This window comes from Streptomyces sp. NPDC093221 (assembly GCF_044753885.1).
Taxonomy (GTDB): domain Bacteria; phylum Actinomycetota; class Actinomycetes; order Streptomycetales; family Streptomycetaceae; genus Actinacidiphila.
Genome location: NZ_JBIVOA010000002.1, coordinates 288,358 through 346,028, shown reverse-complemented (window position 1 = coordinate 346,028; position 57,671 = coordinate 288,358). Strand labels below are relative to the sequence as shown.

34 protein-coding genes (2 of these 34 only partly in view) are annotated in these 57,671 nt (G+C 70.4%); 15 read left to right on the top strand and 19 right to left on the bottom strand.

Annotated features, from left to right (window positions below):
• Positions 1 to 276, top strand: partial view of a hypothetical protein gene (locus ACIQCJ_RS07580; protein ID WP_402710964.1) — the 3' end only. Its footprint begins 1,071 nt before the window's first position; the window shows 276 of its 1,347 coding nt (coding positions 1,072-1,347); the start codon falls outside the window, past its left edge; the stop codon is at positions 274 to 276.
• Positions 277 to 385: 109 nt separating this feature from the next.
• Here ACIQCJ_RS07580 and pyk read toward each other — a convergent pair whose 3' ends face one another.
• From pyk to pta, 3 genes are all read right to left on the bottom strand, one after another.
• Positions 386 to 1,804 carry a pyruvate kinase gene (gene pyk / locus ACIQCJ_RS07575; protein WP_355349607.1) on the bottom strand — a complete coding sequence of 473 codons (1,419 nt, stop codon included), beginning with the start codon at positions 1,802 to 1,804 and terminating at the stop codon, positions 386 to 388.
• A gap of 75 nt (positions 1,805 to 1,879) precedes the next feature.
• Entirely contained in the window at positions 1,880 to 3,028 is a 1,149-nt protein-coding gene (locus ACIQCJ_RS07570; RefSeq protein ID WP_391044645.1) for an acetate/propionate family kinase, read from the bottom strand.
• A complete protein-coding gene (gene pta, locus ACIQCJ_RS07565; protein WP_355349601.1) occupies positions 3,025 to 5,106 on the bottom strand; it encodes a phosphate acetyltransferase in 2,082 nt (693 codons plus the stop codon). Before pta ends, ACIQCJ_RS07570 begins: the two co-directional genes overlap by 4 nt.
• Before the next feature lie 178 nt (positions 5,107 to 5,284).
• Here pta and ACIQCJ_RS07560 point away from each other — a divergent pair, with 178 nt between their 5' ends.
• Positions 5,285 to 6,283, top strand: coding sequence for a 2-hydroxyacid dehydrogenase (locus ACIQCJ_RS07560; RefSeq protein ID WP_355349598.1), 999 nt, complete (start codon positions 5,285 to 5,287; stop codon positions 6,281 to 6,283).
• A gap of 109 nt (positions 6,284 to 6,392) precedes the next feature.
• Positions 6,393 to 7,418, top strand: a complete 1,026-nt coding sequence (locus tag ACIQCJ_RS07555; protein WP_355349595.1) for an ATP-dependent 6-phosphofructokinase — start codon at positions 6,393 to 6,395, stop codon at positions 7,416 to 7,418.
• A 58-nt stretch (positions 7,419 to 7,476) separates the two neighbouring features.
• Here ACIQCJ_RS07555 and ACIQCJ_RS07550 read toward each other — a convergent pair whose 3' ends face one another.
• The 5 genes from ACIQCJ_RS07550 to ACIQCJ_RS07530 form a co-directional block, all read right to left on the bottom strand.
• Positions 7,477 to 8,493, bottom strand: a complete 1,017-nt coding sequence (locus ACIQCJ_RS07550) for a chitinase (RefSeq protein WP_355349592.1) — start codon at positions 8,491 to 8,493, stop codon at positions 7,477 to 7,479.
• 200 nt (positions 8,494 to 8,693) lie between these two features.
• Positions 8,694 to 11,231 (bottom strand): 1,4-alpha-glucan branching enzyme, encoded by a 2,538-nt coding sequence (gene glgB, locus ACIQCJ_RS07545; protein WP_402710963.1) that lies wholly within the window; start codon positions 11,229 to 11,231, stop codon positions 8,694 to 8,696.
• Complete coding sequence (locus tag ACIQCJ_RS07540) at positions 11,228 to 12,775, bottom strand: maltokinase N-terminal cap-like domain-containing protein (RefSeq protein WP_391161524.1); 1,548 nt, start codon at positions 12,773 to 12,775, stop codon at positions 11,228 to 11,230. Before ACIQCJ_RS07540 ends, glgB begins: the two co-directional genes overlap by 4 nt.
• Positions 12,776 to 13,217: 442 nt before the next feature.
• Entirely contained in the window at positions 13,218 to 14,918 is a 1,701-nt protein-coding gene (gene treS / locus ACIQCJ_RS07535; RefSeq protein ID WP_355349586.1) for a maltose alpha-D-glucosyltransferase, read from the bottom strand.
• On the bottom strand, positions 14,915 to 16,900 hold the full coding sequence (locus tag ACIQCJ_RS07530; RefSeq protein WP_402710962.1) for an alpha-1,4-glucan--maltose-1-phosphate maltosyltransferase: 1,986 nt from the start codon (positions 16,898 to 16,900) through the stop codon (positions 14,915 to 14,917). The genes treS and ACIQCJ_RS07530 overlap by 4 nt, the downstream gene beginning before the upstream one ends.
• Before the next feature lie 721 nt (positions 16,901 to 17,621).
• Here ACIQCJ_RS07530 and glgP point away from each other — a divergent pair.
• A complete protein-coding gene (gene glgP / locus ACIQCJ_RS07525) occupies positions 17,622 to 20,231 on the top strand; it encodes an alpha-glucan family phosphorylase (protein ID WP_402710961.1) in 2,610 nt (869 codons plus the stop codon).
• 578 nt (positions 20,232 to 20,809) lie between these two features.
• On the opposite strand, the gene ACIQCJ_RS07520 is transcribed toward glgP, so the two are convergent.
• The 5 genes from ACIQCJ_RS07520 to ACIQCJ_RS07500 all read right to left on the bottom strand — a co-directional run bounded on the left by ACIQCJ_RS07520 (position 20,810) and on the right by ACIQCJ_RS07500 (position 29,765).
• The gene (locus ACIQCJ_RS07520; protein ID WP_391161522.1) at positions 20,810 to 22,354 is read right to left on the bottom strand and encodes a DEAD/DEAH box helicase; all 1,545 of its coding nucleotides are present in this window, start codon (positions 22,352 to 22,354) and stop codon (positions 20,810 to 20,812) included.
• 51 nt (positions 22,355 to 22,405) lie between these two features.
• Complete coding sequence (locus ACIQCJ_RS07515) at positions 22,406 to 22,609, bottom strand: cold-shock protein (protein WP_188279682.1); 204 nt, start codon at positions 22,607 to 22,609, stop codon at positions 22,406 to 22,408.
• A 277-nt stretch (positions 22,610 to 22,886) separates the two neighbouring features.
• Positions 22,887 to 25,235: a M4 family metallopeptidase gene (locus ACIQCJ_RS07510; RefSeq protein WP_391044828.1), complete on the bottom strand. Its 2,349-nt coding sequence runs from the start codon at positions 25,233 to 25,235 to the stop codon at positions 22,887 to 22,889.
• Between the two features lie 571 nt (positions 25,236 to 25,806).
• A complete protein-coding gene (locus ACIQCJ_RS07505) occupies positions 25,807 to 27,753 on the bottom strand; it encodes an ABC transporter ATP-binding protein (RefSeq protein WP_402710960.1) in 1,947 nt (648 codons plus the stop codon).
• Entirely contained in the window at positions 27,750 to 29,765 is a 2,016-nt protein-coding gene (locus tag ACIQCJ_RS07500; RefSeq protein ID WP_402710959.1) for an ABC transporter ATP-binding protein, read from the bottom strand. The genes ACIQCJ_RS07505 and ACIQCJ_RS07500 overlap by 4 nt, the downstream gene beginning before the upstream one ends.
• 454 nt (positions 29,766 to 30,219) lie before the next feature.
• Here ACIQCJ_RS07500 and ACIQCJ_RS07495 point away from each other — a divergent pair, with 454 nt between their 5' ends.
• The 3 genes from ACIQCJ_RS07495 (at position 30,220) to ACIQCJ_RS07485 (ending at position 41,017) form a co-directional block, all read left to right on the top strand.
• The gene (locus tag ACIQCJ_RS07495) at positions 30,220 to 33,642 is read left to right on the top strand and encodes a LamG-like jellyroll fold domain-containing protein (protein ID WP_402710958.1); all 3,423 of its coding nucleotides are present in this window, start codon (positions 30,220 to 30,222) and stop codon (positions 33,640 to 33,642) included.
• A gap of 130 nt (positions 33,643 to 33,772) precedes the next feature.
• Complete coding sequence (locus tag ACIQCJ_RS07490; protein ID WP_402710957.1) at positions 33,773 to 40,528, top strand: polymorphic toxin-type HINT domain-containing protein; 6,756 nt, start codon at positions 33,773 to 33,775, stop codon at positions 40,526 to 40,528.
• A gap of 6 nt (positions 40,529 to 40,534) precedes the next feature.
• On the top strand, positions 40,535 to 41,017 hold the full coding sequence (locus ACIQCJ_RS07485; RefSeq protein ID WP_402710956.1) for a hypothetical protein: 483 nt from the start codon (positions 40,535 to 40,537) through the stop codon (positions 41,015 to 41,017).
• 118 nt (positions 41,018 to 41,135) lie between these two features.
• On the opposite strand, the gene ACIQCJ_RS07480 is transcribed toward ACIQCJ_RS07485, so the two are convergent.
• From ACIQCJ_RS07480 to ACIQCJ_RS07470, 3 genes are read right to left on the bottom strand one after another with little or no spacing between them, the layout of a single operon-like run.
• Positions 41,136 to 42,446, bottom strand: coding sequence for a tyrosine-type recombinase/integrase (locus ACIQCJ_RS07480; protein WP_402710955.1), 1,311 nt, complete (start codon positions 42,444 to 42,446; stop codon positions 41,136 to 41,138).
• A complete protein-coding gene (locus ACIQCJ_RS07475) occupies positions 42,446 to 42,673 on the bottom strand; it encodes a helix-turn-helix domain-containing protein (RefSeq protein ID WP_402710954.1) in 228 nt (75 codons plus the stop codon). Before ACIQCJ_RS07475 ends, ACIQCJ_RS07480 begins: the two co-directional genes overlap by 1 nt.
• Complete coding sequence (locus tag ACIQCJ_RS07470) at positions 42,673 to 43,449, bottom strand: replication initiator (RefSeq protein ID WP_402710953.1); 777 nt, start codon at positions 43,447 to 43,449, stop codon at positions 42,673 to 42,675. Before ACIQCJ_RS07470 ends, ACIQCJ_RS07475 begins: the two co-directional genes overlap by 1 nt.
• 1,508 nt (positions 43,450 to 44,957) lie before the next feature.
• Between ACIQCJ_RS07470 and ACIQCJ_RS07465 the strand changes: the two genes are divergently transcribed.
• Positions 44,958 to 45,257: a hypothetical protein gene (locus ACIQCJ_RS07465; RefSeq protein WP_355349278.1), complete on the top strand. Its 300-nt coding sequence runs from the start codon at positions 44,958 to 44,960 to the stop codon at positions 45,255 to 45,257.
• Between the two features lie 62 nt (positions 45,258 to 45,319).
• Positions 45,320 to 45,850 carry an RDD family protein gene (locus ACIQCJ_RS07460; RefSeq protein WP_402710952.1) on the top strand — a complete coding sequence of 177 codons (531 nt, stop codon included), beginning with the start codon at positions 45,320 to 45,322 and terminating at the stop codon, positions 45,848 to 45,850.
• Positions 45,851 to 46,007: 157 nt separating this feature from the next.
• On the opposite strand, the gene ACIQCJ_RS07455 is transcribed toward ACIQCJ_RS07460, so the two are convergent.
• Positions 46,008 to 47,195, bottom strand: a complete 1,188-nt coding sequence (locus tag ACIQCJ_RS07455; protein WP_402711272.1) for an MFS transporter — start codon at positions 47,193 to 47,195, stop codon at positions 46,008 to 46,010.
• A 423-nt stretch (positions 47,196 to 47,618) separates the two neighbouring features.
• Complete coding sequence (glgX, locus tag ACIQCJ_RS07450) at positions 47,619 to 49,856, bottom strand: glycogen debranching protein GlgX (protein ID WP_401852268.1); 2,238 nt, start codon at positions 49,854 to 49,856, stop codon at positions 47,619 to 47,621.
• A 399-nt stretch (positions 49,857 to 50,255) separates the two neighbouring features.
• On the opposite strand from glgX, the gene ACIQCJ_RS07445 reads away from it, so the two are divergent.
• The 5 genes from ACIQCJ_RS07445 to ACIQCJ_RS07425 all read left to right on the top strand — a co-directional run bounded on the left by ACIQCJ_RS07445 (position 50,256) and on the right by ACIQCJ_RS07425 (position 55,662).
• Entirely contained in the window at positions 50,256 to 51,503 is a 1,248-nt protein-coding gene (locus ACIQCJ_RS07445) for an Ig-like domain-containing protein (protein WP_402710951.1), read from the top strand.
• Between the two features lie 299 nt (positions 51,504 to 51,802).
• Positions 51,803 to 52,969 (top strand): Ig-like domain-containing protein, encoded by a 1,167-nt coding sequence (locus tag ACIQCJ_RS07440; protein ID WP_402711271.1) that lies wholly within the window; start codon positions 51,803 to 51,805, stop codon positions 52,967 to 52,969.
• A gap of 101 nt (positions 52,970 to 53,070) precedes the next feature.
• Positions 53,071 to 53,838, top strand: coding sequence for an enoyl-CoA hydratase/isomerase family protein (locus ACIQCJ_RS07435; RefSeq protein ID WP_402710950.1), 768 nt, complete (start codon positions 53,071 to 53,073; stop codon positions 53,836 to 53,838).
• Between the two features lie 331 nt (positions 53,839 to 54,169).
• Positions 54,170 to 54,661, top strand: coding sequence for an ATP-binding protein (locus tag ACIQCJ_RS07430; RefSeq protein ID WP_402710949.1), 492 nt, complete (start codon positions 54,170 to 54,172; stop codon positions 54,659 to 54,661).
• A gap of 512 nt (positions 54,662 to 55,173) precedes the next feature.
• A complete protein-coding gene (locus ACIQCJ_RS07425) occupies positions 55,174 to 55,662 on the top strand; it encodes a hypothetical protein (protein WP_391044674.1) in 489 nt (162 codons plus the stop codon).
• Positions 55,663 to 55,690: 28 nt separating this feature from the next.
• On the opposite strand, the gene ACIQCJ_RS07420 is transcribed toward ACIQCJ_RS07425, so the two are convergent.
• Entirely contained in the window at positions 55,691 to 57,019 is a 1,329-nt protein-coding gene (locus ACIQCJ_RS07420; RefSeq protein WP_402710948.1) for a LuxR C-terminal-related transcriptional regulator, read from the bottom strand.
• Between the two features lie 337 nt (positions 57,020 to 57,356).
• Between ACIQCJ_RS07420 and ACIQCJ_RS07415 the strand changes: the two genes are divergently transcribed.
• Positions 57,357 to 57,671, top strand: partial view of a zinc-binding dehydrogenase gene (locus ACIQCJ_RS07415; protein WP_391044678.1) — the beginning only. The gene runs 621 nt beyond the window's last position; only the first 315 of its 936 coding nucleotides appear in the window; the start codon lies at positions 57,357 to 57,359; the stop codon falls past the right edge of the window.

Below are 57,671 nucleotides of genomic sequence, written 5' to 3'. Positions count from 1 at the left end.
CTGCACCAGATAGTCGACGGCCCCAAGGGCACGAAGACGAACGTCGAGGCGGCCAAGGGCTCCACCTCGAAGTTCACCAACGGCACGGTGACGCTCTACACCGAGTCCCTCAGCGGCAATCTCCTCGGGCTGATCCCCATCACCTTCACCCCGAAGGCGCCCCCGCCGCTGACCCTCCCCGAACTGTTCTTCACCAACGCCACCGTCATCCAGGCGGCCCAGTTCGGCGGCACCCTCCACGTCCCCGGCATGCACATCTACGGCACCCCCGGCTAGCCGAGCCCCCAACGCCGCGCGGCCCGCACCCCTTTCGGAAGGGGCGCGGGCCGCGGGCGGTTGCTGGTTGCTGGTCGCTGGTCGCTGGTCTCTCCGGGGGAGGGGGCGGTCAGTCGCCGAGGTGGTGGACGCGGACGAGGTTGGTGGTGCCGGGGACGCCCGGAGGGGAGCCGGCGGTGATGATGACGGTGTCGCCCTTGGCGTACTCGGAGAGCTTGAGCATCTCGCGGTCGACGAGCTCGACCATGGCGTCGGTGTTGTCGACGTGCTCGACCACGAAGGACTCCACACCCCAGGTCAGCGCGAGCTGGTTGCGGGTGGCGGGGTCGGTGGTGAAGGCCAGGACCGGCTCGGGCACGCGGTAGCGGGCCAGGCGGCGGGCGGTGTCACCGGACTTGGTGAAGGCGACCAGGGACTTGGCGTCCAGGAAGTCGCCCAGCTCGGCGGCGGCGCGGGCCACGGCGCCGCCCTGGGTGCGGGGCTTCTTGCCGGGGGCCAGCGGCTGGAGCCCGCGGCACAGCAGCTCCTCCTCGGCGGCCACGACGATCCGCGACATCGTCTTGACGGTCTCGATCGGATACTTGCCGACCGACGACTCGGCGGACAGCATGACCGCGTCCGCGCCGTCCAGGATCGCGTTGGCCACGTCGGACGCCTCGGCGCGCGTGGGCCGCGAGTTGGTGATCATCGACTCCATCATCTGGGTCGCCACGATCACCGGCTTGGCGTTGCGCCGGCACATCTCGACCAGCCGCTTCTGCACGACCGGCACCTGCTCCAGCGGGTACTCCACGGCGAGGTCGCCGCGCGCCACCATCACCGCGTCGAACGCCGCGACGACGCTCTCCATGTTCTCGACCGCCTGCGGCTTCTCCACCTTGGCGATGACCGGGACGCGGCGCCCCTCCTCGTCCATGACGCGGTGCACGTCACGGACGTCCTTGGCGTCGCGCACGAAGGACAGCGCGACCATGTCGACGCCCATCCGGAGCGCGAACCGCAGGTCGTCGATGTCCTTCTCGGACAGCGCCGGCACGTTCACCGCGGCGCCCGGCAGGTTGATGCCCTTGTGGTCGGAGATCACGCCGCCCTCGACCACCAGCGTGCGGACCCGCGGGCCCTCGACCTCGATGACGCGCAGCGCCACGTTGCCGTCGTTGATCAGGATCGGGTCGCCCTTGGAGACATCGCCCGGCAGACCCTTGTACGTGGTACCGCAGATGGACTTGTCGCCCGCGACGTCCTCGACGGTGATGGTGAACTCGTCGCCCGCGATCAACTCGACCGGTCCGTCGGCGAATTTGGCGAGGCGGATCTTGGGACCCTGGAGGTCGGCGAGGACTCCGATCGCCCGGCCGGTCTCGGCGGCGATCTTACGGACGCGCTGGTAGCGCTCCTCGTGCTCGGCGTGGCTGCCGTGACTGAAATTGAAACGGGCCACATTCATGCCCGCCTCGACCAACGACTTGAGCTGGTCGTAGGAGTCGACGGCGGGACCCAGGGTACAGACGATCTTGGCTCGGCGCATGGGCGCTATCCTATCGGTTTGTTCCGCTCCGGAATATTCCAGGGGCGGTCGTGGCTGCGGGACGGTCAGCCATGCTTATTCGGTCGCCAGTACGTAAGTATCGCGGGCGATCTCCAGCTCTTCGTCAGTGGGCACCACCGCGACGGCCACCCGCGACGCCGCCGCCGAGACCAGCCGGGCCGCAGTGCCGCGAAGCGCGTTGCGTACAGGGTCCATAGTGACACCTAGATTGTCGAGACCCAACAAAGCCGCTTCGCGAACTGCGGCCGAATTCTCGCCGACGCCCGCCGTGAAGGCGATCGCGTCCACCCGGCCCAGCACCGCGCTGAAGGCCCCTACGTAACGGCGGATCCGGTGCGCGTAGACGTCGAAGGCGAGCTGCGCCGCCCGGTCGCCCTCGGCCATCCGGCGGCCGATCTCCCGCATGTCGTTGTCACCGCACAGGCCCAGCAGACCGCTGCGCTTGTTCAGCAGCGTGTCGATCTCGTCGGTGCCCATGCCGGCCACCCGCTCCAGGTGGAACACCACCGCCGGGTCGAGGTCGCCGGAGCGGGTGCCCATGACCAGGCCCTCAAGGGGCGTCAGGCCCATCGAGGTGTCCACGCACACCCCGCCGCGCACCGCGGAGGCCGACGCGCCGTTGCCCAGGTGCAGCACGATCACGTTGACGTCGGCCGGTTCCCTGCCGAGCAGCTCCGCCGTCGCCCGCGAGACGAAGGCGTGCGAGGTGCCGTGGAAACCGTAGCGGCGGATGCCGTACCGGTCGGCGGTCGCCGCGTCGATCGCGTACCGCGCCGCGGCCTCCGGGATCGTCGAGTGGAAGGCCGTGTCGAAGACCGCGACCTGCGGCAGATCGGGCCGCAGCTCACGCGTCACCTTGATACCGGTGATGTTGGCCGGATTGTGCAGAGGTGCCAACGGCACCAGCTCCTCGATCGCGGCCACCACCTCGTCGGTGATCAGCGTCGGCTCGGTGAAACGCGTACCGCCGTGCACCACCCGGTGGCCGATCGCCGCCAGCTCCGGCGAGTCCAGGCCGAGGCCCTGCTCGTCGAGCTGCTCCGCCACGGTGTGCAGCGCCGCCGCGTGGTCGGGCGCACCGCCGCCCTCGCCGATCCGCTCCACCAGACCGGTCGCCAGACGCGCGTGGTCTGCCATGTCCAGCAGTTGGTACTTCACCGACGAGGAGCCGGAGTTGATGACCAGTACACGGGTCGCGCTCACGGGTTCTCTCCCTGGGCCTGGATCGCGGTGATCGCGACCGTCGTGACGATGTCCTGCACCAGCGCGCCGCGCGACAGGTCGTTGACCGGCTTGCGCAGACCCTGGAGCACCGGTCCGACGGCGACCGCGCCCGCCGAGCGCTGCACCGCCTTGTACGTGTTGTTGCCGGTGTTCAGGTCGGGGAAGATCAGCACGGTCGCCTGCCCGGCCACCGCGGACCCCGGCATCTTGGTGGCCGCCACCGAGGGCGCCACCGCCGCGTCGTACTGGATCGGCCCCTCCACCAGCAGGTCGGGCCGCCGCTCGCGGACCAGCTCGGTGGCCGCCCGCACCTTGTCGACGTCCGCGCCCGAGCCCGAGGTGCCGGTCGAGTACGACAGCATCGCGATCCGCGGCTGTACGTCGAAGCGGGCCGCGGTGCCCGCCGCCTGGATGGCGATGTCCGCCAACTGCTCGGCGTCCGGGTCCGGATTGACGGCGCAGTCGCCGTACACCAGCACCTTGTCCGCCAGGCACATGAAGAACACCGAGGAGACGATCGCCGCGTCGGGGCGGGTCTTGATGATCTCGAAGGCCGGGCGGATCGTCGCCGCCGTGGAGTGCACCGCGCCCGACACCATGCCGTCGGCCAGGCCCTCCTGGACCATCAGGGTGCCGAAGTACGACACGTCCGCGACCACGTCGTACGCCAGCTCGTAGCTGACGCCCTTGTGCGCGCGCAGCTGCGCGTACAGCGCGGCGAACCGGTCCCGCAGCGGTGAGGTCTGCGGGTCGACGACGCTCACGCCCGGCTGGTCGAGGGAGATCCCGAGGTCGGCCGCCTTCTTGCGCAGCGTGTCCTCCTCGCCGAGCAGGATCAGGTCGCACACCCCGCGGCGCAGCAGCACCTCGGTGGCCCGCAGAATTCGTTCCTCGCCGCCCTCGGGCAGCACGATCCGCTTGCGCGCCGACCGGGCCCGCTCGATCAGCGCGTGCTCGAACATCATCGGCGTCACCCGCGCCGACCTGGCGACCGACAGCCGCTCGGTCAGCTCCGCGGTGTCCACATGCGTCTCGAACACGCCCAGCGCCGTCTCCGCCTTGCGCGGTGTGCCCGCGCCCAGCTTGCCGTCCAGCGCGAACAGCCCGGCCGCCGTCGGGAAGGAGCCGGTCGCCACCGACAGCACCGGGGTGCCGGGCGCCAGCCGGTTCGCCAGCGCCAGGATGTGCGGCGGCGGCTTCTCGTCCAGCGTCAGCAGCACCCCCGCGATCGGCGGCGACCCCGCCGAGTGCGCCGCCAGCGCCCCGATCACCAGATCCGCCCGGTCGCCGGGCGTCACCACCACACAGCCGGGGGTCAGCGCGGGCAGGAACGTCGGCAGCATCGCGCCGCCGAACACGAAGTCCAGCGCGTCCCTGGACATCCCCGCGTCGTCGCCCAGCAGCACCCGCGCGCCCAGCGTCTCCGCGATCTGCGCCACCGTCGGCGCCGACAGCGCGGGCTCGTCCGGCAGCACGTACACCGGCACGTCCGGGACCCGGCCCAGCCGCTCCGCCGCCTCCGCGACCTCCGCCGGGGCGACCCGGTTCGCGATCATCGCGATCACGTCGCAGCCCAGATTCGTGTACGCGTGGTACGCGTTGCGCACCTCGGCGACCACCGACTCCGCCGACTGCTCGAGACCGCCGATCACCGCGAGCACCGACGCGCCGCACTCGTTCGCCAGCCGCGCGTTGACGCCCAGCTCCGCCGGGAGGTTGGTGCCCGCGAAGTCGGACCCCAGGATCAGCACCGTCTCGTACTCCGCCGCCACCCTCAGGTAGCCGTCCACCAACCGGGCGGTCAGCGCCTCCTGGCCCTGCTCGGCCTGGAGCGCCGCCGCCTCCTCGTACCCCATGCCGAAGACGCTCGCCGCGTCCTGGGTCAGCCGGTAGCGGCTGCGCAGCAGCTCGAAAATACGGTCGGGGGTGTCGTGGACCAGCGGGCGGTAGACGCCGACCCGGTCGACCTGGCGGGTCAGCAGCTCCATCACCCCCAGCTCGATCACCTGGCGGCCGTCGCCGCGGCCGATCCCCGTGAGGTAGACGCTGCGCGTCACGCTTGATCCGTCCGTTCTGCCCTGAACCCTTCGCGTACGGCCGTACGCACCCCTGACGCTAACGCTCCCGGGTACCGCCTGCCGCCCAGGGGCACCGGCCCGCCTCCGCGAGGCGTGGCGCGGGGCGCGCGGCGCGCACGTAGAGTGAGGAAGGACTCACGTAAGGAGGGCCGGTCCTGTGGACGTGTTGGCGACTGGGGTGCAGCGCGACGAGCGCCCTCTGCTGGAGGCGGCCTTCGGGGCGCGCCATCAGGTGCGGTGTCTTGAGACGTTCCTCACCAAGGACACCTTGCCGCTGGCGGCGGGGTACGAGGCCGTGTCGACGAGTGTGAACGCGGTGCTGGACGCGCCGGTGCTCGAAGCCCTGGTGCGCGGCGGCACGAAGCTGATCGCGCAGCGCTCGACGGGCTACAACAACATCGACCTGGACCACGCGGAGCGGCTGGGGATGACGGTGGCGCGCGTGGCCCGCTACTCCCCGTATTCGGTGGCGGAGTTCGCCTGGACGCTGGCCTCGGCGCTGAACCGGCGGATCGTCCGGGCCGCGAGCCGCACGCGCGACTTCGACTTCCGGCTCGACGGCCTGCTCGGCCGGGACTTCCACGGCCGTACGGTCGGCGTGGTCGGCACCGGCAAGATCGGCACCGCCTTCACCGCCATCGCCCGCGGCTACGGCATGCGGATTCTCGGCTGGGACATCGCGGTCAACCCCGCCTGCACCGAACTGGGGATGGAGTACGTCGAACTGGACCGGCTCTTCCGGGAGTCGGACCTGATCAGCCTCCATGTGCCGCTGATGCCCTCCACCCACCACCTGGTCGGCGAGCGGCGGCTGGCGCTGATGAAGGACGACGCGATCCTGATCAACTCCAGCCGCGGCGGCCTGATCGACTCCGCCGCGCTGGTCGAGACGCTGCGCGAGGGCAGGCTCGGCGGCGTCGGGCTCGACGTGTACGAGGAGGAGGCCGGGGTCTTCTTCTACGACAAGTCGCTGGAGGTGATGACGGACGACACCCTGGCCCGGCTGCTGACCTTCACGCATGTGCTGATCACCTCGCACCAGGCGTACTTCACGGTGGACGCGATCGACGAGATCGTCGCCGCCACCGTCCGCAATGTGGACGACTATGTGGCGGGCCGGATCACCGAGTGCACGCTGGTCCCGAAGTCCCCGTGACCTGGAGCCCCGCTCCGGGGTGACCAGGCGCTGTGATCCACTGGATACCGACAGCGCGTGACAGCACGCGCCACAGCAGCAGCCGACGACCGTCTGGAGAGACAGGCCCATGCGTATCGGAGTCCTCACCGCCGGCGGCGACTGCCCCGGCCTCAACGCCGTCATCCGGTCGGTCGTGCACCGCGCGCTGACCGGGTACGACGACGAGGTCATCGGCTTCGAGGACGGCTTCGTCGGCCTGCTGGAGGGCCGCTTCCGGCCGCTCGACCTCAACTCGGTGAGCGGCATCCTCGCCCGCGGCGGCACCATCCTCGGCTCGGCCCGGCTGGAGCGCGCCCGGCTGCGCGAGGCGGCGGACAACGCGGACGAGATGTGCGCCGAGTACGGCATCGACGTGCTGATCCCGATCGGCGGCGAGGGCACGCTGACCGCCGCCCGGATGCTCTCCGACGCCGGGATGCCGGTCGTGGGCGTGCCCAAGACCATCGACAACGACATCAACGGCACCGACCGCACCTTCGGCTTCGACACCGCCGTGACCGTCGCCACCGAGGCCATAGACCGGCTGAAGACCACCGCGGAGTCCCACCAGCGCGTGATGGTGGTCGAGGTGATGGGCCGGCACGCGGGGTGGATCGCCCTGGAGGCGGGCATGGCGGGCGGCGCGCACGGCATCTGCATCCCCGAACGCCCCTTCGAGCCGTCCCAGTTGGTGGCGATGGTCGAGGAACGCTTCGCGCGCGGCAAGAAATTCGCCGTCATCTGCGTCGCCGAGGGCGCCCACCCGGCCAAGGGCAGCATGGACTACGGCGTCGGCGAGATCGACAAGTACGGGCACGAGCGCTTCGCGGGCATCGGCGCCACGCTGGCCATGGAGCTGGAGGAGCGGCTGGGCAAGGAGGCCCGCCCGGTCATCCTCGGCCACGTCCAGCGCGGCGGCGTGCCGACCGCGTACGACCGGGTGCTGGCCAACCGCTTCGGCTGGCACGCGGTGGAGGCCGCCCACAAGGGCGCCTTCGGTCACATGACCTCGCTCCAGGGCACGACGATCGGCCTGGTCCCGCTGGCCGACGCCGTCACCCAGCTCAAGACCGTCCCCGAGGAGCGCATGGAAGAGGCGGAGTCGGTCTTCTGACCCCGCCCCTTCCGCTGCCGCCCTCGCCCGAGGCCGGCTGAGGCTGTCTGACGCGGCCTCAGCCGGTGTACGCGGCCAGGGCCTTGGTGAAGTCGTACGTGTTCTGCGTGATGCCGCTGCACGAGTCGCCCGCGGACTCGCCGGAGCCGCACTTGCGGTCCCGGTTGAGGGCCCAGAAGCTGACGCGGGCCAAGTGGTGGCCGGTCGCGTAGGACACGATCGACTTGAAGTCCGCGAGCGAGACGGTCTCGCCCGCGCTGTCGGTCTTGCCGTTCATCGAGGACAGGCCGACCTTGCGGTAGGCGGCGTCGGAGGACAGCCCGTACGCGCTGGCGACGGCGTTCTTCAGGCCGTCCACCGCGGACTTGGTGGTGGCCAGCATGTCGGTGGTGCCGCCCTGGTCGTAGTCGAAGGGCATGACGGCCCAGGCGTCGATGTTCAGCCCGGCGGCGGCGCCCTTCTTGATCAGGTCCTTGCCCGCGGAGTCGGGCCCGGTCGGCGTGGTGCCGAAGGTGACGTAGATCTTCAGGGCGCTGTTGTTCGCGCGGACCGTCTTGAGCGCGTCGACCACCCGCTGCCGCACGGTCGCGTTGCTGAACTCGCCCGCCTCGATGTCGATGTCGATCGACTTCAGGGAGTAGGCGTCGATCACCTTCTGGTACGCCCCGGCGAGCGCGGACGCCGATGTGCACTTCTGGCCCAGCTTGTTGCCGCTGTAGCCGCCGAAGGAGACGGTGACGTCACCGCCCGCGTTCCTGATCGCGTTGATCGTGGACTGGTCGGTGCCGCCGGTCAGCGCGCGGCTGCCGTCCCACTTCGGGTTGCAGCCGCCGTCGGAGAGCATGAAGGCCATCGTGAACTGCTTGATGCCGGTCGCCGACATCACCGACGTGGCCGAGGGCGGGTTGCCCCAGCCCAGGTAGAGATAGGGCGCCGAGATGCCGCTGGGCAGCGCGGTCGCCGCCGCGTGGGCGGAACCGGCCGCCGTGCCGAGGCCGAGCGCGAGGGCGGCGGTCAGCCCGGTGGCGGCGGCGAGGGCGGTCCTGCGGAGGCGGGGGGTTGCGGAGGACGACATGGGGGGACACTCCTTGCCTGAGCGGGGAGTTGAGCTTCCGGAAGGGCCCGGAAAGGCGTTGCCGGAACGGTAGTAGCGCTGGCGTGTCCGCAACAAGGGTTTTGGTTAGGAAACTTTCCTGTCCTGCTGGTGGGGCGCAAACGGCCCCCGCGGGCCGGGCCGTCGCCCGGCCCGCGGGGGCCGTGTCGGTCACGCGAGGGCTACGCCGGGCGCAGCCAGAGGGTCGCCAGCGGGGGAAGGGTCAGCGAGATGCTGTGGGGCTGGCCGTTCCAGGGCGTCGGCTCGCTCTTGACGGGCTCGGCGACCACGACGCCGCTGCCGCCGTAACGGGCCTCGTCGGTGTTCAGCACCTGCTTCCAGACGACGTCGGGGGAGCCGAGGCGGTAGTTCTCGCGGACGACGGGGGAGAAGTTGCTGACGCACAGCAGCGGGTCACCCGCCTCGTCGTAGCGGAGGAAGGAGAAGGTGTTGTCCTCCACCGCGCCGCCGTCGATCCAGGTGAAACCGCTGGGGTCGGTGTCGAGCTGCCACAGCGCGGGCGCGGCCGTGTACGCCGCGTTCAGGTCGCGGACCAGGTCGCGTACGCCCCTGTGGTCGGCCGCGGCCGGGTAACTCTCGTCCAGCAGCCACCAGTCGGGGCCGTTCTCGTGCGACCACTCGGCGCCCTGCGCGAACTCCTGCCCCATGAAGAGCAGTTGCTTGCCGGGGTGGGCCCACATGAAGCCCAGGTACGCCCGTACGGTGGCCCGCTGCTGCCACCAGTCGCCGGGCATCTTCGCCACCAACGAGCCCTTGCCGTGCACCACTTCGTCGTGCGAGATGGGCAGCACGTAGTTCTCCGAGTACGCGTACACCATGGAGAACGTCATCTCGTTGTGGTGGTACTTGCGGTGCACCGGCTCGTGCGAGACGTAGTCCAGCGAGTCGTGCATCCAGCCCATGTTCCACTTCAGGCCGAAGCCGAGGCCGCCGAAGCCGGCCGGGCCGACCAGGTGGGTGGGCCGGGTGACCCCGTCCCAGGCCGTCGACTCCTCGGCGATGGTGACGGTGCCGGGACAGCGCCGGTAGACGGTCGCGTTCATCTCCTGGAGGAACGCCACCGCGTCCAGATTCTCCCGGCCGCCGTACGCGTTGGGCAGCCAGTCGCCGCCCTCGCGGGAGTAGTCGAGGTAGAGCATCGAGGCCACCGCGTCCACCCGCAGCCCGTCGATGTGGAACTCCTCGCACCAGTACACGGCGTTCGCCACAAGGAAGTTGCGCACCTCGGTACGGCCGAAGTCGAACTCCAGGGTGCCCCAGTCCGGGTGTTCCGCCCGGCGCGGGTCGGCGGGCTCGTACAGCGGCGCGCCGTCGAACCGGGCCAGTGCCCAGTCGTCCTTGGGGAAGTGCGCGGGCACCCAGTCCATGATCACGCCGATCCCGGCCGCGTGCAGGGCGTCCACCAGGTACCGGAAGTCGTCGGGCGAGCCGAGCCGCGAGGTCGGCGCGTAGTACGACGTCACCTGGTAGCCCCAGGAGCCGCCGAAGGGGTGCTCGGCGACCGGCATCAACTCCACGTGCGTGAAGCCGAGTTCCTTCACGTACGCGGGCAACTGCTCGGCCAGCTCACGGTAGGTCAGCCCCGGCCGCCACGAGGCCAGGTGCAGCTCGTAGACCGAGAACGGCGCCCGGTGCACCGGGAGTTCGCCCCTGCGGGCCATCCACTCCTGGTCGGCCCACTCGTACGCCGACTCCGTGACGACCGACGCGGTCGCGGGCGGCACCTCGGTGGCCCGCGCCATCGGGTCGGCCTTCATCCCGCGCGAGCCGTCGGGCCGGGTGATCTCGTACTTGTACGCCGTCCCGGCGCCGACGCCCGGCACGAACAGCTCCCACACCCCGGTCGCGCCCAGCGAGCGCATCGGGAAGCCGGTGCCGTCCCAGTAGTTGAACTCCCCGGCCACGCGCACCCCGCGCGCGTTCGGCGCCCACACCGCGAAGCGCGTACCGGTCACGCCGCCGTGCGTCATCGGCCGGGAGCCCAGCGCCTTCCACAGCTCCTCGTGCCGCCCCTCCCCGATCAGATGCAGGTCCAGCTCCCCGAGGGACGGCAGGAAGCGGTACGGGTCCTCCACGATGTGCTCGCCGTCGTCGTACGTGACGGCCAGCCGGTACTCCGGCACGTCGGTGCGGGGCAGCACCGCGGAGAAGAGGCCGTCGGCCTCGTCGGTGAGGTCGAACCGCTCGCCGTCCACGACGGCCGCCACCGCCCGTGCGAACGGCCGCAGCGCCCTGATCCGGACGCCGCCGTCCACCGGGTGCGCCCCCAGCACTCCGTGCGGGTCGTGGTGCGCGCCGTCCAGTAGCCGCCGGCGGTCGTCGCCGACCAGGCTTCCGGGTTCCGGCCCGAAGGAGGGCTCGGGGTCGGCCCCGGTCCTCCCGCCGGTGGTGGGCTGCTCGCGCTCACGCGGCGGCAGCGGCACGTCGGACTCGGCCCCGTGCCCCTGCGGGGCGCTCTCGGCGAGCCGGCCGGTCGCGGCCGGGCCCGCGCCGGGCACCGTGACCGCCGGCGCCACAGGACCCGCGCCCGGCACCGGGGCGGCCGGTACCGCCGCGGCGTCGGACGAGGGGGCAGGCGGAGTCGTATCCGCAAGCGGGGCCGGTCCCGGAGCCGTGCCGGAGGCGGCCGGGTGGGGGGTGCCGCGGTCGTAGCCGCGCGCCTGGGCCTCGGGGAGGAAACGGTCGTCGGGGCGTGTCACGGGCTGGACTCCTCAGAAGGGGCGGCGTCAGAAGTGGCGGCGGCCAGGCGGGCCAGGGCGGAGAGCGGGATGGGGAGCCAGGCGGGGCGGTGCCGCGCCTCGTACCGGGCCTCGTAGACCGCCTTGTCGGTCTCGAAGGCCCGTATCAGCACGGGCTGTTCGCGCGGGTCCACCCCGGACACGGCGGCGTACCCGGCGCAGAAGGCGTCCCGGTGGCGGGCGGCCCAGGGACCGTTGCCGCTGTGGTGGGCGGCGTAGTCGAAGGACCGCAGCATGCCCGCCACGTCCTGGACCGGCGGCGCCGCCCGGCGCCGTTCGGCCAGCGGCCGGGCAGGCTCGCCCTCGAAGTCGATCAGCACCCACTCGCCGTCCGGACCGCGCAGCGCCTGCCCCAGGTGCAGGTCGCCGTGGATCCGCTGGGCGGTCACCGCGTTGCCGGGGGCCGCGCCGAGCCGCGCGAGGTCGTCGAAGGCCGAGCGCAGCGCCGCGACGTGCGGCCGTACGGCCGGGACCTCCTTCGCGGTCTCGTCCAGCCGCCGGGTCATCGCCGAGGCGATACGTTCCAGCGCTGGGCCGTCCAGGGTACGGACCGGCAGCGCGTCGGCCAGAGCGCCGTGCACCTCGGCCGTGGCGCGGCCGAGCGCCGCCGCCTCGCCGGTGAAGTCGCCGTCCTCGGCGACCGAGGCCAGGGCCAGGGCCCAGCCGTCGGACGAGCCGGGCAGGAAGCGCTGGAGCACACCGAGCGTGGTCGGCTCCGTCGTGCCCGCCGCCGCGCCCTGCGGGCCCATGACGCCCTCCGGCGGCAGCGCCTCGAACCAGGCGACCGGCTCCGCGACCCGCCGCGAGCCCTTGTGGGCCAGCGCGAGCGACAGCTCCAGGTCCGGGTTGGTGCCGGGGGAGACGCGGCGGAACAGCTTGAGGATGTAGGCGTCCCCGTACACGACCGAGGTGTTGGACTGCTCGGCGGTGGAGACGCGCGGCGTCAGCCCCGGCGGGAACTCCTCCTGCGGCTCGACGCTGAAGCGCAGCCGCCCGGTGGTGCCGGGCGCGCGGAGCCGTTCGAGCAGCAGCGCGGCCAGCCGGGGGTCGTGCGGCGCGTCGTAGAGCGTCAGGCCGTCGTACGGGCCGCCGACGGCCGGGCCGAGCGCGGCCCGTACCAGCGCCGACGGCAGCAGCGGGTGCGCGCCGAGCAGCAGTTGGTAGCAGTCGGCGGGGCGGCCGGGCTGCTCGACGTCCACCAGGACGTGCAGCAGCCCCAGCGGGCCGAGCCGGCCGCCGGGAGGCATCAGCTCGGTGGCCGCGGCCAGCCGGAAGCCGCCGATGGGCAGGCCCTTGCCGGCGAACCAGCGCTGTTTGGGCAGCCAGGAGCGCAGCAGCGGTTCGAGCGACCGCAGCAGGCCGGGCGCCAGCGGCCGCCCGGCGACGGGCGGCACACCGCTCGCGGACGGCACGTCCGGGCCCGTCGGCGAAGCGGCGGCCGAGGCCGCGGCCGAGGCGGCGGCCGGGGCGGATGAGGAAGCCGCGGCCGAGCGCGCGTCCGTCACGGGGCGTGACCCCGACACGGATGGTGAACTCGATGGTGAATTCGATACGGACGGTGAGGTGGATCCGGATGGTGAGGTGGGTACGGAAGGAGCACGGGTCCAGGAGCGGTCCGACATGACGTCCTTTCCCCGGGGAGTCGCGCACCCGGCCGCTTCGACGCGCGGCGGGGGCGCCAGCCTCCCGGATGACGGGTTCGGGCTGTCCGGCGACACGGGGAGCCTGCCCCGGGCGGGTGACAGGAAACCGCCGTACGGCCCGCCCGCGTGACGATCATGTGTCAGCGAGCCGACGTACGACGGAATGCGCCCCGCGGGTGCTGCTGGGGTACTCCGGATACTGCCAGGGGTCCGGGATGCCCGCTACTCGGAGCGGGGGCCGGCCGCGGGGGCGGTGTGCCGCCCGCGTCGGCTGCGGGGGGCCGGTCGCTCCGGCCCCCCGCCGTCACACCTGCTCGCGGCGGAGCCGGAACCAGTAGAAGCCGTGGCCCGCGAGGGTGAGCAGGTACGGCAGTTGACCGATCGCGGGGAAGCGCACCCCGCCGATCAGCTCCACCGGGTGCCGCCCGGCGAAGCTCCGCAGATCCAGCTCGGTGGGCTGGGCGAACCGCGAGAAGTTGTTCACGCACAGCACGAGGTCGTCGCCGGACTCGCGCAGGAACGCCAGCACGGCCGGGTTGCTCGACGGCAGCTCGGTGTAGGAACCGAGCCCGAAGGCACGGTTCTGCTTGCGGATCTCGATCATCCGCCGCGTCCAGTGCAGCAGCGAGCTGGGTGAGCTCATCTGCGCCTCGACATTGGTGACCTGGTACCCGTAGACCGGGTCCATGATCGTGGGCAGGTAGAGCCGTCCGGGGTCGCTGGACGAGAAGCCCGCGTTGCGGTCGGGGGTCCACTGCATCGGCGTACGGACCGCGTCCCGGTCACCGAGCCAGATGTTGTCGCCCATGCCGATCTCGTCGCCGTAGTACAGGATCGGGGATCCCGGCAGGGAGAGCAGCAGCGCGGTGAACAGCTCGATCTGGTTGCGGTCGTTGTCCAGCAGCGGTGCCAGCCGCCTGCGGATGCCGATGTTGGCGCGCATCCGCGGGTCCTTGGCGTACTCCGCGTACATGTAGTCGCGTTCCTCGTCGGTCACCATTTCGAGGGTCAGCTCGTCGTGGTTCCGCAGGAAGATGCCCCACTGGCAACTCGCCGGGATGGCGGGAGTCTTCGCCAGGATTTCCGACACCGGGTAGCGCGATTCCCGCCTGACCGCCATGAAGATGCGCGGCATGACGGGGAAGTGGAACGCCATATGGCATTCGTCGCCGCCCTTGCGGAAGTCGCCGAAGTAGTCGACGACGTCCTCGGGCCACTGATTGGCCTCGGCCAGCAGCACGGTGTCGGGGTAGTGCGCGTCGATCTCGGAGCGCACCTTCTTCAGGAACTGGTGGGTACGCGGCAGGTTCTCGCAGTTGGTGCCCTCCTCCTGGAAGAGATAGGGCACCGCGTCCAGCCGGAAACCGTCGATCCCGAGGTCGAGCCAGAAGCGCAGCGCGGCCAGGATCTCCTCCTGCACCCGCGGGTTCTCGTAGTTGAGATCCGGCTGGTGGGAGAAGAACCGGTGCCAGTAGTACTGCTTGCGCACCGGGTCGAACGTCCAGTTCGAGGTCTCGGTGTCGACGAAGATGATGCGGGCGCCGTCGTACTGCTTGTCGTCGTCCGCCCAGGTGTAGAAGTCCCCGTACGGTCCCTCCGGGTCGCTGCGAGACTGCTGGAACCACTCGTGCTGGTCGCTCGTGTGGTTCATGACGAAGTCGATGATCACGCGCATGCCGCGCTGGTGCGCGGCGTCCACGAATTCCACGAAGTCCGCCAGGTCGCCGAATTCCGGCAGCACGGCCGTGTAGTCGGCCACGTCGTATCCGCCGTCCCGCAGCGGTGACGCGAAGAACGGCGGCAACCAGAGGCAGTCCACGCCGAGCCACTGGAGATAGTCCAGCTTGGCGGTGATGCCTTTCAGGTCGCCTACGCCGTCTCCGTTGCTGTCCTGGAAGGACCGGACGAGGACTTCGTAGAACACCGCCCGTTTGAACCAGTCGGGATCACGGTCCTTGGCCGGTGTGTCCTCGAAGGTGTCAGGGACGGGTTCGTTGACGATCAACTGAGTGACCCTCCGATCGAAGGAGACGGTCGCAGCGACAGGACATGCGCGGGCGCGCGGCCCGGCTCAAGGCGCACATAGTTGTCTCTGCCCCAGTGGTAGGTGTCCCCGGTGAGCTCGTCGCGCACCGGGTATGACTCGTGCCAGGAGAGCCCGAGTGCCGGCATGTTCAACGAGACGGTGGCCTCCTGGGTGTGGAACGGGTCCAGGTTGACGACCACCAGTACGACATCGTCGTCGCGGCGCTTGGAGTAGGCCAGTACCGCGCTGTTGTCCACTGGGTGAAATGTGATGTCCCGTAGCTGCTGGAGCGCCGGGTGACGGCGGCGCAGCCGGTTGAGCGTGGTGATCAGCGGGGCGAGCGAGCGGCCCTCGGCCTCGGCCGCCGCCCAGTCCCGCGGCCGGAGTTCGTACTTCTCCGAGTGCAGGTACTCCTCACTGCCGGGCTTGGCAGGGGTGCCCTCACACAGTTCGAAGCCCGCGTAGACGCCCCAGGTGGGCGAGAGCGTCGCGGCGAGCACCGCCCGCGCCTCGAAGGCCGGACGGCCGCCGTGCTGGAGGAAGGCGTGCAGGATGTCGGGGGTGTTCACGAAGAAGTTGGGCCGCATCCACGCTGCCGCCTCCCCGCTCAACTCCCGCATGTAGTCGGTCAGTTCGCTCTTGTCGTTACGCCAGGTGAAGTACGTGTACGACTGCTGGAAACCGATCTGGCCGAGGGTGGCCATCATCGCGGGACGGGTGAACGCCTCCGCCAGGAAGATCACGTCCGGGTCGGTGCGGTTGATGTCCGCGATGACCTTCTCCCAGAACACCACCGGCTTGGTGTGCGGATTGTCCACCCGGAAGATCCGCACCCCGTGCGCCATCCAGTGCCGCAGCACCCGCAGGGTCTCCCTGACGATGCCCGCGAAGTCCTCGTCGAAGGCGATCGGGTAGATGTCCTGGTACTTCTTCGGCGGATTCTCCGCGTACGCGATCGTGCCGTCCGCGCGGTGCGCGAACCACTCCGGGTGCTTGGCCACCCACGGGTGGTCGGGCGAGCACTGGAGCGCGAAGTCCAGCGCCACCTCCATCCGCAGCTCGCGGGCCCGCTCCACGAAGTGGTCGAAGTCCGCCAGGGTGCCCAGGTCCGGGTGGACGGCGTCGTGCCCGCCCTCGGGGGAGCCGATCGCCCACGGCGAGCCGACGTCGTCGGGGCCGGGCGTCAGGCTGTTGTTCGGGCCCTTGCGGAAAGCTGTGCCGATCGGGTGAATGGGCGGCAGATAGACCACGTCGAAACCCATCGCGGCCACCGCGGGCAGCCGCTCGGCCGCGGTACGGAAGGTCCCCGAGCGCGGCGGGGCGCCCTCTTCGAGCACCGCCCCCTCCGAGCGGGGGAACAGCTCGTACCAGGACCCGTACAGCGCCCGCTCCCGCTCCACGTGCAGCGGCAGCGGCCGGGAGGCGCTGACCAGCTCGCGCAGCGGATACCGGTCGAGTGTGCCGACCACGTCGTCCGCCAGCGCCGCCGCGTGCCGGGCGGCGGGGGTGCGCGAGGCGTCCCGCAGCGCGTCCACCGCGGCCAGCACACCCGCCCTGCCGTCGCTCTTGGGCACCCCGGCCGCCGCCCGCTCGTGCAGCAGCGCGCCCTCGGCCAGCACCAGTTCGGTGTCGATCCCGGCGGGGATCTTGATGCCCGCCGCGTGCCGCCAGGTCGCCACCGGGTCGGACCAGCCCTCCACGCAGTACGTCCAGCGCCCCTCGGCCGTCGGGGTGACGCGCGCGCCCCACCGGTCCGTGCCGGGCTCCAGCTCGCGCATCGGCGTCCACGGCCCCGACCTGCCGGTCGGGTCCCGCAGCACCACGTTCGCGGCCACCGCGTCGTGCCCCTCCCGGAACACGGTGGCGGTCACCTCGAAGGTCTCTCCGGCCACCGCCTTCGCCGGGCGGCGGCCACAGTCCACCAACGGACGGACATCGACGACGGGAATACGACCGATCATTGCCTCACCTGACAGCGCTGTGGATGGGACGGCGGAGATGGGGGGCGCCGGACAGCGGCCCACGGCGGCGGCGAGCAGCGTCGCGACGGGCCGCTCCCTCGCGGGCCCCCGCTCTTTTTAGCTGTTCCGGGCAGTGCGGGCTTGCCTGCATGGCCGCTCCAGTCCGCGTTCACTCGTGTGGAGGTGATAGGTGACGATCCGGGACGATTGCTGCCATGACTGTGGTGCCGTACGTGTGGTGCCGTGGGACCTGACGGTGCGTTGTGACGCTGTGTGGTGCAGTCTCGTGCTCCGCGCGAAGCCCCGCAATCGGAGCCTGCCCACGCTCCGCGAGACGAAAGCACCTCACCGAAGCGTTTCGGGAGCGCGTCACGAATGCTCAATCCGCCACCCCCGACCTGCCCCTGACGCCATTGTGGGGCCGACCACGGGCGCGCCTGACACGCGCCCCCGAGAGCGCCCCCGCGCACGCCCCCACCGTACGCGAAGCACCCGACACGCCCGCGTACGGCCATACCCTCACGTCACCCGGAACCCACAGGGCGACGGCGGTCACGCGCCGGGCCGGTGACCCCCGGCCGGGGCCGTACGACCTGCCCCGCCCACCGGCGTGATCCGCACTGCGACCGGTCGCTTCCGTGAGCCGCCGTTCGCGCGTTTGAACCACCGGATCGTGGACACTGGCCGCAGGCCCCCCGCCATCGGGTCTACGGTCGAATACGTGAAGGCAATCCGTCGATTCACCGTGCGCACCGTCCTGCCGGAACCTCTGCGCCCGCTCGGGGAGCTGGCCCAGAACCTACGCTGGTCATGGCACCCGGAGACCCGGGAGCTGTTCCAGAGCGTCGACCCCGTGGGCTGGCGGGCCGCCCAAGGCGACCCCGTGCGGCTGCTCGGCGCCGTGTCCAAGGAACGGCTCGCCGCGCTCGCCGGGGACCGGCGCTTTCTGCGCCGCCTGGCCGCCGCGGCGGAGGAACTGGCCGACTACACCAGCAACCCCCGCTGGTATCAGGAACAGAGCGACCTGCCCGCAGCCATCGCCTACTTCTCACCCGAATTCGGCATCACCGCCGCGCTGCCGCAGTATTCCGGCGGCCTCGGCATCCTCGCCGGCGACCACCTGAAGGCCGCGAGCGACCTCGGCGCCCCGATCATCGGCGTCGGCCTGCTCTACCGGCACGGCTACTTCCGCCAGACCCTCTCCCGCGAGGGCTGGCAGCAGGAGCAGTACCCCGTCCTCGACCCCAACGAACTGCCCGTCACCCTGCTCCGCGAGACGAACGGCGCCCCCGCCGAGGTCTCCCTCGTCCTGCCCGGCGGCCGATCGCTGCGCGCCCAGATCTGGAAGGCCCAGGTCGGACGCGTCCCGCTGCTGCTCCTCGACTCCGACGTCGAGGCCAACGAACCCGCCGAGCGCGATGTCACCGACCGGCTCTACGGCGGCGGCAGCGAGCACCGGCTGCTCCAGGAGATGCTGCTGGGCATCGGCGGCGTCCGCGCCGTCCGCGCCTACTGCCGGATCACCGGCCACGCCGAACCCGAGGTGTTCCACACCAACGAGGGCCACGCCGGTTTCCTCGGCCTGGAGCGCATCCGCGAACTGGCCCTCGAAGGGCTCGACTTCGACGCGGCGCTGGAGGCCGTACGGGCCGGGACGGTGTTCACCACGCACACCCCCGTCCCCGCGGGCATCGACCGCTTCGACCGCGAACTGGTCGGCCGCCACCTCGGCGACGGCGGCGAGCTGCCCGGCGTCGACGTAGGCCGCGTCCTCGAACTGGGCATGGAGACCTACCCCGGCGGCGACCCTAACCTGTTCAACATGGCGGTGATGGGTCTGCGGCTGGCCCAGCGCGCCAACGGCGTCTCCACCCTGCACGGCTCCGTCAGCCGCGAGATGTTCGCCGGGCTCTGGCCGGGCTTCGACCCGGAGGACGTGCCGATCACGTCCATCACCAACGGCGTGCACGCGCCCACCTGGGTCGCCCCCGAGGTGTTCCGGCTCGGCGCCCGGCAGATCGGCACCCAGCGCGCCGAGGACGCCCTGATGGTCGGCGGCGCCGACCGCTGGGAGGCCATCGCCGACATCCCCGACGCCGCCGTCTGGGAACTCCGCCGCGAACTGCGCGAACAGCTCGTGGAGGACGTACGGCGCCGGGTCCGCGAGTCCTGGCGGCAGCGCGGCGCGGGAGAGGCAGAACTGGGCTGGACCGACAGCGTCCTCGACCCCGACGTGCTCACCATCGGCTTCGCGCGCCGGGTCCCGTCGTACAAGCGGCTCACCCTCATGCTGCGCGACCAGGACCGGCTGATGGACCTGCTGCTGCACGCCGAGCGGCCGATCCAGATCGTGGTCGCGGGCAAGGCTCACCCGGCCGACGACAGCGGCAAGCGGCTGGTCCAGGAGCTGGTCAGGTTCACCGACGACCCCCGGGTCAGGCACCGCATCGTCTTCCTGCCGGACTACGACATGCGGATGGCGCGGCTGCTCTACCCCGGCTGCGACGTCTGGCTCAACAATCCGCTGCGCCCGCTGGAGGCCTGCGGCACCTCGGGGATGAAGGCCGCGCTCAACGGCTGCCTCAACCTGTCGGTGCTCGACGGCTGGTGGGACGAGTGGTTCGACGGCGACAACGGCTGGGCGATCCCCACCGCCGACGGCGTCGTCGACGAGGACCGCCGCGACGAGCTGGAGGCCGCCGCGCTCTACGACCTGCTGGAGAAGCAGGTCGCGCCGCGCTTCTACGACCAGGGCGCGCAGGGCCTGCCCGGCCGCTGGATCGAGATGGTCCGGCACACCCTCACCACCCTCGGCCCGAAGGTGGTGGCCGGCCGGATGGTCCAGGACTACGTCCGCACGCTGTACGCGCCCGCCGCCCGTTCGCACCGCGCCGTACACGGGGAGGAGGCCGGGGCGCTGGCCGCCTGGAAGCGGCGGGTACGGCAGCAGTGGCCGCGGGTCTCGGTCCAGCACGTGGAGACCGGCTCGGTCGGCGGCACCCCGGAGCTGGGCTCCACGCTCACCCTCCGGGTGGAGGTCGCCCTCGGCGAGCTGGACCCGACGGACGTCGACGTCCAGCTCCTGTCCGGCCGCGTCGACGCCGCCGACCGGCTCGCCGATCCCACCGTCGCCTCGCTCAAGCCCACCTCCCGCACCGACAGCGCGGGGCGCTACCACTACGAAGGGCCTCTCACCCTCGACCGCACCGGCCCCTTCGGCTACACCGTCCGCGTCCTCCCCACCCACCCCCACCTGGCCACTCCCGCCGAGCTCGGCCTGATGGCCATCCCCCCGGAAACGGAGGGCATGACCGCCGGCCTCCTCCGCTAACCGCCCTCCGACCGGGGCCCGCCTCCCCAGCGGAGTTGGCCTCGGGCCGGGGGCTTGCCTCCGGCGTGGGGTTGGCCTTCCGGCCGGGGGGCCCGCCTCCGGCCTGCCCAGCTCGTGCGGTGCAGAGGGCCGGAGGCTTCGGGTCGCCGTGTCGGCCTGCGGCCGGGGGCTCGCCTCTGGCGTGGGGCTGGCCTTCCGGCCCGGGCTTCGCCCAGCGCCTCCGGCCTGCCCGGCTCGTGCGGTGCCGGGGGCCGGTGGCTCCGGTTCGCCGTGTCGGCCTGCGGCCGGGGCTCGCCTTCGGCGTGGGAACCGTTGCGGCCCCGATCCGCCGGTCGGCCTGCGGCCGGGGCTCGCCTCCGGCGTGGGGTCGGCCTTCCGACCGGGGCTTCGCCCGGTGTCTCCGGCCTGCTCGGCTCGTGCGGTGCAGGGGGCCGGAAGGTTCGGGTCGCCGATTCGGCCTGCGGCCGGGGGCTGTTTCGGAGCCGCCCGCCCGCCCGGCGGCCGAGGTGGTGCGGCGGAGAGGGGGAAGCGCCCCCGCCGAGGGGATCGGCGGGGGCGCTTCGGTGTGCGGGGTGGGGTCAGGCCGCGCGGCCTGAGCTGCCGGTGTCGCCGCCGCGGGCGCGGCGGCCCACCGCGCCGCCGCGGCCGGCGGCGGCGCCGGGGCCGGTGCGGCGGCCGCGGCCGGCGGCGCCCTCGTTGGCGGTGGCGCCGGTACGGCGGGATGCGGCCTTCTTGGCGGGCTGCTGACGCTCACCGGCGGTGGCGGCGCCGCCGCGCCCACTGCCGCCACGGCGGCGGCGGGACGGGGCCGCGCCGGGAGCCTTGGCCTTGGGCGCCGGGACCTCGGCGGCGGGCAGCGTGACCGGGGTGCCGGACGGCTGCCGGGCACCGGTGATCCTGACCAGATCCGCGTCGCCCGGACGGACCCGGGCGGTGTGCGGCCGGATACCGGCCTGCGTCATGAGCCGGGCGTTCTCGCGCCGCTGCTCGGGCAGCACCAGCGTGACGACCGTGCCGGACTCACCGGCCCGCGCCGTACGCCCGCCGCGGTGCAGATAGTCCTTGGCCTCGGTCGGCGGATCGACGTTCACGACCAGGTCGAGACCCTCGATGTGAATCCCGCGGGCCGCGACATTCGTGGCCACCAGGGCGTCGGCCGTCCCCGTACGGAACTGGTCGAGCGCCCGGTTCCGCTGCGGCTGCGACTTGCCGCCGTGCAGCGCCACCGCCCGCACCCCGAGGCCCAGCAGGTGCTTGGTGAGCCGGTCGGCGCCGCGCTTGGTGCCGACGAACATGATCACGCCGCCCTGCCGGGCGGCGATCTCCGCGGTCACCGCCCGCTTGGTCGCCTCGTCGACGTGCAGCACGTGGTGCTCCATCGTCGTCACCGTCGCGGACGACGGGTCCACCGAGTGCGTGACCGGATTCTTCAGGAACCGCTTGACCAGCTTGTCGACATTGCGGTCCAGCGTCGCCGAGAACAGCATCCGCTGCCCGCCCGGCTTGACCTGCTCCAGCAGCCGCGTGACCTGCGGCAGGAACCCCATGTCGGCCATCTGGTCGGCCTCGTCCAGTACCGTCACGCCGACCTGGTCCAGCGAGCAGGCGTGCCGCTCGATCAGGTCGAAGAGCCGTCCGGGGGTCGCGACCAGGATCTCGGCCCCGCCGCGCAGCGCGGCGATCTGCTTGGTGATGGAGGCGCCGCCGACCACCGCGGTGGTCCGCAGCCCGAGCACCTTCGCGTACGGCGCGAGCGCGTCGGTCACCTGGGTGGCCAGCTCGCGGGTGGGCACCAGCACCAGCGCCAGCGGACGCTTGGCGTCGGCGCGGCGGCCGAGCGCCTTGACGCGGGTCAGCATCGGCAGGCCGAAGGCCAGCGTCTTGCCCGAGCCGGTACGGCCGCGGCCGAGCACGTCACGGCCGGCGAGCGAGTCCGGCAGCGTCGCGGCCTGGATCGGGAACGGTTCTGTCACCCCGTCGGCGTCTAGGGCGGCGACCAGCGCCGGGTCGAGCGGAAGCTCGGAGAACAGCTTTACGGGGGACACGGGTGACAAAAGCGGGATTCCTTCCTCGGGCCGCCACGGCGGGAGCCATTGCGGCGGCTGCACGCGAGAGGCCCGCACCGTGCGGTGCGGGCCTCCCGTTACCGAGCGTCGCGGCCCGGTTACTCTGAATTAGAGCGGACGGATGTTCTCCGCCTGCGGGCCCTTCTGGCCCTGCGTGACGTCGAACTCGACCTTCTGGCCCTCAAGCAGCTCACGGAAGCCCTGGGACTGAATGTTCGAGTAGTGGGCGAACACGTCCGGGCCGCCACCCTCCTGCTCGATGAAGCCGAAGCCCTTTTCCGAGTTGAACCACTTCACGGTTCCGGTAGCCATAACAATCTCCCTATGGTGGGGCAGTTTCCAAACCCGCACTGTACGGATATGGGTCGCTGTAGATGATCACCCCACACCGGAGAAATCCGGCAAAACAAAAGTGCGCCCGGAATCGCAATCATCCAGGCGCACAAAAAGTTCTGGGTACCACAACTGCAACGCGACCAGCCTACCAGAGTCCTGCGGCCTCCGGTCGATCTTGTCCCGGCGAGTTCCTCCGCCCGGGTCCTGCGGCGGGTGGGGACCCGCCGCAGGACTCAGACACGAGCCGTACGGGCTAGCTGACGTTGACCGCCGCGTCGTCGATCAGGAACGACGTCGCGAGGGAGGCGTCCTCGGTGCCGGTGAACTTCAGGCTGACGGTCTGGCCCTTGTAGGAGGACAGGTCGACCGAGCGCTGGACGTAGCCGGTGCCCTTGTTGACGTTGGAGTAGGTGACCAGGGTCGTGCTGCCCGCCGTGAGGGTGAGCTTGTCGTACGCCGTGGTCGTGGAGGTCTCCTGGCTGCTGATGTAGAGCCAGTAGGTGAAGGTGGCGCTGGTGCACGAGGCGGGGATCGTGACCGACTGGGCGAGCGTGTCGGTGTGCGTGGTCCCGTAGCCGTTCAGCCACGCCTTGTACGAGCCGCCGTGGGACGCGGCGCCGGTGCTGTTGTCGATCACGCCCGACGTCGTCGTCCAGCCGGTGTTGCCGCTCTCGAAGCCCGGGTTGGTCAGGAGCTGCGCCGCGGTGCAGCCGCCGCCGCCCGCGCTGGTGACCGTCCAGGTGAAGGTGGCCGTACCGGTGGCGTTGGTGGAGTCCTTCGCCGTGACCGTCACGCTGGAGCTGCCGGTCGCGGTCGGGGTGCCCGAGATCAGGCCGCTGGAGGCGTTGATCGACAGACCGGCCGGCAGGCCCGTCGCGGTGTAGGTCAGCGCGCCGCCGTTGGTGGTGCTCGCCTGGATCTGGAGGCTGGCCGCCGTGTTCACCACGGTGGACTTGGCGCCCGGGTTGGTGACGGTGACGCCGCTGGGCGTGGTGACCCGGCTGCCGACGTTGATCGCCGCCCAGGTGTTGGCGACCGTGTTGTACGTGGCGCTGTTGGCGCCCCACAGGTCGGCCGCCGCGAGCAGCGACTGGGTGCGGGCCGACGCGTAGTTGGTGGTCGAGGTGAAGCGCTCGGTGAGCGCCTTGTACCAGAGCTTGAGGGCGTTGTCCCGGCCGATGCCGGGCACCGACAGACCGTCGGAGGTCGGGCTGTTGTAGCTCACACCGCCGATGACCTTGGCGCCGCTGCCCTCGGAGAGCAGGTAGAAGAAGTGGTTGGCCGGGCCCGACGAGTAGTGCACGTCGAGGCCGCCCAGGCTGGAGGACCAGTAGTCCTTCGAGCCGCCGTCCTTGCTCGGCTGGTCCATGTACCGCAACGGCGTGCCGTTGCCGTTGATGTTGATCTTCTCGCCGATGAGGTAGTCACCCGGGTCGGAGGTGTTGTTGGCGTAGAACTCCACGCCGGTGCCGAAGATGTCCGAGGTGGCCTCGTTCAGACCGCCGGACTCACCCGAGTAGTTCAGCCCCGCGGTGTTGGAGGTGACGCCGTGGCTCATCTCGTGGCCCGCGACGTCGAGCGCGGTCAGCGGGTGCGTGTTGCCGCTGCCGTCGCCGTACGTCATGCAGAAGCAGGAGTCGTCCCAGAAGGCGTTGACGTAGCTGTTGCCGTAGTGGGCGCGGGAGTACGCGGCCACACCGTCGCCGCGTATGCCGCTGCGGCCGAAGGTGTTCTTGTAGAAGTCCCAGGTCTCCTGGGCGCCGTAGGCCGCGTCCACACCGGCGGTGGTGGCGGTCGACGGGTTGCCGTCGCCCCACGTGTCGCTGGACTGCGAGAACAGCGTGCCGGTGCCGGAGGTGCCGTGGTTGAGGTTGTACGTCTTGTGGCCGCCGCGCCCGCCGTCGGTCAGCGTGTACGTCGATCCGGACTGCGTGGTGCCGATGGTGACCTGGCCGCTGTACTCACTGTTGCCGATGCCGGTCTCGATGCCCTGGTACTCGTACAGGCGGTTGCCGGTGCTCGCGTCGGTGATGACGTGGAGCTGGTTCGGCGTGCCGTCCTCCTGGAAGCCGCCGATGACGGACTCCCAGGCCAGTACGGGCGTACCGGACGCGGCCCAGATGACCTTGTGCGGCGCGCCGACCGCGGCCGGGGAGGCCGCGCCGTCCGCCTTCGCGCGGGCGAGCGCCGTGGTCTTCGCCGAGTCCGCGCTCTTGACCGCGGTCGTGCTGGCCACCGCCACCGAGGCGTTGGTCGCCTTGTCGACACCGGTGGTCGCCCCTGCGGCGTCCTGGTGCACGATCAAGTCGCCGCCGAGGACCGGCAGGCCCTGGTACGTACGCTCGTAGCGGGTGTGGACGGTGCCGTCGGTGTCCTTGGTGACGGACTTGACGACCAGCTTCTCACCCGAGCTCAGGTGCAGCGAGGACGCGGTGGCCGCGCTCTTGGTCTGCGCCTGCGAGACGAGGGTGGCCTGCTGGGCCGGGGAGAGCGATGCGGGCAGCGCACCCGCTCGCGGCTGAACATGTGTACTGGCCTGGGCTGTTGCCTGCCCGGGTACGCCTGCTGAGGCCGTACCCGCGGGCAGTGCGACCGCCAGCATCGCTGCACCGGCAATCAGCACTCCTGCTGCTGTTGCCTTGCGGGGGGATCTGCGCACTCGTCACTCCTTCTGCGGCGACCGCGGATGGGCGGTCGGTGACAGTCCGGACAGGTGGGGTTGGTGATCTGTCCGGGTAGAGCTGTGGCACTGCTGTAGTGCTGTGGCGTTGCTGTGGAACGGGGCACAGAGTGGCATCCTTTACCGGTACATGTCAGTGGCGTGGGGCAAACTTGGCCGAAAACAGTCCGTTGTTCGGTGAGCGGTGTTCGCATAGCGGTCATTTGTCATCGCGGTGTTGCGCGGAGAAGAAGTTTTTCTGCGGGCGAATGCGGTCAAGAGGGGGCCAATCCGGCCCTCTGGATCAGGCGCAGTTGGTGTCCCGGCAATGCGAACCGCCCTTGGCGCGTGGCGCGAAGGGCGGTTCGTTGGCGCGGGCCGGGCGGTGCGGCACCGGGGGGCGGGGCGGTGCGCCGACCCGGACGGGGTGATTCGCCGACACCAGCGGGGCGGTGCGCCGACGCGGGCGGGTGCCGCGTCGGCGTGGACGGCCTCGTCGTAGGGGCGCTGACGGTCAGACCAGGCTGTCCCGCCACGCCTGGTGGAGTCCGGCGAAGTGGCCGTCGTCCGCGATCAGTTCGTCCGGGGTGCCGTCCTCGACGATCCGGCCGTCGCGCATGACCAGGACCCGGTCGGCGATCTCCACGGTCGACAGCCGGTGCGCGATGATCACCGCCGTACGCCCGTTGAGCACGGTGTGCATCGCGTGCTGGACGGCCTTCTCGCCCGGCACGTCCAGCGAGGACGTCGCCTCGTCCAGGATCAGCACGCCGGGGTCGGCGAGCAACGCCCGCGCGAAGGCGACCAGTTGGCGCTGGCCCGCGGAGATACGGCCGCCGCGCTTGCGTACGTCCGTGTCGTAGCCGTCCGGCAGCGCCGCGATGAAGTCATGGGCGCCGATGGCCTTCGCGGCGGCCTCCACATCCTCGCGGGAGGCGTCCGGCCGGCCGATCGCGATGTTCTCCGCGACCGTCCCGGAGAACAGGAACGCCTCCTGCGTCACCATCACGACCCCGCGCCGCAGATCGGTCTGCGTGAGATCGCTCAACTCCACGCCGTCCAGCAGCACTCGGCCGCTGGTGGGGTCGTAGAACCTGGCCAGCAGTTTGGCGAGCGTCGACTTGCCCGCGCCGGTCGCGCCCACCACGGCGACGGTCTGCCCCGCGGGCAGCCGCAGCGAGAACCGCGGCAGCACCTCGCCGCCCGTGCGGTACGCGAAGCGCACCTCGTCGAAGACGACCTCGCGGCCCGGCAGTTCGCCCGCCCGCTCCGGCAGCGGCACCGCGCGCTCGGGCGCGGGCTCCGGCACGGTCGGCCGCTGGGCCAGCAGCCCGGCGATCTTCTCCAGTGAAGCCGCCGCGGACTGATAGGAGTTGAGGAACATGCCGAGCCGGTCGATCGGGTCGTAGAGCCGCCGCAGATACAGCACGAAGGCGGCGAGCACACCGAGCGCCATCCCGCCGTCCGCCACCCGGTACGCGCCCCACATCACGATCGCGGCGATCGTCACGTTGGCGATCACGCGGGAGCCGACGACGTAACGCGCCATCTCCAGGATCGCGTCGCCGTTGGCCCGCTCATGGCGGTGGTTCAGTTCGAGGAACGCCTCGTCGTTCGGCTCCTCGCGGCGGAACGCCTTCACCGGGCGGATGCCGTTCATCGTCTCGGTGAACTTCACGATGACGGCCGCGATGGCCGTGGACCGCTTGCGGTAGGCGACCATCGAGCGCCGCTGGTACACGCGGATCGCCACGTACAGCGGGGCGTACGACACCAGGGCCGCCAGTCCCAGCTCCCAGTCGAGGAAGATCAGCAGCGCGGTGATGTAGACCGCCGACAGCACGACCTCGATCAGCTCGTCCAGGCCGTCGTTGAGCAGTTCGCGGATCGACTCGACGTCCGAGGTGGAGCGGGAGATCAGCCGGCCCGAGGTGTAGCGCTCGTGGAAGTCCAGGCTGAGGGTCTGGGCGTGCCGGAAGATCCGGCCGCGCAGGTCGACCAGCACGTCCTGGCTGACGCGGGCGGCGACCCGGATGAAGAACCGCTGGAGCGTGCCGGAGGCGATGCCGCAGCCCATGTAGCCGCAGGCGACCGCGATCAGCGCGCCGTGCCGGCCGTCGCGCACCGCCGGGATGGCGTGGTCGATGGCGTACGCCACCAGGAGCGGGCCCGCCTGCACGGCCGCCTGCTGGACCAGCAGCAGGATCGCGGCCAGCCAGACGCGGGCGCGGTGCGGGCCGAGGAGCGAGCGCAGGAGGGTGAACTGGGCGTTCTTCGGGGCGGGCAGGACGTCTTTGGCGAAGGGGTCGTCGGGCGGGAGCGGCGCGGCGGTGGGCTCGTCGAAGTCGTACTCCTCGGTGGCGCCGGCTTCTGGCGCGTCCTCTTTCGCCGCGCTCTCTTTCGCCGCCCTCTCTTTCGTCGAGCCCTGTTCTGTCGCGCCCTGTTCTGTCGCGGAGGTCATCGGGCGTCGCTCCTCTCCCGCGCGGCGGAAGCCTCATCGGCCTCCCCGGTTCGTTCTTCGGCGCCGTGCTGCTCCGGGAGGTCCGGGTGCCCCTCGGCGTCCGGCTCTTCGTCGGCGCCTGACTCTCCGTCGGCATCCGGCTCTTCGTCGGCGCCCGACATCAGGTGGCGGTAGACCGCGCTGTCCCGCAGCAGTTCGGCGTGCGTGCCGACGGCCGTGATCCGGCCGTCCTCCAGCAGCGCCACCCGGTCCGCGAGCATCACCGTGGACGGGCGGTGCGCGACGACCAGCGCGGTCGTGTCGGCCAGCACCTCGCGCAGCGCGGCCTCGACCAGCGCCTCGGTGTGCACGTCGAGCGCCGACAGCGGGTCGTCCAGGACCAGGAACTGCGGGCGGCCGACCACCGCGCGGGCCAGCGCGAGCCGTTGCCGCTGCCCGCCGGAAAGGCTCAGGCCCTGCTCGCCGACCTGCGTGTCCAGGCCCTGCGGCAGCCGCTCCACGAAGCCGCACTGCGCGACGGCCAGGGCTCGTACGATGTCCGCCTCGTCGGCGCCCTCAGGGCCCGCGCCCATCGCCACGTTCTCCCGTACGGTCGCGGAGAACAGCGTCGGCTCCTCGAAGGCGACGGCAAGCAGTTCGCGCAGCCGCTTGACCGGCAGGTCGGCGATGTCCGCGCCGTCCAGGGTGATCCGGCCGCCGGTCGCCTGGTGCAGCCGGGGGAGCAGCGCGGTCAGCGTCGTCTTGCCGCTGCCGGTGGCGCCGACCAGCGCCATCGTCTCGCCGGGGCCGATGTGCAGGTCGACGCCCTTGAGGAGGTCGGGGCCCGCGTCGGGGGCGTCGGGGTAACGGAAGCGGACGGCGTGCATGCGCAGGCCGTCGCTCGGTCGTCCGGCTCCGGTGCCGTCCGTGGTCTTTGCGGCGCTTCCGTCGTTCTCGCTCCCGCTGGTGCTGCTGGTGCTGCCGGTGCTGCCGGTCCTGCCGGTCCTGGCGGTCCTGCCGCTGCTGTCGGGTTCGGGGGTGTCCATCGCCTCGAAGTACCGGTCGGCGGCGGTGGCCGCCTCGTTGCTCATCGCGAGCAGGAAGCCGATCGACTCGACCGGCCAGCGCAGCGCGAGCGCGGTCGACAGGAACGCCACCAGGGTGCCCGCCGACAGCTTGCCGTCCGCGACCTGGAGCACACCGCACACCAGCGCGGCGCCGATCGCCACCTCGGGCAGCGTCATGATCACGGCCCAGATGTCCGAGAGGAGCCGCGCCTTGCGCATCTCGGTACGCCACAGTCCCCAGGTCTGCGCGCGGAAGGCCCGCGCCTGGCTGCGGTGCCGGCCGAACGCCTTGATGATCCGGATGCCCAGCACCGACTCCTCGACCAGCGTGGCCAGATCGCCCGCCTGGTCCTGCGCGCGGCGGGCGGCCAGCGCGTACCGCGTCTCGAAGACGGAACACATGATCATCAGCGGCACGGCGGGTGCCAGCAGCACCAGGCCGAGCAGCCAGGACTGCGCGAACAGGATCGCGAAGCCGATCAGCACGGTGACGGTGTTGACCACCAGGAAGACCAGCGGGAAGGCGAGGAACATCCGCAGGATCTGGAGGTCCATCGTCGCCCGCGAGAGCAACTGCCCCGACGCCCAGCGGTCGTGGAACTCCACCGGCAGCCGCTGGAGATGCCGGTACAGATCCGCCCGCATCGCCGCCTCGACCCCGGCCAGCGGCCGGGCCACCAGCCACCGCCTGATCCCGAACAGCAGCGCCTCCAGCAGCCCGAGCAGCAGGATCAGCCCGCCGCCGAGCCACACCCCGGCCGGATCGTGGTCCGAGACCGGCCCGTCCACCATCCACTTCAGCACCAGCGGAATCAGCAGCGCCACGCACGACGCGCCCGCGCCCACCACCGCGGACACCCCCAACCGCACCCGCACCGCCCGCACATAAGGCCAAAGGCGCAGCAGCGACCGAATCGCTGATCTCGAACGGACGGCGGGCGCGGGGTCAGTGGTCGTGGCAGACATCCCTCCCGACATTAGGCGCGACCACCGACACCGCTCACCCCGTTTTCCGCCGCGCCCACGCCCCTCCGATCTCTTCCCGCCATGAACTTTCCGGTCCTCAAGGAGTTTTGGGCCCCTCCGAGTGGAGAAGGGAACTGATCTACTTTGCCGTCTCATGAAAGTTTCCATGGCAACCCTTGGTCATTCCATTGCCCCTCCATGACTCAAGGCGCGTCAGGATCACCTCTCGGGCAACTCTTGTCCACTTGAACAACATCTGGGGTGGGGACGCGAGATGGGGTTTGTGGGGGGTAGGCGGCAGCATGCGCGCAGAGCGTGGCTGGCCGCAGTGGCACTGTGCGTGCAGCCGCTGGTCGCGATGGCCGGACACGCGGCGGTTGCGGACGGCAGGCCGACGGTGTCGGACTCATCGGTACAGGACTTGTCGCCGGAGGGGGCGGCGTCCAAACAGGCGATGGAATCGGGCAATCCGGTCGAAGTGGTGTCGGAGACGACGCCGACCGAGAAGGTCACGGCTCAGCCGGACGGCACGTTCAGGCTTGACGCGGACACCACGCCGGTCCGTGCTCGCCAGGGGAACGCGTGGGTGCCCCTCGACACCACGCTGGAGGTCCGGTCCGACCATTCGGTCCGCCCGAAGACCGCGGCTGTGGACATGACGTTCTCCGGCGGCGGCACCGGCCCGCTGGCGACCGTCACGGTGGACGGCAAGTCGTACGGCATCACCGCTCCGTGGACGCTCCCGGCGCCGACCCTGGCCGGGGCCACGGCCACTTACGCCTCCGTGCTGCCCGACGTGGATCTCGTGGTCTCCGCGGTCGCGGACGGATTCGCCGAGAACGTGGTCGTCAAGTCGCGCGCCGCCGCGCAGAATCCGCAGTTGGCGGCCCTCCGGTTTCCCGTCACGCTGAGCGGCCTGACGGTGAGAGCGTCGGCGTCGGGCGGCGCGGCACTGGTAGACGACACGGGACGCCCGGTGTTCACGACCGGAACGGCTCTGCAATGGGACAGCGCACCTCCTGTGCAGACGCCCGGGGTGACGCGGCAGGCGTCGCGTGGCGTCGCGTCCACGGGAACAGCCGTGGCAGACGCCACGAACGACCCCGCGCCGGGGTCCAAGACCGCGGTCATGGATGTCTCGATCGACGGGACGGCGATGACCCTGACTCCGGACCAGGGATTCCTGTCCGACAGCGACACTGTCTACCCGGTGGTGCTCGACCCCCAGACGACCGCCAACCACCTGGCCGGATGGACGTCGTTGTGGTCCAACGGAAGCATGGCCTCAACGTCGTTCTGGAACACGACGCACTCGCTCGGAGTGGGCTACGAGGCCTACGTCGACAACAAGAAGGTCAGGTCGCTCTACCAGTTCGACACGCACGGGGTGGCAGGCAAGAACATCCTCGAAGCCACCTTCACCGCCGAAGAAGTGTGGTCGGCCAACTGCACCCCCATGGAAATCCAACTGTGGCGGACGAGCTCGATCTCGTCATCGACGACCTGGAACAAACCGCCCACCTGGTACGCGCAAGTTGACGCCTTCGCCGCGGCCAAGGGCAGCTCGTCCGGCTGCCCCGGCGGCAACCTGGAGTTCGACGCCACCAAGGCGGTAGCCGCCACGGCGGGCCAGTCGCAGGGGACCACCACTCTTGGCCTGCGCGCCAGCGAGATCGATCCCCTCGCGTGGAAGCAGTTCGCGTCGCCCAAGGACACCAAGCCGACGTTGTCGGTCACCTTTGTCTCCGCCCCCACCGAGCCCACGGGCCTGAGGATGGCCGACCCGAGTGTGGGCTGCGCCGACGCCGCACACCCGGCGATCATTCGCACCGCGACGCCGAGGCTGTCGGCGGCTCCGAAGTCGTCGGACGGATCGCAGGCGACGCTGCGACCCAACTTCGTCGTGCAGACCGCGGCCGGTGTCCTGGCCGCCAAGGGAAGTCCTTCGACGTGGACGGCCTCAGGCACCGCGGGCAGTTGGACCGTGCCGACCGTGCCGCCGCTCCAAAACAACTCCACTTACCGCTACCAGGCACGTTCGGAGTACCAGTACAACTGGCAAGGGCACGCCGGTTCCATGTACTCGCCGTGGACGAAGTACTGCTACTTCAGGATCGACACGACCGCGCCCCCGACGCCGACCATCACCCCCACCGCCCCGAGCGGGATCTATCTCGGGTGCGCGACTCCGTCCGCGCCCAAGGACTGTGCCGAGTACGGAGGCGTCGGGGTAGCCGGCGACTTCCTGATCACGGCTGGAGCGACTGATGTACTGACGTACAGGTACCAGTTGAACAACGGGCGGCTGGTGACGAAGACCTTCGCGACGCCTACCTCGACCTTCGCCGTGCGCCTGACCCCCGATGTGCGCGGAGTGAACACGCTCCAGGTGGAGACCGTCGACGCGGCGGGCAACTTCTCGGGCTCCGGGTCCTACAACTTCAAGGTCGCCGCCGGCGCACCTCCCGTGGACTCCTGGTCCTTCGACGAGGGCACGGGCACGACCGCGGCCGACTCCGCGGGCGGCCACACGGCGACGCTCGGTGGCGGCGCCACCTGGTCGAACCGGGCCCGCCTCGGCACGGCGCTGTTCACCAACGGCTCCACCGCGTACGCCACAGCGCCGAGCACCGGTCTCGACACCTCGCACTCGTTCACCGTGGCCGCCTGGGCCGATCTGGTGACCGGTACGCAGAACTCGGTGTTCGTCTCGCAGACCGGGACGAACGGAACCTCGTTCGCCCTGTACTACTCCGCCTCGTACAAGGCATGGATCTTCAACCGGTACACCGACGACTCCGCGACACCCACGATCGTGCGGTCGGTGTCCACCGCGACACCGGTTCCCGGCGTGCTGACGCACCTGTTGGGTGTGTACGACGAGCAGGCGAAGACGATCCAGCTCTTCGTCAACGGCGTTCCCCAGGGCAGCCCCGTCTCCTTCACCACACCGTGGAAAGCCACTGGGCCGCTCCAGATCGGTCGCAGCCAGATCGGCAGTGTCTACTCCGACTACGCCTCCAGCCGGATCGACGAGGTCACCTTCTGGAATCGCATCCTGGCCGACGAGGAAGTGGCCGACCTCCAGTCCATGGCTGTCGGACCGACCGACTCCGCACGTCCGGCGCTGGTGGCGGACTGGGAATTGAACGAGACGTCGGGCACGACGGCCGCCGACGCCACCACGTACGCGAACACCGGAACACTGGGTGCGGGTGCCACCTGGCAGTACGACGACGCGATGGGCAATGTGCTGCGGCTCAGCGGCGCCGCCACCTCCAATGTGACGTCGTCCGGCGCGACGGTCGATTCGCAGGGCGACTTCACGATCTCCGCGTGGGCACGGCTGGACACGGATTCGCTGGCGAACACCTCGGTGGCGCACACCGTACGGATCGCCGGACAGTCCGGGACCCTGCGTGATTCCTGGGGCCTGTGGTACGTGCAGGCCGCCGGTCAGACCCAGGGGGCGTGGGCCTTCGGACGTACTTCAGCCGATACGACGACTGCCACGACGACGACAGCGCCTAAGGACATGGTGGCGGCGTCCCTCGTCGATCCGGGTGAGTGGACGATGCTCACCGGCATGTACGACGGGGCTCACCACCAGATGTACCTCTTCGTCAACGGAGTCCCTCAAGGCGTGACCGGAACCGACGAGAACTTGAACTCCATCGGCGACGGAACAGAGTTCACCGGTCCGTGGCAGGCCAAGGGCGATTTCTCCATCGGCAGGGGCCGCAACAGCGACGGCTCCTACGGCGGTGCCGTCACCGGCCTCATCAGCAGGGTTCGCGTGTGGACCGGCGTCACCGCGCCGGCCGACATCATGGCCATGATGTTGCGTGACACCGGCGCTTCGGACCCCGGCCAGTGAACCGCGCGCTGTGCGCGCCACCTCTCCATGCACCATCTCGTACCGATGAGGGAAGCGGAGTTCAGTGATGCGCGGCATTGGGGTGGGGACGGCCAAGAACAGGCATGGGCGTCAGCGGCGGCTATGGGTCGTGGCCGCGGTTGTCGGTGCGGTGACCGCCACCGGACTCGGTACGGCGCCGGCCGTGTGGGCGAACGAACACCACGGGCACCGGACGGTGTCGATACCGGAGTCGAAACCCGGCACCGCCGTGCCCTTCCACGCCTCGACGGCGGCGCGGAAGGATCCGGTGGTCGACGCGGCCAAGACCGCCGCGCGCCGGTCGGCGAAGCCGGTCGTATGGCCCACTGACGCCAACGCCACGGTCCGGCTCAAGCGGACGGCGGTGAAGCCCGGCAGTGCTGAATCCGGCACTGCCACGGTGAAGGTCGCACCGCACTCGGCCGCGACCGCCGCGGGCGTCGACGGAGCCCTGCTGTCCGTCACCCGCCCGTCGGGAGCGGTTGGCGCCCAGGTGTCGCTGGACTACTCCGGCTTCGCCGACGCCTACGGAGGCGACTTCGGCTCCCGCCTGACCCTGGTCGAGCTTCCGCTGTGTGCGCTGACCACGCCGGACAAGGCCGAATGCCGCACACGTACTCCGCTCGCGGCACACAACAGCATCTCCGCGCGCACTCTGTCCGTCTCGATGCCCGCCGCCTCGTCGTCGCCGAACACGGCGCCGTCCTCGTCCACCGTCACCGTGCTGGGCGCGACGGCGACCGCGAAGTCCGGCGCGGGCGCGTACACGGCTACCTCCCTGGCGCCCTCCGGCTCATGGAACGCGGGCGGGTCCAGCGGCGACTTCAGTTGGTCGTACGCGATGCAGGCACCTCCCTCCGCCGGGGGACCCGCACCCAGCGTGGCCCTCACGTACGACTCACAGAGCGTGGACGGGCGACTGCCGTCGACCAACAACCAGCCCTCATGGGTCGGAGAGGGCTTCGACCTGCCGACCTCGTACATCGAGCGCTCCTACGACTCGTGCGACGACGACGGGCAGGCGAAGAAGTACGACGAATGCTGGGCGAACGACAACGCCACGCTCGTCCTCAACGGCAAGTCGACGCCGCTGATCAAGGACAAGACCACCGGGCAGTGGCATCCGAAGCAGGACGACGGGGAACGCGTGGTGCGTTCGACCGGCGCGGTCAACGGCGACAACGACGGCGAGTACTGGACCGTCACCACCACCGACGGAAGCCAGTACGTCTTCGGGATGAACCACCTCCCCGGCTGGTCGACCGGCAAGGCGGAGACCAACTCCGCCTGGACCGTCCCGGTGTACGGCGACGACGCGGGCGAGCCGTGCCATGGGAGTGACTTCGCCTCGAGTTCCTGCACCCAGGCGTGGCGCTGGAACCTGGACTACGTCGTGGACACGCATCACAACGCGATGTCGTACTGGTACACCAAGGAGAACAACGCCTACGGCCAGAACGGCACGACCACCGCGACCGGCACGACCTACGTCCGCGGCGGATACCTGGCCCGTATCGACTACGGCATCACCGACACCACGGTCTTCGGGACCGCTGCCGACCAGGTGGTCTTCTCCACGCGCGAGCGCTGCCTGCCGACCGACACCGAGCCCTGCGGGACGCTGAGCCCGACCACGGCCAAGGACTGGCCGGACGTCCCTTTCGACCAGATCTGCAACCTCGGCACGGTCTGCAAGACCACGCCCTCGCCGACGTTCTTCTCCCGTCGGCGCCTGACCGGCGTCACCACCAAGATCTGGGACGCGAGCCTGACGCCGCCCGCCTACCGTGACGTGGACGCGTGGACGCTCGACCAGTCCTTCGCCGACCCCGGTGACGGCACGGCCGCCAGCCTGTGGCTGAACTCCATCACCAGGACCGGCAAGGACGGCACCGCGGTGGCGATGCCACCGGTCACGTTCGGCGGCATTCAGCTTGCCAACCGGGTCGACACCACGCATGACGACATCGCCGCGCTGATCAAGTGGCGAGTCCGCACCATCACCACCGAGACCGGATCTGTCATCACGGTCAACTACTCCGACCCGCAGTGCGTCGTCGGTTCCAACATGCCGTCCGCTCCGGACAGCAACACGAAACTCTGCTACCCGGTGTGGTGGACGCCGCCGTTGATGGCCAATCCACAGTTGGACTACTTCCACAAATACGTCGTCCAGCAGGTCAACGAATCAGACCCGACCGGTGGCGCACCGCTCAAGGTGACGGACTACACCTACAACGGCGACCCGGCCTGGCACTATGTCAGCGATGACGTGGTGGGACCCGACAAGCGCAAGACCTGGTCGGTCTGGCGCGGGTACGGCAGTGTCACCACCACGACGGGCAACGCCCAGTCGACGCGGAGCAAGACCGTCTCCACCTTCTTCCGGGGCATGGACGGAGACAAGAAGGCCGACGGTACGACCCGCAGCGTCAAGGTGACCGACTCCACCGGGACGCAGGTCACCGACTCCGATCAACTCGCCGGAAGCGTCCGCGAGTCGATCACGTACAACGGTTCCGCCGAGGTCTCCGGCACCATCACCGACCAGTGGATCCACCAGACGGCGACGGACGGAGCCCGCACCGCGAACTTCGTGCGGTCTTCCGCCGTGCACAACCGCACCGACCGCAGCAGCGGCAGCCCACGTACAACGACGGTGAACACGACGTACGACCCGGACACCGGCGAAGTCACGCAGGTGAACGACCTGGGCGACGACGCGGTGAGCGGCGACGAACAGTGCACCCGCACGACGTACGCCGACAACACCACGGCATGGCTCCGAGCGGCACCCGTCCGCGTCGAGACGGTCGCGGTGAGCTGCGGCACCACTCCCAGCCGGCCCGACGACGTGGTCTCCGACGTACGTACCCTCTACGACAACCTGGCGTACGGCACCGCGCCCACCAAGGGCGACGAGACCTCGACGCAGCGGCTCACGTCGTACAGCGGAAGCACCCCCGCCTACCAGACCGTCTCGACCAGCACCTACGACTCCCAGGGCCGGATCCTGTCGGTCACGGACGCAGGCGGGCACGTCACCGATACCTCGTACACGCCCTCCACCGGCGGCCCGTTGACCGGAACAGTGACGCGGGACGCCAAGTTGTACGAGACCACCACCACGTACGACCCGGCCCGCGCCGTGGCCACCGCCGTCGTCGACCCCAACAAGAAGCGCACTGACTACGCCTACGACGCATTGGGCCGCCTCACGGGGATCTGGCTCCCCACCCGCGTCAAGTCCGCCGGCCAGCAGCCGAATCTCTCCTACACCTATGCCTTGTCGCGGACCGCGGCCAGCTACGTCCGTACCGGCAAGATCCGCAATGATGGCACGTCGTACGACTACACCTACGCCATCTACGACGCGATGCTGCGGCCGCGTCAGTCGCAGACGCCGGCTCCCGGTGGCGGGCGCGTCATCTCCGAGACCAAGTACGACTCGCGCGGACTGGCCGTCGAGAACGACGCCGACTACAACGACGGCACGGACGCTTCCGGGACCCTGGTGAACATCACCTCGGTCGAGCCCGCCCAGACGCTGACCACGTACGACGGAGCCGGCCGCCCCACGGCCGCCGACTTCTACGCCAAGGGCACGAAGAAGTGGACGACCAGCACCGTTTACGGCGGTGACCGCACCACCGTCATACCGCCCAACGGCGGAGTCGTCACGACGACGCTGACGGACACCCTCGGCCGTACGACCGAGACGCGTCAGTACGACAACGGAACGGCCAGCGGTCCGTACACCTGGATCGACTACGGATACGACGCGAAGAGCCGACTGGTCAAGGTCACGGACAACGGCAACAACGTCTGGACGTACGGCTACGACCTGATGGGTCGCCAGGTCACGAGCACCGACCCGGACGCCGGGCTGACCAGGACCGCGTACAACGACCTGGACCAGATGATCGCGACAACCGACAGCCGCGGCAAGACGCTCAGTTACACATACGACGAACTCGGCCGCAAGGCCGGGATGTTCGACTCCGCCGTCGCGAACCAGAGCGCCGACAACCAACTCGCCAGGTGGACGTACGACACGATCCAGAAGGGCCAGCCGTCCGCTTCCACCCGCTTCGCCAAGGACACCGTCACGGGAGCGACCCTCTCGTACACCTCGCAGGTCACTTCGTACGACAGTCTCTACCGACCCACCCTGACCCGTACCGTCATCCCGTCCGCGACCGGTGAGGAGAAGCTGGCCGGCAACTATGTGGCGAGCGCCAGCTACAACCTGGACGGCACCCTCTACAGCACGTCCGACCCGGCGGCGGGTGGCATACCGGCGGAGTCGCTGATCTACGGCTACAACGAACTGGGCATGCCGAAGAACCTCAACGGCGCCAGCGGCTATGTGCAGAACACCCAGTACACCAAGATCAGCCAGATAGCCCAGATCACTCTCGGTCAGGCGTCCAACGGCACGGCCAAGTGGGTCCAGGAGTCCAACACGTACGAGGACGGCACCGGCCGCCTCAATCGACAGTTGATCACCGACGACACGCACACCGCACCCGTCGACGACACGTACTACTCCTACGACGCCGCGGGCAACCCGACCGTCGTCGACTCGAGAGGCGACGCGCTCGCCGACACCCAGTGCTACCGCTACGACGGCCACGACCGGCTGACCCAGGCGTGGACGGCCACCAGCGGATGCTCGTCCGACCCGGCCACTGGCGCCCTCGGCGGCCCGGCACCGTACTGGCAGTCCTACACCTATGACGTGCTGGGCAACCGCACGCAACTCGTCCAGCACGGCACCACCACCGGCGCCCCCGACACCACGACGACCTACGCCTACGGAGCCGAGGACGGCTCGCAGCCGCACACCCTGACCAGTTCGAAGACGACCGCGACCGGGCAGCCGGACAAGCAGAGCGCCTACGGCTACGACAACGGCGGCAACACCACCAACCGCACGGTGGACGGTGCTTCCGAGTCCCTGACGTGGGACGACGAGGGCCACCTGGCGCGGGCCGACGACTCCAACGGCTCCTCTGTCTCCTATCTGTACGACGCCGACGGCAACCGGCTGCTGTCCAGGGATTCCTCGGGCACCACGCTGTACCTCGGCGACACCGAGGTGAAGCTCGCCAAGGGCACCACCAGCACGACGGGAACCCGCTACTACGACTGGGCCGGCCAGACCGTCGCCGCCCGCGGCAGTGACGGCTCCTTCCAGTGGATGCTGAACGACGCCCACAACACCGCCACCACCCAGATCGACGCCACCACCCAGACCGCCGTCCACCGCCGGACCGACCCCTTCGGCAACCTGCGCGGCGCCGCTCCGAGCGCCTGGTCCGGCGATCACGGCTTCGTCGGCGGCGTCGAGGACGACACCACCGGCCTGACGCACCTCGGCGCGCGTGACTACGACCCCACGACCGGCCGTTTCATCTCACTCGACCCCGTCCTGGAACTCACCGACCCCCAGCAGATCAACGGCTACAGCTACGCCTCCAGTAACCCTGTCACCGGCAGCGACCCCACCGGTCTGATGAACGGCGACGTCGGCGGCGGCGGAGCCTGCGACGACTCGTGCCAGAAGAACCTCGCCGCCGCTGACAAGCAGTACTCGGGGCAGGGCACTGGCAAGACGAAGAAGCACTGTGGCTTCTGGGACGTCAAGTGCGGTGTCAAGAGCGCCGTCCACAAGGTCAAGCACGTGGTGGAACAGCACCCCGTCATCGCCGCGGTCGTGGCGACCGCCGTCGTGGTGGGAGCCGTCGCCTGTGTCGTGGGCACGGGCGGTGCGTGCGCCGGCGTACTTCTCGCCGCTGCCGAAGGGTTCACCGCGGGTGCCGAATTCGGGGTGACGGCCGCCGTGGTAAGCGGCGCGACAAGTGCTGCCGTGGCTGGTGGTGCGACCATCGCGGCAGAAGTGGCGGTAGCCAGCGTGGCTGCCGCGACCGTGGCCAAAACCACTGAGGTGTTCGCGAAGGAGGACGCCGCGGCCTCGGCTGGAGCGGACTCCGCGGCATCCGCGGCCACGAGCAAGGCGGGGTCGGGTTCGGCCTCCGGCGGTACCAGGGCGGCCGACGCGGCGCCGAAGTCCGGTGCGGGGTGCAAGCTCAGCTTCTCCCCTGCCACTCCCGTGCTCTTGGACAGCGGCAAGTCCAAGCCCATCAATGACATCGCCGTGGGCGACAAGGTGAAGACCGCGGATCCGGACAGCGGCAAGAACGACGGCTCGCACGCGGTCACCGCGACCTGGGTCAATCATGACGACGACCTGGTCGATCTCACCGTTCAGGCTCCCGGTGCCAAGCCCGCCACCATCCACACCACCTCCAAGCACCCCTTCTGGGACGACACCACCCACACCTGGGTCCCCGCGGGCCACCTGAAATCCGGCCACGCTCTCAACACCGACCGCAACCAGCACGTCACGGTCCTCGCCGTCCACACCACCCCGGGCGCGGCCAACCGCTACAACCTCACGGTTGCGAACGTCCACACGTACTATGTGCTGGCTGGTCAGACGCCGATCCTCGTTCACAACAGCAACTGTGACGTCTCGGATCTGGCGTCGAAGATCGATGTTGAGAACATTTCGATGACCAAGACCGTCGAAAATCACACCTGGGACATTGCTGGTACTCGGGACGTCGATGCCCCGAACTTCGGTAAGGCGGCACGTCCTTACATGAACGGCAATAACGGGATGCTCCTTCGGGGGATCATGGGGGGATCTGCGCCCAGGATGGATTCCCGTGGCGCTCCTGGGGTTGTCGAGTGGAGAACGCCCGGAGCGATGAACGGAAGCAACGGGATCTGGGAACTCAACATCGACGCAAATTCCAACAGAATCGTCCACTTCCTCTTCAAGAGCACAAAAGGCTAGCCCGAAATGAAATTCTCCATCCAAGACGGATCTCCTCTTGAGGGTGTCCTCACCTACGACGAGTCCGAGTACGGATTCTCCTTCAGTGCGCAGAGCGGGGAGTCGTTGAGCGAGAGGCTCGGCTCGGAAGGGGTTGCGAGTGTGCTGATCGGCACGCTCCAACTTGAGGTCGATATTGAGTCCCAGGAAGTCCTGTTCGCCTGGGGATACTTCCCGAACGTGCGGGGTGTGGTGGCCGAGTTGACTGCTCCACAGTTCAAGCCCGGGCGGGTATTCATCTCGTCGGACCACTCTTTCAAGCCTGGGGTTTCTTTCGAGGTTCCTGGAGACAGGTGGCGGGTTTCGTACGATCCTTCCTCCGGGTGGGTCGCCATTCGTCTGAACGATGCCGCCGATGCTAAGTTCGTCCAAATCGCTAGCGGAACTGTCTTGGGCGTCGACAACGGTAATCTGGTGTCGGTCTGGCTTAATTCGGTTTTTGCGGAGTGACAGGAGCTGAGGCTTACGGGTAAGAAGAAGATCCGTTAGCGTCGGCAAAAATGAGGCCCCGCCAGGTGCGCCCTGGCGGGGCTTCTGCATGCGGTGACGGCAGTAGTTGACGGCAACGTCAGCGGACGGTGGCTCCGCACAGCGGCGGGTCGTCGCCGTCGTCGCGGGTCGACTCGTCATTGGCAGGGCCGTCAAGGGCGGTGCTGAGAGTGTCGATGGCGTCGCGCTGGAGGTGGAGCCGGACGTGGGCGTAGACGGTGGCGGTGACGCCGATGTGGGCGTGGCCGAGGAGTTCCTTGATGACGACGAGTTCGACGCCCTGTTCCAGGAGCAGGGTGGCCGTGGAGTGTCTGAGGTCGTGGAAGCGGATGCGGCGGAGGCCGGCCTTGCGGAGGAGAGTGGTGAAGGTTCGGGTGAGGTTGGTTGGGTCGATCGCTCTGCCCTGCGCGGTGGCGAACACGTGCCCGCTGTCCTGCCACATGGGGCCTGCGGCTTCCCGTTCGCGCTGTTGCTGCTCGTGGTGGTGCTTCAGCGAGTGGAGGCAGCGGGTGGGGAGGGCGATGCGGCGCTCGGAGGCACGGGTCTTGGTGGGCAGCGTGGTGAGCCCGCCTGCGGTGGTGCGTTGCAGTGTTCGGCGGATTGCGGCGGTGCCCGCGTTGAGGTCGAGGTCTTCCCAGCGGAGGCCCAGGAGTTCGCCCTTGCGGAGTCCGGTGTGGAGGGCGAGTTCGAACAGCGCGTGCAGCCGGTGTCCGCGTGCTGCGGTGAGGAGGTGGCGGGCTTCGTCAGCGGTGAGGGGTTCGAAGCGTCGGGGCCGTGGGGTGCCGGTGCGGACGTTGCGGGCGACGTTGCGCGGGATCTCTTCCTCCCGGACGGCGTGCTCCAGGGCGGACTTGAGGACGGAATGGATGTAGGTGAGCGTCAGCGGGGAGAGCGGCTTGTGGCAGCACGATCCGACGCCGCAGCAACGGGGCTCATCACGGCCCGCATCGATGCCGTGCGCGCAGCACTGGCAGGTGGTGCGGAGCTGGTTGAGCCAGGTACGGACGTCCTTGGCAGAGAGCTTGGCGAGCTTCTTCTTGCCCAGTCCGGGGACGAGGTATCGGTTGACGCAGGCGGTGTAGCGGGTGTGGGTGTTCTCGCGCAGCTGGTGAACGGCGATGGCCTCCAGCCAGTACGTCAGGTACGCGGCCACGCTGCCCTGCGCGGAGGGGACGGGGAGGCCGCGATTGCTGGCGGCGATCCTCTCGGTGAGCTTGGCCAGGGCGTCCTTGCGGGTGGTGCCGTAGACGCGGACGCGCTTTCGGGTGTTGCCGGGGGCGAGGATGTATCCGGCGGCTTCCCAACGGCTGTCCTTGCGCTGGTAGACGGTTCCGTCGCCGTTGGCGCGGGAGCGAGTGCGGCGGGATGAGGCGGGGCGCGGCGTGGTCATCAGGCGGCGGCTTCCTGTTCGAGTCGGGTGCGGATGAAGTCGGTGAGGGCGTGGGTGGGGATGCGGCGGGCACGGCCGAGGGTGATCGAGGCGAGCTGGCCGGTGCGGAGCAGGTCGTAGACGGCGGAGCGGCCGAGCTGGAGGCGGGCCATGACCTGGGGGACCGTGAGCAGTTCCAGCACCGGCGCCCCCTCTGTGTGGAGGACGGCGAGCGGGCGTGAGGCCATCAAGAGCCCCCTTCGGCCGAGAACTGCCGTTCCAGTTCCTTGCTGTGCCATACGTGGGCGGCGAGGAGTGCGGCGCCGGGGCTGTAGCCCGAGCCGAGGTAGTTCCAGTGGCCGATGACGAGAGTGGTCGTCGGGTCGGGTTCGGGTAGGCCGGCGTGGGCGCGGGCCTGTTCGGTGCGCCACGTGCGGCGGGCGTCGCGCAGCGCGCCGAGCGTGAAGGAGTACCGGCGGGATTTGGTGGAGAAGTGGCCCCGGAAGCCGAGCATGTGCGCCCACTTCCAGAGCTTGAGATCGGCGAACTCCGGCAGGCAGCCCAGTTCCCAGCAGGTACGGATCATCTGCCGGACGTGGCGGGCAACGGCGAGCCGGGGCAGTGACCGGGCCTGGCCGGTGCCGTCGCACGCGGTGCAGGGGAGCGGGCTCCCGTGGGGCAGCACGGTGGCGCCGCGTCCGTGGCAGGGGCGGCAGAACAGGGCGTGGTCGAGGGTGCCGGAGGCGTCGGCGGACTTGGCGGCGTACTTGGCCACGTAGGCGGCGACCGCCTGGTCGGTGAGTTCGCTGTCGGTGCCGAAGGCGGCGATCTCGCGTACGTCGAGCTGCTGGCCCCAGGCGAGGTCGCGTTCCCCGACCGCGGAGTCGACGGAGATGCGGGCGCACGGTGCGGCGGTGCGGATGGCATCGGTGAGTACGGCGGCGTTGGCGTACGAGAGCGGGGGTGGGTGTTGCCGTCGGGGCCCCCTCCTCCGCCAGGCCGACTGGACCGTGGACGACCTCACTGAACATCTCAAGTAGCCATACAGGTCTAGACCACTGACGGCAGTAGTGCCAGCAACAACCACGCACATCGGCGCACAACAAGGAACCCTGACGGACCGCCAGAGCCCCGCCCACCTGCCAAAACGAACTTAGAGCAGGGTGGAGTGTCACACGTACTATGTGCTGGCGGCCACGGTGCCGGTCCTGGTTCACAATTGTGGAACGGGTCCCCGTGACGGGGCGGGTCTGGGCCCCGATGAACTCATGTCGAAGGCAGAAGGGCTTCGAGATAAATATGCCGGAGAAATGGCCCAGCTCTCCAATCGCAAGAGGCCGGAAACTGTTACAGGTGGCTTTAATACGGAGGCCGGGCAGTATGCCGCAGGCACATCGTCGAAAGGTGTCTGTGCTGAGACCTGCGCTGTCAATCAACTCGGCGGCGATCCGTCAAAAATTGTATTCACTACTGCCGTAAGGCCTCGGACTGGGGCGCCGATCAATATGTGCGTCTCATGCGAAGGTCAGTTCGGTCGTGATGGGTTCAAGCGGATGCGTCGGAGTCCGGCCCGGTCGAGGAAGGCGCGGAAGCGGTGGGTGAGGTTGGCCGGGTCGTGAGGCCTGCCGGTAGAGGTGGTGAAGACGAGTCCGCTGTCCTGCCAGGCTGTCCCTACGGTCCTGTGCTCCGTGTCCCGCTGCTGTTCGTTCTTCTTGAGAAGCGTCTTCACTGACCACGCGCCAGCCGGAACTGGGCCTGCCCGCTGTCCCGAACGACCATGCTTGCTCCCTGGCTGGGGCCGTTGGCGATGGAGCTAACGGGGCTGATGCCGGTGCGGGGGCGAGCGAGACGCATGTGTCAGCCACGACGGTCGGCACGCCCAGCGTCGTGGCTGACTTTCTGCGGCTGATGCCAGAACCCGACGGGTACGGCACGCACGTGAGGTTCCGTCCCCGTCAGGGCTGACGGGTGCGGGGCGAGCCTCGGTCGGCCGTGCCCGGCAGGGACGGGAGTTCGGTGGTGAGCGCGGTTCGGCGAAGTCCTCGCTCGTCGGTGAGGTTTCTCCGTCCAGGGCGCACTGCACTGTGTACCGGGCTGGCGCCGCGTCCGGTTGGCGGTCGGGTTGCATCGTCCAGGTCTTGTAGCGCAGGACCGAGCGAGGGGTCACCGTCCCTCACCTCCGGTTGGCCGCAAATACCTTCATGCCAGCGCTGATGCCCGTGCGAGGTGTGTGCCCTTGGGTCTACGGGGCCGGACCTCTTCGCGCTGGGAGGCGACGCTCCCCTTAGCTGTCCGTTGCTCTGAATCTTGTGAATCCTTGGGGATTTTATTACTCCACCATGACCTGACGGCCGCCAAGATCACCCCCTGGACAACTCATGTCCACTTGAACAACATCTGGGGTGGGGACGCGGGATGGGGAAGAACGTGCGGCGGGCTGCGGGGACGCGGACTACGGCGGATGTGCTGTTGCGCTGGGCTTGGGTGCGGCGGCGGTCGGCTGAGGGGGATCGGGCCGATCTCGATGCCGGGATGACGCTGAAGGTCGCCGGGTTCACGAAGACGATCGGCGCGGGCGGGGCGAATACGGGCCGGTCGCGGCAGGGTTGGGTGTTGCTCACCGCTAGCGGACCGCTCGTGTGGGAGGACCGGCGGAGTCGGCAACAGGTGGAGCTCGCCGGGCCGGTGAAGCTTGTGGGGGAGGGGGAACGCGTGCCGGGGGCGTTCAAGTTTCGGCGGTTCAAGTTGACGACCGGAGACGGGTCGTACGACCTGGCCGTGCCCACCGATGACGTGGAGACGGTGCGGTACGCGTTGGGGGCGGCGGTGTGACGCAGGTGCGGGTGCCTCCGTCGGCCGGCGGTGCGGCACGAGAGCGGGACCCGCTGAACGGGGTGCGGCCGACCGGGTCGGACACCGCGTACGTCCAGGCGGGCGTCGAGGGGACGCTGCCCGTGGTCGGTGGCGCGGTGGTCATCGAACTCGCCCCAGCAGGGCGGCGGTTCCTCGCCGCGCTGATCGACCTCGTTGTGGCCGGGGCGAGCCTGGCGGTACCGCTGATGGGCGGCACCGCGTTGCAGAACGCGGTCGCGCCGGACGGTGGCGGCTACTGGGACCTGCTCGGGCTGTGGCTCGGCGGCTTCGTCTGGCTCACGCTGTACGGCACCGTCTTCGTCGCGCTGTGGGGTGGCACGCCGGGCCTGCTCGTCACCGGCCTGCGGGTCGCCCGCGTCTGGCGCGGTCACGAGCGGGCGACGTGGCAGGAGGCTTTCAAGCGGGCCCGGTTCGTGGCGGCCGTGTGCTGGCTGATCCCGGTGATCAATGTGATCACCGTCCTTGTCCGCCTCGCTCACCTCGTCCAGGACCGGCCGTACCACCAGAGCACCTTTGACACCGCCGCGAGCACCGTGGTCGTGCGCCGGTGAGGTAGGACGCTTCCATGAGGAACGGGTGCGCTCGGCGACGTTGAGCGCCGGAACTGCGCGGGCGCCCCCTCACCGGCCCGGCGGTCCGGGGCAACGGAATTGCCCGTTGGGGCGGGTGGTGAGATGCGGGAGCGTGGATGGCCGGGGCTCACAGGCCCTACGTCGTTGGGACTCGGCGGAGGTTGCGGATGGCGGGGACGGAGAGGAGGAGGGTGCAGACGATGAGGGTGACCACGGCGCCGGTCTGGAGGACGTGGCGGGCGCCGAAGGCGGCGGAGGCGGGGCCGGCGAGGGACTGGCCGACGGGCATCATGGCGATGGAGCCGGCGACCTCGTAGGCGTGGATGCGGTTGAGGATCTCGCCGGGGACCTGGGTCTGGACGCTGGTGGCCCAGTTGACGCCCCAGTAGGCCCAGCAGATGCCGGAGCCGAAGACGCAGGCGGCGATGGCGGGGACCGGGAGGTCGAAGCCGACCGAGGCGGGCATCAGGGCGGTGCCGAAGAGGGCGATGGAGCCCGCGCGCAAGGGGCGGTCCGCGCGTACGCGCATGGCGATCAGCGCGCCGACCGCGGTGCCGCCGCCGAGGGCGGAGTTGACGAGGCCGTAGGCGCCCGCGCCGTGCTCGGGGATGATCTGACCGGCGGCGAGCGGTATGTAGGGGCCGAAGACAAAGATCATGTAGCCCATCCAGATCACGATCACCCCCCACATCCAGGTGCGCGCACGGAACTCCCGCCAGCCCTCCGCGAGATCGGCCTTGAACGTGCCAGTGCCAGTGCCAGTGCCCGAGCCGGTGCCCGTCCCCGACCCCGTCCCGGCACCCGTCTTCGCCGGAAGCGGTCGCAGCCGCAGCGCGATCAGACACAGCGCGCTGACCAGATACGTGGACGCGTGGACGGCGAAGACGACGCCCGGTGAGGTGAAGCCGACCAGGACACCGGCGACCGCGGGCCCGGCCAGCCCCGCGACGGACTCGGCGGTACGGGTCACACCGTTGGCGCCCTGCACATCGGTGGCGACCCGGACGACCGTACTGGCCACGCCCGGCTGGAACATGGCCGCCGCCGTGCCGTTGACGACGGCGATCAGCGCCATCTCCCACAGCGTGATGTGGTGGGTGAGGAAGAGCACCGCCGCGGTGGACTGCGTGCCGACGCGTACGAGATCGGCGCCGATCATCAGCCGCCGCGCGTTGAAGCGGTCCGCGAAGACCCCGCCGAAGATGACGAATCCGGCGAAGCACGCGGTGGACGCGGCCATCACCAGGCCGATGTCACCGGCCGAGTAGCCGTACTGGATCAGGCCCGCGGACAACGCGACCGGCAGCATCGTGTCGCCGAGCATGGCGACGGAGCGGGCGGTGAAGTAGAACCGGAAATTCGCCGACCACAGCCGCTCCTTGCCAGGAAGCGGGGACGTGCGCGGGAGGTCCACCGCGGCGTCGGACAACGGCATGAGATTCGGCTGCGAAAGCGGCTCGGCGGCATCGGCCCCGGCGCGGTCGGGGCTGGGCGCGGAAGAGGTCACCAGGACATAGTGGACTGGACCATTCGGTGTCGTCCACACCGGTCCACACCGGTCCACGCCATCCCCCGCGCCGGTCCACGCCATCCCCCGCGCCGGTCCACGCACCAGTCAACGCACCGGTCCACGCCATCCCCCGCACCGGTCAACCCACCGGTCAACCCACCGGCCCCCGCCACCCCCCACCCCGGCCCCCGCAACCCCGAGGCACCCCCCGCCGCCCGCCCGCTCCGGTGACCGAACTCACCCGCTGAGCAGTTCTTCCCGCCCCTCCCCGCCGCCGCACGCCCGGTACAGCCGTACGGACCTCTCCACCACCGCCACCTCGGAACCAGCCGCCGCACGCGCCCCCTCCGGCGCCGCCGTCTGCTCCTCCAGGGCGGTGTCGACGAGCAGTTCGTACGCCGCCGCCCACGGCGCCCCCGGCAGCGTGAAAGCGGCGGGCCGCGACCCCGCGTGCGCGATCAGCAGGAAGCTGTCGTCCACGACCGCCTCCCCCCGCGCGTTCCGCTGCGGAATCTCCTGCCCCGACAGGAACATCCCCAGCGTCGAGCCCGGCGCGAACCAGTCCTCGTCCGTCATCTCCTCGCCGCGCGGCCCGAACCAGGCCAGATCGCGCAGCCCCTCCGGCGCCTGCGCGAGCCCGGAGAAGAAGCCGCCGCGCCGCAGCACCGGATGGGCCCGGCGCAGGGCGATCAGCCGCGCCGCGAGATCGGACAGCGACCGCCAGGCCGGATCGTCCGCCAGCGACCAGTCGATCCAGCTCACCTCGTTGTCCTGGCAGTACGCGTTGTTGTTGCCGCCCTGCGTCCGCCCCATCTCGTCGCCCGCGACCAGCATCGGCACCCCGGTGGACAGCAGCAGTGTGGAGAGCAGGTTGCGGATCTGGCGGCGGCGCAGCGCGCTGATGCCGGGGTCGTCGGTCGGCCCCTCGGCGCCGCAGTTCCACGACCGGTTGCCGTCGGTGCCGTCCCGCCCGTCCTCGCCGTTGGCCTCGTTGTGCTTGCGCTCGTAGCTCACCAGGTCGCGCAGGGTGAAACCGTCGTGCGCGGTGACGAAGTTGACCGAGGCGTACGGCCGCCGCCCGCCCCAGTCGTACAGGTCGCTCGACCCGGACAGCCGGTACGCCAGATCGCGTACGTCCCCGGCCGCGCCCCGCCAGAAGTCCCGTACGGTGTCGCGGAACCGGTCGTTCCACTCCGTCCACAGCGGCGGGAAGGCGCCCACCTGGTAGCCGCCGGAGCCCACGTCCCACGGCTCGGCGATCAGTTTGACCCGGCGCAGCACCGGGTCCTGGGCGATCACCGTGAGGAAGGGGGAGAGCATGTCCACGTCGTGCGTCGAGCGGGCCAGCGCCGCCGCCAGGTCGAACCGGAAGCCGTCCACGCCCATTTCGGTCACCCAGTAGCGCAGGCTGTCGGTGATCAGCCGCAGCACGTGCGGCTGGACGACGCTGAGGGTGTTGCCGCAGCCGGTGTAGTCGGCGTAGCGCCGCGCGTCCTGCTGGAGGCGGTAGTAACCGCGGTTGTCGATACCGCGCAGCGACAGCGTGGGGCCGCCCTCGCCGCCCTCGGCGGTGTGGTTGTAGACCACGTCGAGGATCACCTCGATGCCCGCCGCGTGCAGCGCCCGCACCATCCGCTTGAACTCGCCGACCTGTTCGCCGCGCGTGCCGCTCGCGCTGTACGCGGCATGCGGCGCGAAGTAGCCGATAGAGTTGTAACCCCAGTAGTTGCGCAGCCCCTTGCGCTCCAGGTGCTCCTCGTGCGCGAAGTGGTGCACCGGCAGCAGCTCGACGGCGGTCACCCCGAGCCGGGTCAGATGGGCGATGGCCGCCGGGTGCGCGAGACCGGCGTACGTACCGCGCAGCTCCGGCGGAATGTCCGGGTGCGCCCGGGTGAAACCGCGCACGTGCAACTCGTAGATCACCGAGTCCGACCAGGGCGTCTTCGGCCGGTGGTCGTCCTCCCAGTCGTCGTCATCGTCGACCACGACGCCCTTGGGGACGTACGGCGCCGAGTCGCGGTTGTCGCGCACGGTGTCGGCGACCTGCCGCTCGGGCCAGTCGCGCACGTGCCCGTACACCTCGGGGACCAGCGTGAAGTCGCCGTCCACCGCCCGCGCGTACGGGTCGAGCAGCAGCTTCGCCGGATTCCAGCGGGCGCCGGTCCACGGGTCCCAGCGACCGCCGACCCGGTAGCCGTACCGCTGGCCCGGCAGCGCGTCCGGTACGAAGCCGTGCCATATCTCATGGGTCAGCTCGGTCAGCGGCGCCCGCGTCTCGGTGCCGTCCGCGTCGAACAGGCACACCTCGACGGACTCCGCCCCGCCCGCCCACAGCGCGAAGTTGGTGCCCGCGCGCCCGCCGGGACCGGCGTGGAAACGCGCGCCGAGCGGCTGCGCCGAGCCGGGCCACACGGTCGCGAGCCGCGGCGCCACCCGCCGGTCCGACGCACCGGACGGCAGCGATACGGAAGCCACCGGCGGATTCCGCGGTACGGCCGGGGCGAGTACGACAGACGGGTCCCGCGGTACGGCCGGGCCCGGCACCGGCGACGGCGGCGGTACGGTCGCCACCCCCGGATCGCCTGCGGGCAGCGGAAGACCCTCCGGGCGTCCCACGACGCCGTGTTCGCGTGTCTCTGACACGTGTATGCCTCCCGCGGCTCCGAAGGACCGAGCTGTGACCAGGTGCGCTGTGCCGGCAGGGCGGGCCGGGTCCGTACCGTACGCCGGGTGTCCCTCCCCGCGTCGACGGCCGTTTCCCCGCACCCGCTGCTCCATTCATTCCCACCGGGGGGTACGGAGTCACACGGTTGATCGGTGCACGTGCCGGCGGACAGCGCGTTTCCCCGGCGGCGGTCGCCTCGTTGACGGTGCGTGAAGACAGCGGTGAGGCGCGTGCTGCGCGCGGGTGCGGGAGTGGTACTGGGTGCGACGCTGATCGCGGGCTGCGGGGGACCGGGCGGGTCCGGCGGGTCCGGCGGGACGGGCGGGGGTGACGACCGGGCGCCGAGCGCCACGTCGACCGACACCTCGACCGCCGTACCGGACGTCTCGCAGGCGGCCATCACCGTATCGCCCGGCGACGGCGCGAAGGACGTACCCGCCAGCGGGACGCTGCGCGTCACCGTCGGCCAGGGCAGGCTCACCGGGGTCACCGCCAAGAGCGCGGACGGCACCGCCGTGCCCGGCACCCTCGCCGCCGACGGCAGCGGCTGGCAGCCCACCGGACGCCTCGCGCTGGCCACCCGCTACACCGTCGACGCCTACGCGGTCGACGAGCAGGGCCGCCCGGCCGCCAAGCACGCCGACTTCACCACCCTCGTGCCGCAGCACACCTTCATCGGCTTCTTCACCCCGGAGAACGGCTCGACCGTCGGCGTCGGCATGATCGTCTCGCTGAGGTTCAACCGCCCGGTCACCGACCGCGCCGCCGTCGAACGCGCCATCACGGTCACGTCCGTACCCGCCGTCACCGTCACCGGCCACTGGTTCGGCGGCCAGCGGCTCGACCTGCGCCCCGCCGACTACTGGAAGGCCGGCACCCGCGTCACCCTCCACCTGCGGCTGCGCGACGTCCAGGGCGCGCCCGGCGTCTACGGCACCCAGTCCAAGGACGTGCGGTTCACCATCGGCCGCGACCAGCGCAGCACCGTGGACGCGGTGGCGCACACTCTGGTCGTCCGGCGCGGCGGCGCGGTCGTGCGCACCCTCCCCGCCTCGACCGGCGCGCCCCAGCACACCACGTACGACGGCGTGATGGTCATCGCCGAGAAGCACGCCGTCACGCGCATGAACGGCCAGACGGTCGGCTTCGGCGGCGAATACGACATCCCGGACGTCCCGCACGCGATGCGGCTGACCAACTCCGGCACCTTCGTGCACGGCAACTACTGGTCGCCCGCCGGGGTCTTCGGCACCACCAACGTCAGCCACGGCTGCATCGGGCTGCGCGACGTCAAGGGCGGCAGCGCCACCAGCCCGGCGGGCTGGTTCTTCGACCACTCTCTGGTCGGCGACCCGATCCGCGTGACCAACTCCCATGACCGCACGGTCGCCGCCGACAACGGGATGGGCGGCTGGAATCTCAGCTGGGCCCAGTGGCAGGCGGGTTCCGCGCTGTAGCGGCGGCCCCGTCCGTCCCGCATACGCGGGCTCCCCAGTCCGCCGCCCCGTCCGCGCACGCGGGCTCGCCGTCCGCCGCACCCCCACTACACCCCCGACCGGCCCTGGTCCACAGCCATCTGGGACGGAACGGTGACAATCTCGTGAGCACTCGCGCTTGTTCCGTGTGATTGTCTTGCGCTGACCAGGGGAGTTCAGGTGTTCCGGGCGGTAGGGGAGAGCAAGAGTTGAAGCCGATATTGGCTGCGCCGGGTATCAGGAGAAACGTTCTGGTGCTGGCGCTCGGAGCGTTGCTGCTGATGGTCACCGCGTGCGGTGGCGGCGGTGGCGGCGGCAAGTCCGGCAGTGGGAACGGCTCCACGTCGGCCTCGAACGGCAAGGCGAACGCGTCGGACACGGTCGCCTCGACCGCCGTCGTGACGATCCTGCCGAAGGACGGCTCGACCGAGGTGTCGACCACGGGGACGCTGAAGGTCACGGCGCAGGGCGGCAAGCTCTCGTCGGTCGTCGTGAAGGACGACAAGGGCACGGAGGTGGAGGGCGCGATCTCCGCCGACGGCGCCGGATGGGTGCCGGCCGGGCACCTGGACACGTCCACGCAGTACTCGGTGGACGCGGTCGCCAAGGACGACGCGGGACGTGAGTCCGACAAGCACTCCAGCTTCACCACGGTCACCCCGAAGAACACCTTCGTCGGTTACTACACGCCGGAGGACGGTTCGACCGTCGGCGTCGGCATGGAGGTCTTCCTCAACTTCAACCGGCCGATCACGAACAAGAAGGCCGTCGAGGAAGGCGTCAAGGTCACCGCGAGCCCGTCGGTCCCGGTCGCCGCGCACTGGTACGGCGACCAGCAGCTCTACATCCGCCCGCAGGAGTACTGGGCGGCCGGTACGAAGGTCACGCTGAGCCTCAACCTCAACGGTGTCGAGGGCGCCCCCGGCGTCTACGGCAAGCAGCACAAGGAAGTCCACTTCACCGTCGGCCGCCGCCAGGTGAGCATCGTGGACGCGGCCAAGCACACCATGACCGTCTACCGCGACAACAAGGTGCTGCGCACCATCCCGATCTCCTCGGGCGCGCCGGACCACACCACGTACAACGGCAAGATGGTCATCTCCGAGAAGTACGTGACCACCCGGATGAACGGCGACACGGTCGGCTTCGGCGGTGAGTACGACATCAAGGACGTGCCGCACGCCATGCGGCTGACCACCTCGGGCACCTTCATCCACGGCAACTACTGGGCCGCGACCTCGGTCTTCGGCAACAGCAACACCAGCCACGGCTGCGTGGGTCTGCACGACGTGCGCGGGGCGGGTGACGCGAGCACCCCCGCGGCCTGGTTCTACAACCAGTCGATCATCGGTGACGTGGTGCAGGTGCAGAACTCCAAGGACAAGACGGTCCAGTGGTACAACGGCCTCAACGGCTGGAACCTCCCCTGGAGCGAGTGGACGTCCTGACCGGGTTCCGCATCGGGTTTCCGCCCGTGTGAGGCACCGCACGTGAGCCGCGACGGCCCGCCCCTGACCTGGGGCGGGCCGTCCGTCGTACGCTCGCCCGTATGACTGTGACCTTTGAAGTCGACGAAGGCGTCGGCACCGTCCGGCTCGACCGGCCGCCCATGAACGCCCTGGACTTCGGCACGCAGGACCGGCTCAAGGAGGTCGCCGAGGAGGCGGCGCGGCGTCCCGAGGTACGGGCCGTGGTGGTGTGGGGCGGGGAGAAGGTGTTCGCGGCGGGCGCGGACATCAAGGAGATGCAGGCCATGTCGTACGAGGACATGGTCGACCGCTCGCGGGCGCTCCAGGAGTCCTTCACGGCGGTGGCGCGGATCCCGAAGCCGGTGGTGGCGGCCGTGACCGGTTACGCGCTCGGCGGCGGCTGCGAGCTGGCACTGTGTGCCGACTACCGGATCGCGGGCGAGAACGCGAAGCTCGGACAGCCGGAGATCCTGCTCGGTCTGATCCCGGGCGCGGGCGGCACCCAGCGGCTGTCCCGGCTGGTCGGTCCCTCGCGCGCCAAGGACCTGATCTTCACCGGCCGGATGGTGACGGCGCGGGAGGCGCTGTCGCTGGGGCTGGTGGACGAGGTCGTCCCGGCCGACGAGGTGTACGCGCGGGCGCGGGCCTGGGCGGAGCGGCTGGCGCGCGGTCCCGCGTACGCGCTGCGGGCCGCGAAGGAGGCCGTCGACGCGGGTCTCGAAACGGATCTGGAGACCGGGCTGACGATCGAACGCACCTTGTTCGCGGGGCTGTTCGCCACGGCGGACCGCGAGACGGGGATGCGCAGCTTCGTCGAGGACGGACCGGGGAAGGCCACCTTCCGCTGAGCCCGCGGATGCTGACGCGTGGTCAGCCGGGGACGGCGATCCGACGCACATGCGGCTGAGCGTCGAACGGGTGCTCGGCTGACAGCGCGTCAGAGGTGACGCAGGGTGCGCGGCTCACCTTAAGGCAACCTTATGCCAGCCTTAAGGAATGGGAGGCCGCCACCATCCGCTGTGATGGTTGCATATGTCAACTCCACTGATCAGCAGGGCCGTTGAGGGGTGTTCTGTGCCCAGGGCATATGCCTAGTCACAGGTGTGGGGCGGCGTACTCCGTCGGACGAATTCCTCCGGTTACCCCTCGGAGCGCTGCAATTGCAGCCATCATGAAGTCATGGCGGGCCGGGGAGCATCTGAGCAGCCGCAGCGGGTGGACACCGCCGCGGGTGCGGTTCCCGTTCTCACCGACGACACGGCGGCCAAGGCCCTCGATCTGTACGGCGACCCGTCCGTCCAGGAGGTCCATCTGACCTCCCGTCCTGAATCCGCCTCCACCGCCCGGCGCCTGGCGCTCTCCGTGGTACGGGTCTGGGGCCTCCCGCAGTTCGCCGACACCGTGGAACTGCTCGTCTCCGAACTCGTGGGCAACGCCGTACGGCACACCGGGGCGCGGACGTTCGGGCTGCGGATGCACTGGCGCCGGGGCTGGGTCAGGGTCGAGGTGCGGGACCCCTCGCGGGCGCTGCCCTGTCTGCTGCCGGTCCGCGGCCTGGACGCCAGCGGCCGGGGCCTGTTCCTGGTGGACAAACTCTCCGATCGCTGGGGCGTCGACCTCCAGCCGCGCGGCAAGACGACATGGTTCGAACTGCGGTTCCCGGAGCGGTAGTTCGCGCCCGGCGCGGGCGTCGGGGCCGTCGTGCGGGGGCGTCGGGGCCGTACCGCCGTGACAGGCCCGGATATTGTGAAGAGGCCCTTCGCGTCGTGGTAACGACTGCGCAAGGGCCTCTTCGAACCGCCGCGAAGCAAGGGGGGTGTGGTTCGCGGCGTCTGTGGAACGGCCGAGCGCGGGTCGGTGCGGGCCGTTGAGAAGACTCTGGCACGCAGTGCCAGGCATGGTCAAACGCGCATATAGCTCACATCTGGACAAAAGAGGCATTGCGCCGCGCAAAGCAAGGGTGATGTGCGCCACCCGCCTTGTAAACCATGGATAAGTACGTTCATCTTCTTCTAATGATCGGGACCCTCGGGGATGTGGGGGGCGCGTCCCTGAGGAGGGGTGGGGGTAGCCCCCACACGCAATGGGGGACACACCTGATGGGCCCGCGCGCGGCCGTGCGGAAGAGTCGGTGACACGACGACGGGCGCCCTCAGCGGCCGTCACCGACACAGGAGTTGACCATGGCCGCCAGCACGGCGATCACCGGCCGGGCGGCCATCGCGTCCCCGTCCTCGCGCACCGCGGCCCTCGCCTCCTTCGTGCGGTTCGTGCTGTGCGGCGGCGGAGTCACCGTCCTCGCCAGCGGCGTCCTCCTGCTGATCGGCGACAGCGTCCCCCTCGCCCTGTCCAACGCCGTCGTCACCATCGGCTCCACGGTCCTGGCCACCGAACTCCACGGCCGCTTCACCTTCGGCCGGGGCGGCGCCACCTGGTCCGACCACTGCGCCTGCGCGCTCACCGTCCTGCTGTCGTACCTCTTCACCACCGGGGCGCTGCTCGCCTACGCCTCCGCGTATCCGTCCGGCGACGCCCTCACCCGGCAGGGCGTCTACATCGCGGCCTCCGCCCTCGCCGGCCTCGGCCGCTTCCTGCTCCTGCGGCTCGTCGTCTTCCGGCCGGCCCGCGGCGGTGTCCGGCTCGGCCGCGCGGCGGTCGCCGTCGCGGCCTGACGCCCGACCGGTGACGGCTGCCCGCGGTCTACGCGGTGGCCGCCGCCGTACGGGCGACGGCGGCGGCCTCGCCGCGGGAGGCGACGCCGAGCTTGGCGAGGATGTTGGCGACGTGGAATTTCACGGTGGACTCGCTGATGTGGAGGGCGAGGGCGATCTCGCGGTTGCGGCGCCCGAGGGCGAGCTCTTCGAGGACCTGCCGTTCCCTCGGATGGAGGGCGTCCAGCGGACCGGCCGCAGCGGGGGCCGCCGGGAGGTCGGGGGACAGCGGCAGGGTGACGGTGAGGGTGGAGCCCCAGCCGGGCAGGGCATCGAGGACGAGCCGCCCGCCGAGCGCCGTGAGCCGGTCGGTGAAGCGGTGGACGGCGAGCGCCTCCGGGGCGAGCAGGCCGGGCCCGTCGTCGCGTACCAGCACGCGGAGCGTGTCCTCGTCGAGCTGCCAGCTCACATGGAGCCGCCCCAGGCCGCCCTGCTCCAGCATGGCCAGGACGGCCCCGCGTACCGCCGCCCGCGCGCCGTGGGCCACGTCGGCGGCCAGCGTACGGCGGGAGGCGGGAGGTCGCAGGTCCAGCTCGACGGGGCTGTAGCGCAGCAGCGGGCGCAGCTCGGCGGTGAGGCGGCCGAAGGCGGCGTCCGCGGGCTCCTCGCTCAGCTCCCGGTCCAGGTCGGCGCCCGCGCGCAGGTCGATCAGGGCCGCGACTGCCAGGTCCACGGCGCCGCGCCGCGCGGCGGTGTCGTCCAGCGACGCGGCGCGCAGCGTACCGAGGATCGCCGACAGTACGGAGGAGTGCGCGTCGGTCAGCTCCGCGATGGCCCGCGCCCTGGCCGCGGCGGCGGCCCGCGAACTGGCCGCCTGCGTCGGTCCTGCCTCCGCCATCCGGCGCTCCTGGTTGACGGTGACCAGGTCCCACAGGCCCTGCGCCACCGCCGTGACGTCGGCGTCCAGCGGCTCGGCCGAGGAGCGTACGACGACCAGCAGCGGGCCCGCGCCCGCGCCCGTGTCGGCGGCCTCGGTGGTCTCGGCGGGCTCGGCGAACTCACGCGTGGAAGCGACGGCGAGCACCGGGTGCGGCGCCCCGGCCAGTACCGCCTCGCCCTGCCAGGGCGCGCCCGCCGTCACCCGCCCGGCCAGGCGCGTCAGTTCGGCGCCGGTGATCCGGCCGGTCAGCTCCTCGTCCCCGAAGGCCGCCGTCGGAGTGAACGTGCAGACGGCGCTCCGCCGGGCGACCGCCCGGTGCGGCACCAGGTCGGTCAGCACCTCCGACAGCCGCCGCATGGTGTCGGGCAGCGGTGCGCGGGTGACGACCAGGGCCCGCGCGAGGGCGTCCTGCGGGCGGATTCCGTCATGGCTCGGCATGCCTCCCGAGCGTACGGCGGCGATGATGGGCGCGGACTGTCCTTTCGGCCGGGCGGAACCGTCCGAACGGCGGGCCGGATCGACGGCGGCCCGCGGCGATGCTGGAAAGTGCCCTGAAGGACCCCGGGGAGTGCCGGGGACACCCGGGGAGTTCCCCGGGACACCCGGGGAATGCCCGGGGACGCCCGGGGAACGCCTAGGAGGTGCCGGCGGAACGCCCGGGGAATGCCGCCTTCGCACCGGGGCGCCGCGTCTCCTCGGGCGCCCGCCAAGGCAATTGCTTCAGGTTTCCGAATGTTCTCGAATATTTCCGAGCCCTCCGAAGGATTGTGAACCCATGACGAAGTCCATCGCCTTCACCGAATACGGCTCCGCGGACGTGCTGCGGGCCGTGGACACCGACGTGCCGGAGCCGGGCCCCGGCCAGGTGCGGATCACGGTGCGCACGGCGGGCGTGAACCCGCTCGACAGCAAGATCCGCGCCGGTTACATGGAGCAGGTCTTCCCCGTGGACTTCCCGCATGTGCCGGGCCTTGAGGCGGCGGGTGTCGTCGAGGCGCTGGGCGAGGGCGTCGAGGGCCTGGCGGTCGGCGACGACGTCTTCGGCCAGACCGCCACCGGCGCCTACGCCGAGCGGGCGCTCGCCGAGGTC

Bases quoted from the DNA above. Each gene is read 5' to 3' on its own strand.
- pyk (WP_355349607.1), bottom strand. From the start codon at position 1,804: ATGCGCCGAGCCAAGATCGTCTGTACCCTGGGTCCCGCCGTCGACTCC.
- ACIQCJ_RS07555 (WP_355349595.1), top strand. From the start codon at position 6,393: ATGCGTATCGGAGTCCTCACCGCCGGCGGCGACTGCCCCGGCCTCAAC.
- ACIQCJ_RS07550 (WP_355349592.1), bottom strand. From the start codon at position 8,493: ATGTCGTCCTCCGCAACCCCCCGCCTCCGCAGGACCGCCCTCGCCGCC.
- ACIQCJ_RS07530 (WP_402710962.1), bottom strand. From the start codon at position 16,900: ATGATCGGTCGTATTCCCGTCGTCGATGTCCGTCCGTTGGTGGACTGT.
- ACIQCJ_RS07515 (WP_188279682.1), bottom strand. From the start codon at position 22,609: ATGGCTACCGGAACCGTGAAGTGGTTCAACTCGGAAAAGGGCTTCGGC.
- ACIQCJ_RS07510 (WP_391044828.1), bottom strand. From the start codon at position 25,235: ATGCTGGCGGTCGCACTGCCCGCGGGTACGGCCTCAGCAGGCGTACCC.
- ACIQCJ_RS07505 (WP_402710960.1), bottom strand. From the start codon at position 27,753: ATGACCTCCGCGACAGAACAGGGCGCGACAGAACAGGGCTCGACGAAA.
- ACIQCJ_RS07500 (WP_402710959.1), bottom strand. From the start codon at position 29,765: ATGTCTGCCACGACCACTGACCCCGCGCCCGCCGTCCGTTCGAGATCA.
- ACIQCJ_RS07495 (WP_402710958.1), top strand. From the start codon at position 30,220: ATGGAATCGGGCAATCCGGTCGAAGTGGTGTCGGAGACGACGCCGACC.
- ACIQCJ_RS07485 (WP_402710956.1), top strand. From the start codon at position 40,535: ATGAAATTCTCCATCCAAGACGGATCTCCTCTTGAGGGTGTCCTCACC.
- ACIQCJ_RS07480 (WP_402710955.1), bottom strand. From the start codon at position 42,446: ATGACCACGCCGCGCCCCGCCTCATCCCGCCGCACTCGCTCCCGCGCC.
- ACIQCJ_RS07475 (WP_402710954.1), bottom strand. From the start codon at position 42,673: ATGGCCTCACGCCCGCTCGCCGTCCTCCACACAGAGGGGGCGCCGGTG.
- ACIQCJ_RS07465 (WP_355349278.1), top strand. From the start codon at position 44,958: ATGACGCTGAAGGTCGCCGGGTTCACGAAGACGATCGGCGCGGGCGGG.
- ACIQCJ_RS07455 (WP_402711272.1), bottom strand. From the start codon at position 47,195: ATGCTCGGCGACACGATGCTGCCGGTCGCGTTGTCCGCGGGCCTGATC.
- ACIQCJ_RS07440 (WP_402711271.1), top strand. From the start codon at position 51,803: ATGGTCACCGCGTGCGGTGGCGGCGGTGGCGGCGGCAAGTCCGGCAGT.
- ACIQCJ_RS07435 (WP_402710950.1), top strand. From the start codon at position 53,071: ATGACTGTGACCTTTGAAGTCGACGAAGGCGTCGGCACCGTCCGGCTC.
- ACIQCJ_RS07430 (WP_402710949.1), top strand. From the start codon at position 54,170: ATGGCGGGCCGGGGAGCATCTGAGCAGCCGCAGCGGGTGGACACCGCC.
- ACIQCJ_RS07425 (WP_391044674.1), top strand. From the start codon at position 55,174: ATGGCCGCCAGCACGGCGATCACCGGCCGGGCGGCCATCGCGTCCCCG.
- ACIQCJ_RS07420 (WP_402710948.1), bottom strand. From the start codon at position 57,019: ATGCCGAGCCATGACGGAATCCGCCCGCAGGACGCCCTCGCGCGGGCC.